Genomic DNA, 46,351 nt, shown 5'->3' with positions numbered 1-46,351 from the left:
CTCAGCTCAGGTGGGCAGGCCTACATAAACAATATCAATTACAATGAAAAAGGGCAGCGCACCGACATTTATTATGCCAATGGAAGTAAAACTCGTTACGTGTACGATGCAAAGACTTTTCGTTTAACACGTTTGCTGACAACGCGAAATACGGGACAGGATATTTTACAGGACCTGAATTATACCTACGATGCCGTTGGCAATATTGTTGAGCAGGTTGACAATGCGCAGCAAACATTTTATTACAGCAATGCGGTAATTGAGCCAAAAGGAAAGTATGAGTACGATGCCCTGTACCGGCTGGTAAAGGCCACAGGACGTGAATTGAACAGCCTGGCCTTACCAACGCACAGCGACTTTGCCAATAACATTGGCCTGCCCAATACCGCGGCCAATGCCATGCAAAACTATACCCACGCGTATAGCTACGATGAATTGGGGAACATGCTGACAGTGAATAGCCAGGATTCCTGGACCCGCAACTATTTTTACAATACCAGTAACAATTACCTGCAGGGACATACTGCCGGATTAAGTGAATATACCTACGATGCCCATGGCAATATGTTGAGCATGCCCCACCTGCAGGCCATGCACTGGGATTACAACGATTGGTTAACAAACGTAGACTTGGATGCAAGTGGTAACAAAGCTTGGTACGTTTACAGTTCGGGCGGAGAACGCGTACGTAAAATTGTGGAAAAAGGAAGTATTCGGGAAGAACGTTATTATTTTGGTGATTACGAAATATATCATAAATTTGTTAACGATTCACTGGAAACGGAGCGAACAACAGTTAATATCTCTGACGATAAGAAAAAGATAGCGACAGCCGAAACGCTCACCATTGATCAAGGTTCTTTGACAGTAAACCCTGTAGCAATAATCCGCTGCCAGTACGACAACCATTTGGGTTCTGCCTCTTTGGAGCTGGATGAAAGTGCGGCTATCATCTCTTACGAGGAATATCATCCTTTTGGAACCTCTTCTTATCGTTCGGGAAGAACAGAGACAGAAACCAGCCAAAAGCGTTACAAGTATGTTGGCAAGGAACGTGATGAGGAGACTGGCTTGTACTATTATGGTTTCCGATACTATGCCGCATGGTTATGCCGGTTTGTGAGTGTGGATCCTTTGCAGTTTGATTATCCTTATTATACGCCTTTTCAGTATGCTGGTAACAAGCCAATCACTTATATTGATTTGGATGGTTTGGAAGAGGCTAAGCCAGATGAGAAAGATAATCCACCTCAACAAAGTGAAGAAAGTACAGGTTGGTATATCCCGAACATTAAAAAGTTTGATTATAATGGTACATGGGTAGATTATGCATCTGCTATAGATAATGGTGTAATTGATCTTTTAAACATTGTCCCTCAGTTATGGAATTCTGGAGTAGCAAATGTTGAAAATTTAGCGAAAGGAACTTGGACTGAAACTATGGGTAACGAACTCAGTGCAATGGGGAAAGGTATAAAAGATTGGGCAGTTGGTTCGTGGAATTACACATTAGATACACCTATTGATAAACAATTTATTGATGCTGGAAAACAACTTATTCAACCCCAAACTTTAGAACTTGCCACTTCGATTTTTGTGGGTTCTAAAATTCCTAGTTTTAAGTTACCAACAGTATCTAAAGGCGTAGGACTTTCTGATGATGTGCTTTTGAATCTTTCAGATGATGCATTTGTTCATATTACACCATCTAAGTATGCGGATAATATTTTAAAGAATGGTTTAGATCCTGCGTATTCAGGGGGTAAATCATATGTAACACGATGGGGTAGTGTTAAGAATGTTAATAATGCTAGTGATTTTAATACAATATTATATAGAAAGAATTTATGGAAAAGTTCAGCTGGTAAATTTGATGGAGGAGCAACAATTCTACAAATAAATGCTAGGCCAACTTTTTTCAGTCCTCGAACTAACTGGACAAACGGAGTCCCACAATATATTTTCACATCTCCAGTTTCTCCAAAATATATAACACCAATTACATCTTTAAAATGAAGAAAGAACTTTTAAATATAATAAATAGCTCAGTTGAACCAGTATATGAACTTGATTTATATATTGAAAAACTAAAAACTTCAAATAGACAAGATTCAGCTTGGTATGCATTAAAAGAAATTGCTTTAGAAGGAGAGCCTAAACAAAGATTTGTTGCATTAACTGTTATATCAGTTAATAAACCAGGTTTTATGGAAGCTTTATCTTTCGAGTTAATTAAGAATAAAAATTATGCAAAAATTGAAACTCTTTTAAAGCCAATTATTAATATATGCTCGATTGTAAAAAATGAAAAGCATATGGATTATTTAATTGAGGTTCTTAATTATTCTATTAAAAACAAGAGAGAATATTTGTTTGAACTTACGTTAAGAAATATTTTAACTACTGAATATTGGAATGAAATTCAGAGTGTAATTGTAGATGTTGTTACTAATTCAGATGATTTAACTATTATTGATTTATTAGCATTTTTCTTAAGTGAAAGAGGAGTTAAAGAGTTTGATAATTTGATTAGCATTTTGCCCCAAGGTGAAATCGAAAGAATTGAAAGATTAAAACCAGAGATTAATAAACGACTTAATGAGTGTTATGAAAGGTTAATTAAATAATATACTAGCTAGTTAGAACTTGCACCCCCCAATCCCGCCAGTTTGTAACTGGTGGTTACTGTAAATAAATACGACAAAGCCCTTTTCTTTAAAGATTAGGGTTTTGTTTTTTCTTGTCTGAATTATGATTTTTGGGATTACTGGATTGTAGGATTTTTTGGCAGTGGTAAAAAGTTAATCTTATAATCTTTAAATCCAACGAATCCTAATTCTGACAATTTGAACGATGCAGGCGGGCAGCCTCTATACTCATGGGACGACCGAAGCCATCAGTTGCGCAGCACTTACGATGCCTTGCGGCGGCTTTTGGCAATGTACATGACAGAGGGGAACAATGCCGAAATAAAAGTGCTGCAGCAAGTGTATGGAACATCCGAAGCTTTGAATAACATAGGTCAGTTGGAATACCAATACGACCAAAGTGCTTGTACGCATTTGGTGAGTTACGATTTTAAAGGCAATCCTGAAATGACAGGCCGTACTTTTTACGTGGATTATCAGGGCTGCCGAAATCTGGATGCCAATCCTGCCTTGCAAACAACAGTTTATGTTTCAACCATTTCTGTAGATGCACTAAACCGCCCTGTAAGTAAAAGCCTGCCCGATGGTTCGGTGGAATCCTACCAGTATAACAAAGCCGGAATGTTGGAAAGCCTCAGCTCAGGTGGGCAGGCCTACATAAACAATATCAATTACAATGAAAAAGGGCAGCGCACCGACATTTATTATGCCAATGGAAGTAAAACTCGTTACGTGTACGATGCAAAGACTTTTCGTTTAACACGTTTGCTGACAACGCGAAATACGGGACAGGATATTTTACAGGACCTGAATTATACCTACGATGCCGTTGGCAATATTGTTGAGCAGGTTGACAATGCGCAGCAAACATTTTATTACAGCAATGCGGTAATTGAGCCAAAAGGAAAGTATGAGTACGATGCCCCGTACCGGCTGGTAAAGGCCACAGGACGTGAATTGAACAGCCTGGCCTTACCAACGCACAGCGACTTTGCCAATAACATTGGCCTGCCCAATACCGCGGCCAATGCCATGCAAAACTATACCCACGCGTATAGCTACGATGAATTGGGGAACATGCTGACAGTGAATAGCCAGGATTCCTGGACCCGCAACTATTTTTACAATACCAGCAACAATTACCTGCAGGGACATACCGCCGGATTAAGTGAATATACCTACGATGCCCATGGCAATATGTTGAGCATGCCACACCTGCAGGCCATGCACTGGGATTACAACGATTGGTTAACAAACGTAGACTTGGATGCAAGTGGTAACAAAGCTTGGTACGTTTACAGTTCGGGCGGAGAACGCGTACGTAAAATTGTGGAAAAAGGAAGTATTTCTATGGTCTCCTAGGAGCCCACGGTTTATTGGTTAAACATCGAAAACGGGGTCCCAAAACAACAAACTCGAATCACTTCTACCGCAAGTTCCCCAACTTGATTCAGGATCTCAAATTATCCAACGCAGGGAAACTATGGGTTAGTGACATAACCTATATTCGAACAGAGATGGTATTTGTTTATTTATCGTTGATTACTGATGCTTACTCCAAGAAAATTGTTGGTTGGTGTTTATGGCCTGATCTGACCAGTGAAGGTGCTCTAAAAGCTCTAAAAATGGCTATTTCAATAGAAGGGATAAAGCAAGGGCTAATTCATCATTCCGATCGGGGAATTCAATACTGTTGCAATGATTACGCGAACTACTTAAAAGGATCTGAAATCGATATTTCAATGACAGAAAAAGGTGATCCCTACGAAAATGCGATTGCTGAAAGAATTAATGGAATTTTGAAACACGAATATGATCTGGCAGATACCTTTACTGATTATCACACTGCTTTAGAGGCAGTAAAAACAACTATTAACAAATACAACAATCAAAGACCGCACAGAAGTGTAGATATGATGTTTCCAAACCAAGCGCATCAAATGACAGGCAGCCTTAAGAAACATTGGAAAAAGAGACAATTTACCAAGAAACAAAATTCAGGAATACCTGAAAAAGGCGTAATGGAAAATCAGGAATAAAATTGAAGAAAGTATGAATTTTCAGAAATTAAGAGACTCCTGGGTTACAATTTTAGGCTTATCTCTGAAACTGTAATGCCGGATCAGAAATAAGAATCTTTTGCGTTTAAGATAGCAGTAAAAAGATTTTTATAAATTTGTTCAACCGTAGATAGATTAAAGAACAATACTACTATCTTAAATTAAGTAATAATCTGTCAAGCTATTTCAGGAGAAGACAATTAGGTAATAATCTGTCAAGCTATTTCAAGAGAAGACAAGGTTTGGTACAAGTTTGAAGTTTTCCGGCACAAGTCTAATCTTTTCCGCCACAAGTTTGAAGTGTTCCGCCGTAAGTCTGACGTGTTCCGGCATAAGTTTAAGGCTTTCCGGCATAAGTCTGACGTGTTCCGCATAAATTTGTTCAACCGTAGATAGATTAAAGAACAATACTACTATCTTAAATTAAGTAATAATCTGTCAAGCTATTTCAGGAGAAGACAATTAGGTAATAATCTGTCAAGCTATTTCAAGAGAAGACAAGGTTTGGTACAAGTTTGAAGTTTTCCGGCACAAGTCTAATCTTTTCCGCCACAAGTTTGAAGTGTTCCGCCGTAAGTCTGACGTGTTCCGGCATAAGTTTAAGGCTTTCCGGCATAAGTCTGAAGTGTTCCGCCACAAGTCTAAGGTTTTCCGGCGCAAGTTTGAAGTGTTCCGGCACAAGTTTGCCATTGCGCGTCGCCGGTAAACCCAAAACTGATGTCGAAAACAGATAAACCTGAAACAACAAGTGCGAAAGTGGGGAGGAGGGAATAAAAAGGAGTGCTTACAAGCAGTGCTCCAACTGCCTCAAATCTATGACTTGTGCTGATAACTAAAAATAGTAAAGCGAAATACATAATTATTAAGAGTAACTGTGTAATCCCCGTTCCTGAGCGAAACGAAATTCGGTGAAGTCAATCTTTTTGTGTGGGTTAAAAAAAGAATATCAAACGATGCATTTATTTAAGTGTGCCCAATCTTTTGATCGGGTGTTTTTTATGCTCTAATGGGTGCTATTTACTTTATCGAACAAAAATTCCAATTCGTATTTCCACGCAACAACTTTGTAAACTGTTACGAGTTTCTGATTAATGCTCCTTTACTCAAAAATCCCCTTCTTACAATGCAAAAGAGGTTCTAAGTTGAACCAAAAGCTGGAAACTTGATGAGTTTTTACCCATGGATATGCCCGTTTTTTTTACGTGTTGTAGTTTTCGATATTTATTTAGTGTCCGAATCGGTTGAGTGAAGCACTTTGCCTTTCAATGTAGTTCCACTCAATTTTTAAATATAAATATTGATAATTTTGTAATTCTATACTTCATCTTTTATGCCCAAAAGATTTTTTTTTTCGACTATTTTTTCAGTAAAGCAGAGACTAAAACCAATAAGTTGAGTTATTTTTTTTTTTGTGGTAAATAATAAACCGTAATTGTCTATAGTACAGTTTATAAGTTAAGTTGTTTTTTGTAAAGAATAACATGTGTTTGTCGATATATTGTATAGTTAAGTAATTCTATATAATGTGATTTGTTTACTATTAATCCCTTCTTCATATTTGTTTAGCTGAAAATAATATCACTCAATAAATAAAATTATAAAAGCACTGTAGATACTTTACTTAAAATGGATTTTATTCTCTTTGTGAATTAAAAGTACGTACAAGGTTGACTGTTTTTTAATAAATAATATCTCAGGTTTTGGTTTGTAATAGAATTAATCCAATGGTAAAGAAATATAAAAAAAGAGAATGGAAATTGTAGGTGTCAATATTACCCTTTTTGAAATTTTCATCATGTATGAAATGTATTTCTTTATAAATGTGCTTTTAAAATGTTGTTGTTACTTAGTGTAATTTATATGTAATCGTTTTTTTGTAGCTAATAAATCTATTTTCTATTCAAACTCTTAATCTATATTTTCAGCTATTTATAATAACAAAGCATCAATTGGTCAAATATTATTTGATTTAAAATGGTGTGAGTATTTCTCAGGATTAAAAAATAAATGTTGAAATGAAAAAATCATTAGAAGAAGCAAATTTAGAATGCGAAAGAGAATTTATCAAAAAAGAAACTAGACGCTCAAGATTAATTGAACGTCGAAACCGATGTTTAATTGCAAGGTATTATTACTGGTCGGAGATAAGAAGATTAAGATTTGACGATGTGTTGGATATACTTCAGGAAGAAGAGTTCTTTATAAAAGATCGAAACATTATGAATATTATAAACACCTCAAATTCCTATCTGGATGGACTTTTAAAAAACGCGACTTCCCCTAAGCAATTGAAAAAAGAATATCCTACATTTAATTGGAGTATAAATTGAATTCAAAAATGTTTAAATTTTATACTGTTTGGTTTTATATTTATTGAAATGCAATTATTGCTAAGTGAACAATGAAAAGGAGTGTCAATTTAATTGTTGCTCCTTTTTATGAATTACTGTATTTATAATTTTAGTAAATTAAGTAAAATATTATTTTATTCCTTCCCTTAACGATAAATAGTTTTAAACAAATACAACAAAAATTGTTGAAGTATTTGACATTATTAATATTTGAATTTAATGATGGTAAAATAAAACGATCTACTTTAGTTTTTTTTAGTTTGATCATGTTTTTACTGACTTTTCATTAACAATTTTTGTGTTGGTAATGGTCACTATAACTATCTTATAGACAAATGTATGACTAGTTTATTCTGATAGGAATCTATTGGCTAAAATAACTTTTTTACGAAAATGGGGAGTGCAAAGTAAAAAGTTAAGTTTTTATTGATTGGGGTTAAGTTTTCAGGTTCTTTTGAGTAGATGTTTAGCTTTCACTAAAACTTTGGAAAAGAGCTCCCATATTTTCTGCTTGATCCGTTTTGTGTCAAAGTAATGAGAAACTATCAGGAAAAAAAAGAGGCTGTCCAATTTACTTTTGGGACAGCCTCTTTTTTTAATAGTTTATTGGGGATGATGAATAACTTTTTATATTTCTGTTGCTGAGATGGGGTAAATTGGCTCTATTTCTTCTTTTCGGATAATTATGAAAACGCTGGTCTATCATCAGCCGCTTTAAAGTTATGGTGTGAGTTTGACGCAATATTATTCCTTCTTGTTTTGCTGTTTTGTTAATCCACTCAATTATTAGTTTGTGTAGTTTTGCATCTGTTGGATAAGTGATATTCTTTTCTTGTACGGTACTGTCAATTAACACTTCTTTTTCCTGAGCCTCTTTGCTAAATAATTGGATTGATACTTTTAATAATTTTTCTACCCCGTCTTTACCGATACGCTTTCTAAAATGTATAAATTCTGTTGGATTAAAGGGTTTTTGTGTTTGAAAAACATTCTCTCTGCTAAAATACTGCCAGTAGGGATTCTTAATCCATCTGTCAACTTGCCACATCACTTAAATTATAAATGTGTTTTAGCAATAGCAAACCTACCATTCTACGGATAGGAACTGACGGGCGTTCTATCTTTGAATAATAAACAGAGAACCCTTTCTCTATCTAGTCCCAATCTATTTTTCAGGATAAAATACATAACTCATGCTTTAAATTGATGAACCTTTCCATGGGTGTGTCAAAAATACTTAACTGAGATGTTTTATCTTGTTTTCCAACCTTATCAGCAAGCTTTATGTCTAAAATACATATTTACTTGCAAATTTAGAAACCTAAAAAGTTTATCTATTGGTTATCAGAATTATAATGCTTTTTTAAAGTCCGACTAGTTATGCTTATTAGTGTCTAAAATTATTTAAACGAAACTCTCACGAATATAATGTGTTAAAATAAGATTTTGGCTGAAAGAAATATTCTAGGGTAATAAATAATATGTTGAAATTTTTTGCCAAATTTGAAACTTATTTATTTTTCTTTCGTCAAAGCAAAAGATTCTTTAACGCAAAGGAATATATGTTTCTACCTAAGGTCAATTAAGATGTCGATTTATAGGAAAACCGATTATTATGAAAAGAAATGGAGCAAGTCTACTACTAATATTATTTTTACAATTAACATATTTATCTGTAGAAGCAAGTGATTTCTACTGGATTGGCGGTTCTGGTAATTTCAATGATATAGAGCATTGGAGTGATCAGCCAGGCGGAAAGGTAAACCCTGGTGCCCTCTTGCCGGATAAAGATGATAATGTGTATTTTGATGAATTTTCTTTTCCAGATCCGGGAGCAGAAGTGGTAATTACTAGTGTGGCGCGTTGTTTGAATATGTATTGGGGCAATGTACAAAACATGCCTGCTCTGAAAACGGATAATAATATTGCGCATTATTTGGTAATTTACGGAGGAGTGAAATTTAATACCCAGATGATCATTGACCTTGATCGTCCTCTTTATTTTAGAGCGAATACTCTTGGCAATGTTATTGATTTTGGAGGAAATTCATTTAATGGAGATTTCTATTTTGACAACAATGGAGGTTGGAGAATTACCAGTGAAATGAATCTGCTTGATAATACGGTTTATTTTAATCAGGGAACCTTAAGTATTGAAGCAGAATTAACCTGTGGAAGTCTTGTTGCTGAAAACCCGGTATCCAGAGAGCTCTATTTAAATTCTTCAATAATTAATCTTCAAAAAAGCGGAACATCCGTTTTGTCTGTCCAAACAGATAATTTAAATCTGTATCCGGGAAATTCAAAAATAATTGTTAGTTCAGCAAATTCAACAATTGAAACAACCGGAACTAAACGAGTTGATTTTTATGATGTTCTTTTTCAAGGGAACAATGGAGCAATAGAAAGTAATGTTACTCTTACCTCTTTTAACGATATAACATTTGAGCTGGATGGAAGTTTAAAAGGGGAAAACGATATTCAGAATTTGATTTTTACTGCTGGTCACAGTTATTCCATTTACGATGGCACTCAAAATATAAAAACTAAGTTTGAGGCTCTGGGAGAATGTTATGCCTATATTTATATTACAGGAGATGTTCTTGGTGGAAATATTTCGGCCGAATTGGTTAATCTAAATTATTTAAAGGTTAAAAATATCAACGCAAGTGGAAATGCGGTTCCATTTTTGGCTAATAACTCCTATAACTTAGACGGGAATAATGCGAGTTGGAATTTTGTTGCACCATCTTCCGCAGATTATACCTGGACAGGAGGAGCAGGTGATGGTATGTGGGGAACACCAGGCAACTGGGATTCGGGTTGTGTGCCATCCAGAAATAATAGTGTAATAATACCAGCCACCTTTGTAGTAGCTATTGATATTCCAGCAGAATGTAAAAGCCTTACTATTGATGATAATGCGACTTTAGAAGGATCAAATAATTTAGCAATTTTTGGATCTCTGGCAGCAGGAAACTGTACCTGGGTTTTTGATGGAGAAACACAGTTTGATGGAGGTAACATAACAAACACAATAACAATAAATTCGGTTCTTACAGGATCTGTATCTTTTATTGGCGATGGAGAATGGACTCTTAATACAAACATTACTGTTGCAAATAATCTGGAGTTGTTTAAAGGTAAATTGCATGTTAATGGAAATCGATTAACCGTAGGACAATTCGTTTCTACAAGTACTTATAACCGGGAATTGGATTTACTTAATTCAAATGTGGATATTACCGATGGGGTTTCACGTTCATGGAATATTTCGGGTAGCAATTTTACACTTATCAGTAACAACTCTGAAATTCGATTCCTATCGGACGGAGCAGAACTCTACAATAATTCTTCCGATTTTATTATTTATGGAAGAGTAGTTTTTAATTTTCCTGATGGTCAGACATTTTTAACGAATGAAGGATTTGAGCCGACTTTTGAGTCTCTTGAGTTTAAAGGGAATGCTAAATTATTTGGTAATCATCAGTTTGATCAACTAATTTTCACCAAGGGTAAATCTTATCTTTTTAATGTTGGCAGTAAACAGAAAATTACAAAAGCGGATGGTTTGATTGCTCACGGTACGTGTTCTGAATATATTTCTTTTAAAGGAGAAAATGGTGTTGCTTATTTTGATTGTGACGTGTCGTCATCTGATCTTTATCGGTTAAGAATCGAGGATGTAAATGTTATTGGAGGAATTGGTTCGTTAACTGCAAATGAATCGATAGGTATTTCTGGATATGATGGATGGGTTTTTCCTGACGATTTAACCGGAGGTACTGTTTATTGGACAGGAAATATTGATAATGATTGGTTTAAGGCTGGAAACTGGTTGGGAGGATGTTTACCAAACCGAAAAGATGTGGTTATTTTCGAAGATGCGAAAGTCTTAAACAGTTATGAAGTAAATATATCTAAAAAAGGGAGTTCAGCAGAGTGTTTGGATATGATCTGGACGAATGCCAATTTAATGAGTTTCACAGGAGATCAGCCAATATGTATTTTTGGAAGTCTGGATTTTTCGGGCATGGTAAATGTCAATTATTCATATTCAGGTGATTTTTATTTTAAATCAGAGAATCCTTCCAATATTAATGCGGGGACAGTAGATTTACTTAGCGATCTCGTTTTTGAAGGAACTAAACAAGATGATGATTCCTGGCTTGCAGGAAGCTGGACTTTGAATAGCGGATTGAAGACATCAGGTACAATTCTTTTAGAGAATGGAGATCTGAACTCTAATAACCAGGATATTGAGGCTGTTGGTTTTATTTCTAATTTTGGTGTAGCTAATACAAGATCATTAACATTAGGATCTTCGACATTTAAATTGGAACAATTTGAAATTTCTCCTGACGGATTTACTTTTGATGCTGGTACTTCGGAGATAATATTTACTACAGGAGGCGATTTGATTGTTTCAAAAGGAGCTGTTCCGGTAACATTCTATAATGTTACTTTCGATGATGCTGATGGAAATGCCTACATAGATACTTACTCAGACGACATTTATTTTAACAATATAGTATTAAATGGAAATACTTATTTTAGAAAAAAGAATGTTTCTGAAATAAGTTTTGTTGCCGAAAGTATTCAATTGGCTGTTGGGAAAACCTATGTGTTTGAAAGTAGTCAGACCTTTGTGCTTGGTAATGTAATTGCTAACGGAGCCTGCGAAGGAACTATTGATATAACAGGCTCGCGTGCCGATCCTGCAATTTTTAAAGCGAAGACTGGTGCAACTAATATAACAGTAAATTCGGTTAATATTTTAAATGTAAATGCTGAGCCTGCAGATACATTTGTTGCAAATGCTTCAATAAACCTGGGGGGCGCTGACGGTTGGAAATTTGAAAATGAACCATCAGGAACCAATTTGTATTGGGTTGGCGGAACAGGAAATTGGGATGATCCAAATCATTGGTCAACGGTTTCCGGTATTAAATCGGGAGGTTGTGTGCCAACAGCAAAAGATAATGTATTTTTTGATGACGGTTCATTTACAGATACAGAACAAACAGTATATACTGGAGCCAGTGATATTCGTTGCCGAACAATGGATTGGACTGGATCTGAAGCCGCGAGACCGAATTTTGAAATGGGTGCAACTGATATTTCAGGTGTTTATATTTATGGTTCTCTTATTTTCAATTCGGCTGTAGATATTAATCTATCTGCAGTGGTTAATTTTTACTTTAGAGCAACCGAACTTCAGGAGATAAATACATTTGGATATGTGTTTCCAAATATTGTTGAGTTTGATGGGAATGGCGGAGAGTGGAAATTACTCGATGATATGATCATGGAAGGTGATTGTTTCATCCGCTACGGTAAATTAGTAACCGATGGTTTCGATTTGGAATGTAAAAGTATCACCTCTATTGATCCGACTGATAGTGTTAATTCAAGAGGATTAGACATAAGAAATTCACAGGTTAAAATTACTGGAAGAGAAGATGTAATCGGTAGTTCTGTTTATTTTAACCTTGCTGATGCCTATGCTGATCTTGGATTTGAGTTATTGTCGGATAATAGTACAATAACCTTTACAAATAATGCAAAAGTATCAATTATAGGTGCTGCGTCTCATAATATTAACTTTAATAAAATAGTTTTTGAGGATGAGGGCGAATTTTCAGCATACGATGTCCCTGGTTTTGTGCCTTATGTTAAATATATTCAATTTAAAAATAATGGTAAAGTTACTGGTAATGATAAATTTGGAACAGTCGAATTGGGTAGGGGGTTTGAATTCAAGTTTCAGAATGGCAAAACGTATGAAATGGATTACCTTCTTGCTGAAGGAAGTTGTTTCGCTCCAATATCGTTGCATTCTACGAAAGATACTAAACAAACTACCATACTTGCGGCAAATAATGTGACAGGTAATTTCCTTGAACTGAAAGATATTAATGGCGATGGCTCAAAAGGAGCAAATTATACTGCAGCAAATTCATTTGATTTAGGGAATGTTACAGGTTGGATAACTGATGGAGCAATTGCTCCAATCGCTTTATACTGGGTTGGAAAGGGAACCGACGATAGCTGGAACAATCACGAGAACTGGAGTCGTACCCAGGATGGCAGCGAAGAAGGTTGTGTGCCTACCTTAAACGATGATGTTTTCTTTACTGCGAATTCATTTTTAGGAAGCAAATTTGTAGAGCTAAGCGTTGCCGGAAAATGCCACAGCATGACCTGGAATGATGATGTAGATCCTGGTGCAAGCTTTACTGTTGACGCGACTCTTCAAATTGGCGGATTCATGGATTTAACAGAGACGATGTCATTGAGTATGCGAGGTGTTTTTGACTTTGTTGGAGATGGATTGGCAGGTGATAAATTTGTTGATTTTGCCAATAAATCGATGAATGGTGATGTGATCTTTAATGGAGATGCACAGTCATGGGTTTGGAATTCGAGTTTGATCACTTCCGGTGATTTGTATTTGGAGAGTGGTTCTGTTACAACAAAAGGTAATGATTTTACTGTCGGACGATTCAGCTCATTGTCTTTGGGTGATCCTGATGCGGTTCGTAAGTTTGATATGAGCGGTTCTATCGTAACTGTTATTTCCGATCAGCCAACAGGCTGGAACATGAAGATGAATACTACAGGAGGATTGAATTTTATTGCAGCAAATACAAAAATTACATTTGCCAATGGAGGCGGAATTTATTGTGAAACCAATACTGATGTGACGTTTGGTTTTGTTGATTTTATGAATAATGGGATTATAAGAATAAAAGGAGCAGGACAAGGATATTTTGGTTCTGTGACTTTCTTTGAGCAAGGACAAATTTATGGTGATAATACTTTTACCAATTTGGAATTCACGCTTGGATATGAAAACAATACCATTGAATCAGGAAAAACGATTACCGTTATTTATGATTTAAAAATGGAAGGTGTACGATGTTCTTATGCTTTCCTAAAAGCAAGTACTCCTGGGGTTAAGGCGTTTATATATAAACCATCAGGATTGTTTGGTAAAATTTACAATGCTGCCTTAACAGATATTGCGGGAACATCAGGTTCTGGGGGAGATCATCCTGTGAATTACCATTTTGATAATGATAACACTACAGGTTTCGTTTTGGTACCGAGTGCCCCCGGAGGAAGTGAGGATCCACCGTCTTTTGAAGGTAGCTTCGACCAGCCTCGTGAAGAGTGGTGCAGTGATGTTGCCGTTTTGGATCATGTAAAGGGTTTTCCTATTAACAGCAAAACAACATTCCAATGGTATTATAGTGCAGATGGAACGGTTGGAACTTATACAGCCCTGTCAGGTGAAACCAATGCTGTAATTGAAGTTACTGTTTCAGGATTCTACAAAGTTGAAGTGATTTATGGTTATAATACTGTAGCGAAAGATGGTTCTTTGTGTAAAATTGAATCTGTTATTGAGGTTCAGTTAGGAACCAAATCGAATGTTTCCCTGGAAATTACAGCCAATAATGTAAAATGTTTTGGGCAGGGAAATGGACGAGTTGTTGCCAAAGTCGCAAATATTCAGTATCCGGAATATAAATTTTTCTGGAAAGATGAGGCAGGAATTGATTTTTCAGCATCAACATCAACCAACAAAACAACTTGGGAAAGTACAGCATTAAACTTAACACCTGGTAAGTACAGTATTACTGTAGCCGATGGAAAGAATTGTGAATTTGATACTATCGTAAATATATTTGATGCTTATGAATTGCTAATCGATAGTATTGCAACAAAGGATTTGACTTGTTTTACGATTCCAGAAGGAGAGATTTTAGTTGCAGCCTCCGGAGGTACCGGGAACCTATCTTACTTTTTAGATAATGTAGTTCAGGCAAATGAAAATATTACAGGATTGTATTCCGGTGACTACAAAGTTCATGTTTCGGATGAGAACCTATGTCTAACTCCTGAGCAGGATATTACTTTGAATTCAAATCCTGAGATTGTAATGGATCTGAACGGAACTGACTTGCTTTGTTATAATGATAATAATGGATTGTTTAATCCAATTGTTACCGGAGGTGTAGCTGATTATACTTACGTTTGGACGGGGCCGGCCGGATACGCGGCAACAACAGCTAATATTTCAGGCTTGGCAGGGGGAACTTATCAATTAACAGTTACTGATGCAGTTAATTGTCCTTCGGTTTTGAGTCAGGAATTGATTGAACCAAAGGAATTAATTACGAACGAATTAACAATTGAAGCTGCAAATTGTAATGGAGAAAGTTCCGGTGAGATTTTTGTTGAAGCAGCTCAGGGGACTCCAAACTATCAATATTATTTAGATGGAGTTGAAAGTCCAACAGGTATTTTTTCTAACCTGGCTCCAAAAGATTATGCACTTCGAATTGTTGATGCAAACTCATGTGTGTTTGAACAAAATGTTACGGTTACTGAGCCGGGGGAAATAGGATTCTTAATTGAAGATATTGTATTGCCAACATGTAAGAATATCAATGATGGTATTGTTAGAATCACACCTTATGGTGGTAATAGTGGCTACAGGTACAGCTGGTCAGGACCAAGCGATTATCGGTCATATTCTCAAAATATTGAAAATGTTGTTGCCGGTGATTATAGTTTGCTGATTACTGATAAGAATAACTGCTCTTCTGAGAACGGTGTAGACTTAAATTTAGGTTTGAGCATCCAGTTGGGCTTAGTTGTAGAACAACACATTAAAGTTGCAGGAACCAAAAATGGTATTCTTTCTATTGAAACTTTGGAAGGTACAATTCCTTATAGTTTTACCGTTACAGGGCCAGGAGGATATTCATCTGTTAGTCCTGATAATTACGATGACAACAGTTTCTTGATTGAGAATCTGGCAGGAGGTGTTTATACCGTTGTCGCAACAGACGCTTCCGGATGTTCAACAGTGAAAAAATCGATAATAATTGAAGAACCAGAAATGGCCTTCGCTTATATTGAGGAAAGACAAGCTGTGGGTTGTGCAGGAAGTCCTGTGGGAGAATTAAGGGCACATGCCAAAGGAGGTAATGGAACATTTACTTATACTTGGTCTGGGCCTGCCGGATACAGTGGAACAGGAGAAACAATTTCGGGATTAGCCGCAGGCATTTATACTGTTACAGCAACTTCGGCTGGTCAATCGGCAACTAATACTTATGAATTATTAGCTCCGGATCCTTTGTTGGCCAGTGTGGCAAATGTTGAAAATGTAAGTTGTAACAATGCCGCTGATGGTGAGATTGAATTGGATGTGAATTTTGGATCGGCAGATTACACAATAGCATGGACTAATGGAGCTGGATTTTTATCGTCGGCAAAACATATTTTAGATCTGGAGCCTGGCACATATGATTATGCCATAACTTCAGAATATGGATGTCCTCCTGTTTTAGGAAGTCAGGCTATCACAGAACCAACTTCACTTGCATTGACTGTAACTCCGATTGATATTTCTGTCGTAGGTTTGCGTGATGGAGAGATTTCGGCAACAGTTACCGGAGGAACTCCTCCTTATATTTTCTTGATATCAGGACCAAATGGATATTCTTATGCTGAATCAAACGTATCTGAAAAAATTTCAGTTGATGGCTTGGAGATGGGCGTTTATGACGTTGTTGTATTAGATGCGAATGAGTGCAGAATTGAAGATTCTAAAAAGGTTCATGAACCGGAGAAATTGCTCTTGTTTGTAACTTCAAATACAGATATTACCTGTCCGGGAGGAAATGATGGTGCTGTAACCGTGGATGTTTTAGGAGAAAGTGATCCTAAAAATTTAACTTATTCATGGACAGGAGATAACTATTTTAGAAGTACAGATAAAGATGTTTCCGGTTTAAAAGCTGGTAATTATACTGTTACAGTATACGATTCGGCTGGTGATCCCGGCTATGAAAGTCAGAGTTTGCAGGTTGTGGTTAATGAACCAGACAAGCTTGTTGCTGAATTCTGGAAGAAAGATATTTCCTGTTTTGGAAGGACTGACGGTTACATTAATCTGCATCCGAAAGGAGGAACTCCGGGTTATACCTACTTATGGGGAGGAACGGGTGTTATCGGGACAAATGAAGATCAGCAAGGACTTTCAGAAGGAACATATACAGTTCAGATTACAGATGGGAATGGTTGTAAATCTGAAATAACTCCTATTGAGATTGTAGAACCAAAGCAGGTTTTTGTTACAGTTTCAGATTTCTACGAACCAACATGCTATGGTTTGGAAGATGGCTGGATTAAATTGGATATTTCAGAAGGAACCGGACCATATTTGGTTAATTGGGATAATTATGGTAGTATCACTAAAGATATATTTGACATAGAAGCAGGTGATTATTCGTTTGTGGTAGTTGATAATAATGGATGTGAAACTTCGGGATCTAAGTTGTTGAACCAGCCGGATACATTGATCGCTGAAATTAATGATTATCAGGATATATTGTGTTATGGAACAAATTCAGGAAGTGCAACCGTTGATATATTAGGAGGAACACCAAACTATACAATCGAATGGTCGGATGGTCAGGAAACAGATATCGCTTCAGATTTAATTATTGGGACTTACGATGTTAAGGTTGTTGATAAGCATGGATGTTCAGATGTCGCCAGTGTGGAGCTCGTTCAGCCAGAGGCTTTGAATTTGGAAGCCGAAGCCAGTCGCCCAACTACAGTTGATGCCAATGATGGTTCCATTCGAATTGATGTTACCGGAGGAGTTTTAGATTATACCATTAATTGGTCTGATCAGGATTTGAATCCATATTATGGAACAAGTATTGAGGATTTGGGAAGAGGTACTTATATAGTAAGTGTAATTGATAAAAATAATTGTCAGTTAGATTCAACAATTGTACTTGAATATTTATATGAAAACAGAATAACAATACCAAAAGCATTTACGCCAAATAATGACAGCTATAATGATTATTGGGATATTGATAGAATCGAGTTTGTACAAAACCTTAAGATTGTAATTTACGATCGATGGGGTAAAGCAGTTTATAAGTTTAGTGGAACTGGTAATCAGTATCGCGGTACCCCATGGACTGGTGCCGATGGAAATACTAATTTACCAATAGGTTCTTACTATTATGCTGTGGAACTTGATGATGAAAAGCCAATACTGGGAACTGTAACAATTCTCCGTTAAACGATAATATTAAACCTGACTCTTAGATTCTAATGAGAATAACAATAATTCTAGGAGTGTTGCTTTTTGCATTCACTCAAGGAAAAGCTCAACAATTGCCACTTTATAGCCAGTACGTGGAGAATGGATTTTTACTCAATCCTGCCATGGCAGGAAGCCGGATGTATTCGCCTCTGCGCTTAAGTTTACGTCAGCAATGGTCGGGAGTAGAAGGGGCTCCTGAAACGCAGGCCTTGAGTTTTAATAAAAACATGAGTAATAAATGTACTACTTGTAACGTAAAAGGAAATCCATTATCACGACGGAATAAACAAATGGGAGTTGGCTTGGGAGGATATTTTTTTAACGATAAAGCAGGTGAGGTTGCCAGAACAGGAATTGAGTTTTCATATGCCTATCACCTGCAATTATCAAAAAGTAAACTGGGGCAAACAGGAACAAAGCTTTCATTCGGATTGGGGGGTGTTTTTTATCAGTTTAAGTTTGATAAAAGATACATCCCGGTTAATGATCCAAAAGCAGGGCCGGATGAAGTATCATATGTGCCGGATGCAAACTTTGGTGTTTATTTGTATAATGATGATTATTTTGTAGGGGCATCAGCAGCGCATTTATTTGAATCTTCTGTTAAAATGGGAGATAACAATATCAATGATAATATCATGATGCGTCATTTTTATGCAACAGCAGGTTACACATTTCATTTAAAAGACCTTGTTGATTTGGAACCTTCGGTAATTGTTCGTAAAACAATGGATTCTGATATTTATTACGATCTGTCAGCAAAGTTGTTCATCAATCATTTTTGGATGGCTGCATCTTACAGAACAAACGATCAGATTGTGGGAATGGTAGGGGTAAATTACAATCAATATTACATTGGGTATTCATACGATTATTACACAAACAATTTAATTGCTGACAGCAGTGACGGAACTCATGAGATCACATTAGGAATCAATTTCGACATTCCAAATAAAATGAAGAGGGAAAGTAGATTGAGAGAAAGAAGAGCTGCCGATCGAAATTTCAGTAAAACAAAAACTTCCCGATACAAGAGAAACAGTAAAAGTTACATTTTCTTTTAAAAAAATTTAGAAGAACTTGAATCTGGTATTTTTACATAAAATACCGGATTTTTTATATCTTCAAGTTCGATTTAAACAAGTAAACCATGCAATTCTATCGTCTTCTGTTTTTTATTGTCATCTCATTTCTCATTATTTCTTGCGACCAAGATGAGAATTTTACGACCGATCCAAATTTTAGATTGACATTTTCAGCGGATACAATTGCATTTGATACATTATTCACTGGCTTTGGTTCAACAACCAAGCAGTTAAAGGTGAAGAATACTTCATCCAACGCAATTAATATCTCGCACTTATACCTTCAAAATTTAGAATCACCATATCGACTAAATGTGAATGGAATTCAGTCGAACAATTTGATGGATATTAAACTTGATGCCGAAGACAGCCTGTTTATTTTTGTTGAGGTAGGTCTTGAAGCAAAAGATGAGGATGCTCCCCGGTTATTAGAAGACCAATTGAAGTTTGAACTGAACGGGCAGGTGCAGGAAGTGATTTTAGAGACTTTTGCGCAGGATGTTTATATAGTTGATGGTGATATTACTAAAAATGCGATTTGGACGGCAGATCGTCCTTATTTTGTTACGAAACCTGTTTGGATTGATGAAGGTATTGACCTGATTGTTTATGAGGGAACAAAGGTTTATTTCAAGAAGAATACGGCACTTCATGTTAAGGGTAATTTTGAGGTAAAAGGAAGTTTTCAAAAACCTGTTTATTTTGGAAGTTCACGATTAGAGGAATTGTACAAAAATGTTCCCGGCCAATGGAATGGAATCTACTTTTACGATGAAAGTACGACTCACTTTCTCAGTCATTTTATTCTCGAAAACGGCATTAATGGATTAAGTTTTCCTAAAACCATATTGGATAACAATCCAATTTTGATTGAGTATGGAATTATTCGGAATTTTACGGGGAATGGATTACTGGCATCAAATTCTATTATTGTTGCTCATGATATGCTGGTCAGTAATTGTGGTGAGGAGTGTGTTCGATTAAAAGAGTATGGTTCTTGTTTGATATCTCATTCAACTTTTTATAATTCGTGGTTTTTTTCTGCTCGTTCAAAGGCAGTTCTCTCATATAATGGTCTTGGCGAAGAGGGCTTGACAATCAGAAATAGTATCCTGTATGGAAATAGATTTGATGAGTTGGAATTTGATCAAACAGAAAATGTTTTGGTTCAGAATTCTCTTTTAAAATTGAGCAATTCAGCCCATATTGATTATGCCTCAATATTCACTGAATGTTTATTTAATGAAGATCCTGGTTTTCTTGATTTGGAAGAGCTTAACTTTAGCTTGAGTGAGAAATCGTCAGCCATAAATATGGGAAGTATTGAATTCATATCGACCTATCTTTTTGATTTGGCAGGCAATCGCAGAGATTATGATGCTGCTCCGGATATGGGATGTTATGAATTTTCAGAAATTAAATAATATGAAGTTTTCACTAATCTTAATGATTTGTCTGTTCTTGTGCGCGAGAATTAGTTTGGCACAATCTGTCATCGATGGATCGGAGGAAGGAATACGAGGTGATTTTAGGTTGATGTTTTACAATGTGGAGAATCTTTTTGATTGTTTTGATGACAGCCTTACGCTGGATAATGAATTTCTTCCAAGGGGAGAGCGAAATTGGACATGGGAAAAATATCAGAAAAAATCACAAAAAGTGGCTAAGGTAATTTTAGCGGCAGGTGGCTGGGAGTTTCCCGATTTAATTGGACTCTGTGAGGTTGAGAACCGATTTGTTTTAGATGGTTTATTTAAAATTGGATATCTGAACAAAGCAGGATATCAAATTATTCATCGCGAATCGCCGGACAGGAGAGGGATAGATGTGGCATTAATTTATCAGCCTGAAACGTTTCATCCCATCGATACGACATTTCTTAAATTGATTTATGAGGGAGATTCAATCTCAACTACCCGGGAAATTCTCTATGTAAAAGGGAAAACAAATACAGATGATACTTTGCATGTCTTTGTAAATCACTGGCCTTCTCGTTGGGGAGGCCAGTTGGAGTCTGAGAATAGAAGAATATCAGCATCACATTTGTTGAAAGGAAAAGTATCTGAAATTGTTAATCATAACGGCAATCCCTTGATTATAATAATGGGCGATTTTAATGATTATCCGGATAACAGATCTTTACAAACTGAGCTGAATGCTCTATCCCCGGAGAAAGAAATTTGCAATAATAAATTGTACAATTTGGCTTATTCTTTTTTAAACAAAACAGGAATAGGGAGTCATAAATATCAAGGGAAATGGGGAATGCTCGATCAATTTATTGTATCAGGAGCTTTGCTTAATAAGTCTGGTTTTTTGTATTGCGATCCAGATAATATGAGTCTTTTTAAACCCGAATTCTTATTGGAAACAGACAATACTTATTTTGGAGAAAAACCTTTTCGAAGTTTTATTGGATATAAATTTAATGATGGTTTTAGTGACCATCTTCCTATTATTCTTGATTTGTGGAGGAAATAAAAATGGCTGTCAATTGATGTTGGCAGCCATTTTAATAATTTATTTATTCTGCAGAAATAATATCTGCAAGATTTTTTTCATATAATTTACTGCCTGTTTTCGGATCGAAATTTGAACTTGGACCGGAAATACAACCACCTTCACAAGCCATTACCTCTATAAAATTACCGCTTGTTTTGCCTGTTTTAGCAAATGCTTTCAGCATATTAATCTTCTTTTTGTCAAGACCATTTACAATTACAGGTTTAATGTTTACGTAAGGCTTAAGTTCAAGTACCGATTGCGCCACACCACCACTTGCGGCGTAAGCTCTTCCGTGATTTAAAATACTTTTGTCAAGATTTATTGAATTTTCCATTTCCATCTCAACTTTCCAACCTTTAAAAAGAGCCGATAATTCTTCAAATGTCATTACGTAATCTACGTTCGGATCATTCATTCCTTCCCGGCGTTTGGCAATACATGGTCCAATAAATACAATTTTTGCCTTTGGATATTTTACTCGGGCAATCTCTGCTGCATAATACATCGGACTCTTGGTATGCGAAATGTATTTTTTCATTTCGGGTATATGCTTGTCTACAGCAGAAACATAAGCAGGACAGCAGGAAGTTGTCATAAAAGGGGCTTTTGCAGCCAGACGTTCCAGTAATTCGTCGGCCTCATTTTCAGTAGTTACATTTGCACCTTTAGCGACTTCTATTACATCTGTAAAACCCAATCTCTTGATAGCTCCTAATACATTTTCTATTTTAGAGTGGAATTGTCCAAGAACAGCAGGAGCAACTATGGCAACGGTTTCTTGCTCTTCCTCTTTTATGGATTTCATCACATCTATTATCTGAGAATTCTCCATGATTGAACCAAAAGGACAAGCCGTAATACATTTGCCGCAATCAATGCATTTATCTTCATCAATCCGTTCAATACCATACTCATCTTTTGTAATAGCGCCAACAGGACAAGCATTTTCGCAAGGTACAGGCATGTATATAATGGAATGATAAGGACAAACACTCATGCAAATACCACAATTAATACAGGTTTTTGGGTTAATCTGAGCCTGACCGTTTGCATTCCAGCTGATGGATTCCTTAGGACAGTTCATCATACACGGATGTGCAACACAACCTTTGCAAAGATTGGTTACGATGTAACTATTCTTTACACAAGAGGTACATGCCTCATCAACGACCGTTAATATTTTGTTGATTGGGTTTTTTCTTTCAAGTGCTTCTTCAGCATACGAAGCCAGAGTTTTAAGTTCGTCTGTGTATTCATCCAAATCGAAACCTAAAAGTGGAATCAATTTTTCTTTAATGATTACACGTTCCTTAAAAATACAGCAACGATCAGATTTAGGGCTTCTGCGTGGGGCCATTTCAAGAGGAATTCTATCAAGTCCTTCCATTAATTTCCCTTCATTAAAAAGATCTGCCATTCTTGCCAGAAGATCTCTTCTGATTATCATTGTATTGTCAACGTATGCCATTCCTGAATACTTTATTAGTGGGGTGTTTTCTTCTTTTTTTCAGGCCGCAAAAATAGATATTATTATTGTATTATATGATGCTGTTTAGCATGCAAAGGTTGTAAGTTTTAAAAAACCTTTGGACTAATCCAAAGGTTCTTTTTTGTTGCTTTTTTTTATGGGTTCAAGTCCCAGTTCTTTTCCTTTTTTCAGCATAAACTGATAGGCTGCATCATGTTCATTGGGAATTACTCCATCAAGAATAGCCTCTTTTATAGCCATTTTAATATCGCCAATTATTCTGCATGGCGATAAATTAAAAATATCAATAATTTCCTGTCCGTCAATTGGTGGCTGAAAGTTACGAACAGAATCCTTTTCCTCCACCTCTTTTAGTTTCCTTCGTACCAATTGAAAATTATCGAGAAACTTTTTCACTTTTTCTTCATTTTTAGAAGTGATATCGGCTTCGCATAATTTCATTAGTTCATCTACATCATCGCCGGCATCAAACAGCAATCTTCGGATTGCAGAATCGGTAACCACCTCTTGTGCCAATACGATGGGACGCATATGAAGAAGTACCATTTTCTGAACAAATTTCATTTTCTCGTTCAACGGTAATTTCATTTTCTTAAAAATACCAGGCACCATTTTCTCGCCAATAAAATTATGAGCATGAAACGTCCATCCAATTCCATCCACAAATCTCTTGGTATTCGGTTTGGCAATATCGTGCAGCAAAGCCGACCATCGCAACCAAAGATTATTTGATTTTGGAGCTAATTGATCAAGAACCTCAAGTGTATGGTAGAAATTGTCTTTATGACTGATTCCTTTTCTGGTTTCCCGTCCTTTTAGTCTAACAAATTCGGGAAATATTAATTTTAACAAGCCCGTTTCATCCAGCAGCTTAAATCCGATAGAAGGTTTATCTGAAAGAATTATCTTATTTAATTCCTCGATAATTCTTTCTTTTGTGATGATATTAATTCGATCCTTATTGGTACGAATAGCTTCAAGAGTTTCCTTCGATATTGTGAAATTAAGTTGGGTCGCAAAACGTATTGCCCTCATCATTCGCAAAGGATCATCAGAGAATGTTATTATTGGTTCCATTGGTGTTTTAATGATTTTATTATTTAAATCATTAATTCCATTAAATGGATCGAGCAACTCTCCAAAATTATCCTGATGCAGGCTAAGAGCTAAAGCATTAATGGTGAAGTCCCGTCTTTTTTGATCATCTTCGAGTGTGCCGTCTTCAACAATAGGGTTTCTGGAATCGCGATTGTAAGATTCTTTTCTGGCACCAACAAATTCAATTTCCAGATCTTTGTACTTTAGCATTGCCGTTCCATAGTTCTTAAAAACAGAAACTTTTGATACGCCGGCTTCTTTTGCTGCTTTTTGGGCTAGTTCAATACCGCTTCCAATAACTACAATATCAATATCTTTTGATTCCCGGTGTAAAAATAAATCTCTTACAAAACCTCCAATTACATAACTCTCGAGATTTTCACGGGTTACAATTTTGGAAATAATTGAAAATATAGGGTGTTTTAAATGTTCTTTCACTTTACTTTTTTTCAAACAGTTTACTCTAAATCATGTGCTTCAGGAGCTTAAAATCATAAATCCCTGATTCATTGCGCTGACAAAATTACAATTATTTAGATGGAATCTATAAAAACAAGCATTTTTTGAATCTGGCACATAAATTGTAAGATGTAAATATGTATATTTATGCATGTAAAATGATTGTGTTATTTTAATATTATAAGTTATGGTAGAACATTTGACAGTAGAAACATTTAAAACGAAAGTATTCAATTTCGAACAAAATAAAGATTGGAAATTTGAAGGCAACCGGCCTTGTTTGGTTGATTTTTATGCAGATTGGTGTGGTCCATGTAAAGCTGTTGCTCCTATTTTAGAGGAATTACAGGAAGAGTATGGTGATAATCTGGATATTTACAAGATTGACACTGAAAAAGAACGTGAGTTGGCATCAATGTTTGGAATTCAGAGCATTCCGTCTTTGTTGTTCATTCCTACAGATGGGCAGCCACAAATGTCACAGGGTGCTATGTCAAAAGAATCCTTTAAGCAGGCATTTTCCGAAGTTCTTGGTGTAGGTAAATAATATTTGAGACTAAAAGTTTTGTTAAAGCTCCTGAATAATAATGATGGTTCTGAAAAAAGTATCATTTTTGTAAGAGAGTAATAATAAAAAAAGAAGTTGAACTAGGGGGTGTTCTTTTGTTGGGTTACCTTTGTAAAGAAACAAAGATGAAACGCGCCATGAGAAGACTTTTCTCACACATGAGGATGACTAAGTTGGCGAGTTCCATGTGGCAATAAAAAACAAATTTAGACACATGAAAAAAATATTTTTTGCATTTTTTGTAACAATGATAAACTTAAGTGCATTTTCCCAGGCAGCAAATGAAGTCATCCACTTGGATGATAATAGTTTTAAGGAGAAGGTATTTGATTTTACAAATAGTAAAGAATGGAATTTTAAGGGGGATAAACCTGTAATCGTTGATTTTTATGCAACATGGTGTGGTCCGTGTAAACGTGTTGCGCCTGTGCTTGAGGAGCTTCAAAAGGAATATGGCCAGGACATTCAGATTTACAAAGTTGACACCGATAAATCGCCAATGGTTTCCGGGGCATTTGGAATTAAAAGCATACCAAGTTTTTTGTTTATTCCTGTTAAAGGAAAGCCAACAATGGCACAGGGAGCTTTACCAAAAGAAACATTCGTAAAAGCTATAAAGGATGTTTTGGGTGTTAATGCACCTGAATCAATTAAATAGGGTTGAAAAAAAGAAAGTTTAGGTTTTAGAAAGAGCCGGCATTTAGCCGGCTCTTTTGTTTTTGAACTATTTCCGATTACCTTTGTCGCAAAATCACAGTGGGGTGCCTTAAATAACAGGCTGAGATCATACCCTTTAAACCTGATCCGGATAATGCCGGCGTAGGGAAAATTGCGAATTAACTTTTCGCCAACCTGATCTTATTACAACCTCATTGCAATATATTATTAACGTTTTAACTTATAAACAATGTTTACAAGAAAGATGAACTGTGTTTTGCGCAGAGCTGCAGTGTTAATTTTATTGCAATTTGTATGTTTTATCGGATTCTCTCAACTTACCGTAACTGGTAAAGTTACCGATAAAGCAGGCAAAGCACTTCCGGGTGCCACAATCGCAGTAAAGGGAACTTATTTAGGAACCGTTGCCAGTTCGAATGGTACATACAGGTTTCAGAATTTAAAAGAAGGAAACTATAGTTTTGTGGTTTCATTTTTGGGTTATGAAAGTGCTCAAAAAGAAGTGAAGCTGGCTAAGTCAGAAGAAATTGACTTTAATTTGGAAGCATCTGCCATTATGGCCGATGAGGTTCTTGTTGCTGCTACCCGTGCAGATCGTAAAACACCAGTAGCTCTCACCAATGTGAAAAAGGACGAAATTGTTGCTCGAAATTTAGGGCAGGATATTCCCATGATTTTATCGTCTACACCTTCGTTTGTAACGACATCGGATGCCGGATCGGGAGTTGGTTATACTGGATTTAGAGTAAGAGGAACTGATGCGAATCGAATTAATGTAACCATTGATGGTATTCCTTTGAACGATTCTGAATCTCATGGTGTTTATTGGGTAAATATGCCTGATTTTGCATCTTCGGTAGAAGATATTCAAATTCAGCGTGGAGTGGGTACATCTACGAATGGAGCAGCTGCTTTTGGTGCAACAGTAAATCTTCAAACTTCGAAAGTTGCTTCGGAAGCATATGCTGAAATTGCAAGTTCTGCCGGATCATTTAATACGTTTAAAAATACGGTTAAAGTTGGAACAGGACTAGGAAAGAATGGATTTTCTTTCGATGCACGTTTATCTAAAATTACTTCTGATGGTTACATCGATAGAGCGAAAACTGATTTGCAATCTGTTTTTCTTTCAGGAGGATACTATGGCGAAAAAACAAGTATTAAAGCCAATTTTTTTGCAGGAAAAGAGCAAACTTATCAAGCATGGAATGGTGTTCCTAGTGTGAGATTAAACAATGATGAGGCTGGAATGCAGGAATATGCAGATAACTGGTTACTAAGTCAGGAGGCTGTTGATTTTATGAAAGCTTCAGATAGCAGAACTTACAATTTGTATACCTACAAGAATGAAACCGATAATTATTGGCAGAAACATTCGCAATTATTCTTAACTCATTTGTTATCAGAAAACACAAAACTGAATATTGGCTTGCATTATACGCATGGTGAAGGATACTATGAGCAGTTTAAACCAAACGATAAATTGAGTAAATATGGATTAGATCCAATTGTAATTGGAAGTGAAAGTATCACCAAAACAGATGTGATCAGAAGAAAATGGTTGAATAATGATTTTTATGGAACTGTTTTTTCTTTGAGTCATTCTTTCTCTACTGTTGATTTGGTTTGGGGTGGTGCTTTGAATAAATATGAGGGTGATCATTATGGTAAAATTCGTTGGATGAAAAATGCTGGTGATACTTTCCTTGATCATGAGTATTATTCAAGTACAGGAACCAAAACAGATTACAATACATATTTAAAAGCCAACATTGCAATCTCCGAACAGTTTAGCATTTATGCAGATATGCAGGTACGTGGTATTAATTATGAAATTGAAGGAATTGATGATGATTTTCGCGATCTGACTCAGAAGCATGATTTTGTGTTTTTTAATCCAAAATTGGGTTTAAATCTACAATTGAATAATTCTAACAGATTTTTTGCTTCTCTTGCAGTTGCAAACAGAGAGCCTAACAGAAGTAATTATACCGATGCTGAGCTAGGAAAGACACCAACAAGTGAACGTTTATTCGATTACGAATTTGGTTATAAATTTACTCGTTCAAATGTATTCTTTGAGGCAAACCTTTACTACATGGACTATAAGGACCAGTTGGTACTTACCGGACAAATTAATGATGTTGGAAGTGCCATTATGGTAAATGTTGCGGATAGTTACAGAATGGGAGCTGAGTTTAGTGGAGGAGTGAAGATTTCTAAAGAATTTGACTGGAGTGGAAATATCACTTTAAGCAGAAATAAGATTAAGAATTTTACAGAATATGTTGATGATTGGGATAACGGAGGTCAAATTGCAACAAGTTTAGGTACTACAAAGCTTGCTTTTTCTCCTGAAGTAACTGCTAATTCGATGTTTACATACCAAAAATCAGGATTTACCGCTCAGTTATCTTCTCAGTTTGTTGATGAGCAGTTTATCGATAATACATCAAGTAGTGATCGTAAATTGAATGCTTACTTTGTTTCAAACCTGAATTTATCATACGATATAAAAAGTAATATATTCAAAAGTATGAGAATACATCTTCAGGTAAATAATTTGTTCGATGAGGAATATGAGTCGAATGCTTGGGTTTATAGTTACAATACAGGAGGTACACGTTATAAAATGGATGGGTATTTTCCACAAGCAGGAATTAACTTTCTTGCTGGCGTAACAGTAAGATTTTAAATAAATTTGCAGGGACACAGTAGGTTGTGTCCCTGCAAAATATATTCTAACAGCATGAATTGGATTGTTGATAATATCATTGAAATAATTGGAACCGTTGCCGGTTTAATCTTTCTTTTTTTAGAAATCAAACAGAATAAATGGTTGTGGCCGGTTGGGCTTTTAACCTCGGTGATGTACATTTATGTGTTTTTTATTGCCAAGTTGTATGCCGACATGTCTCTTCAATTCTACTATGTTTTTATTAGTATTTACGGTTGGATTGTTTGGTCGAAAGGAACTAGTCAGAAAGAACTTCCAGTAAGCAAATTATCGAAGGAATTGTTTTTAATTCTTTTCGGAGCCAGCATGTTAATTTATGCGGTAATCTCATATATATTGGTAACTTTTACTGATGCTTCTATTCCATATTGGGATGCTTTCACAACAGCCTTGAGTATTGTTGCTACCTGGATGCTGGCGCGGAAAATTCTAGAGCAATGGCTGGTTTGGGTAATTGTAAATGCGGTTTCTTTGGGGCTGTATATCTATAAAGGATTGTATCCAACCTCTGTTCTTTTCTTTTTTTATACTGTTTTGGCAGTGGTAGGATATATTCAATGGAAAAAAGATATGCTTAATACTGAAGCAATTTCCCGCGAATAATTACTTTTGTGTTTGATAAAATTCAAATTCTGAAAGATTTAGATTAAGTAAGCATGCAAAAGAAAGCGGTAATTCTGGCTAATGGTTCATTCCCTACACACAAAATTCCTTTAAACGAATTAAAATCCTCAAAATATATTGTTTGCTGCGATGGAGCAATTAATAAATTGGATGAAGCGGGAATTGAGCCTTTCGCAATTGTAGGCGATCTGGATTCTTTAAATCCGGAAATGAAATGGAAATACCGCGATATCATTCACCATTTTGCCAATCAGGACAGTAATGATTTAACCAAAGCCATTAATTGGTGTCTGGAAAATAAATTTTCTCAGGTTACTATTGTTGGAGCAACCGGACAGCGTGACGATCATATGATTGGAAATGTGTTTCTACTGCCACAATATGCAAAAAAAATTCGTGTAAAAATGCTTACCGATTATGGTTGTTTTACACCTATTCTCCGCTCAAAAAACTTCGACAGTTACACCCGTCAGCAAGTTTCAATATTTTCTCCAAACGCGGAGACTCTAATTTCTACTGCCAACTTACGATATGCATTAACAGAGCAAAAACTGGAACTGATGAATCAGGGAACCCTAAATGAATCGATGGGGGACAGTTTCCGAATTGAATTTGAAGGCGGCCCGTTAATAGTTTATCAGGAATATTAATATATCTGACTGATTGGCAGTTGTTTTTGTGATTTTATTTTGAAGTCCTTTTGTTCTGGATACAGGAATAAAAAGCTGTTTTATAATATTCTTATAAACTAATATTCCTGTATATCTTTGTGGCGCAAAAAACTAATAAGATCTATGAAAAAAATTAACTATCTACTACTTTTAATGCTTTTCTTTGTTGGCATTCCTACCGGTAAAGCACAAGAGAAAAAACAAGACATTTCAGTTAAATTTGGAGGCTATGTGCACTCTTTATTTACCTACGATACCCGTCAGACGGTTAGTGCCCGTGAGGGATTTATCTTGCTATATCCAAAAGATGAACTTTTAGATGGAAGTGGAAAAGACATGAACAAAGGCGGCGTTTATAATATGGCTGTTATTCAGTCGCGTGTAAATGCAAAAATTGCAGGGCCTGAAATTTTAGGAGCGAAGACCAATGGTTTATTGGAAGCAGAGTTTATCGGCAATGCAGAATCGGATGTGAATGGATTGCGTTTGCGTCACGCTTTTGTAAATTTGGATTGGGGTAAGACTTCTTTGTTAATAGGACAAACATGGTCACCATTATTTGATGCTGAAATCTTTCCAACTACAGTTGGTGCCAATGCCGGATTGCCATTCAAAGCTTTTGCACGTAATCCTCAGTTGCGTTTCACTTACAAAACGGAGCATTGGAAATTACTGGCAGCTATTGCATCGGAGCGTGATTATACAAGTACCGGACCCGATGGAGCGAGTAACAAATATTTAAGAAATTCAGGATTGCCTATTCTTCAGGGACTGGTTCATTACTATGCAGGAAAGCATGTGTTTGGATTAAGTGGAGAGTTTAAAAACATCAAACCATCTTTAACAAGTACAACAGGATCGTTAGAAGATGGTAATTTAACTAAATGGAAGAATGATGAAACTCTTTCGTCGTGGGCGGTGGTTGCATCTTATAAATTGAATTTAAAACCAATTACTTTTAAGACTCAAGCTACTTATGGAACCAACTTAACTGATGTGTTAATGTTAGGTGGATATGCAGCGAAAAGTTTAAATCCTATGACTAATGAGGCCAGTTATACTGGAATAAAGGTTTTAGGTACATGGACTGATATTTCTTACCTTAAAAATAATTTTGAGTTGGCTTTACATGCCGGTTATTCCAAAAATATGGGTGCTGATGATAAAGTTATTTCAGGCATGATTTATAGCCGGGGAAAAGATATTGGAGAATTGTATCGTATTGCGCCACGGGTTGCGAAACGTTTCGAGAATTTAAAGATGGAATTGGAAGTAGAATATACAGCCGCCTCTTACGGCGACGTTACTGAGAAAGCAGAAGTTGAGAATACCCATTGGGTAGGAAATACAAGAATTTCGGTAGGCTTGTACTATTTCTTTTAAATAAGGAATTGAATTAAATACAGAAGGTGGGCAGAAATGTCCGCCTTTATTTTTAAAACGGAATGGTAAAGTAGAAAGTGGTTCCCTCATTAAGTTTCGAGGTAAACCATATTTCGCCTCCTAAAAGTTCAACCAGACTTTTACTGATTGCCAATCCCAATCCGGTACCTCCGTATGTTCTTGTATCTGCATTTAAATCAGCCTGACGGAAACGGTCGAAAATAATTTTTTGTTTGTCTTCAGATATTCCGATTCCTGTGTCTTTCACAAAAAACCGGAGGAAGTCTCCTTTAATATCATATCCAATTTCAATTGTTCCGATGTTGGTAAATTTTATAGAATTTTCGATTAAGTTATTGAAAATCTGAACCAGGCGCATTGTATCAGTATTGAATTCAGAAATGCTTTTATCGTCAGGAACTGTAGTTATAATGGAAAGATTTTTATTATCATGCAAGTCAAGTATGGCTTCGTAAATTTCATTCAGATTTACGAATAGATTATCCAGAACACATTTGTTTTTCACAATTTTTAATTGATTGGTCTCAATTTTCGAGATATCCAATATATCACTGATTAAGCGAAGCAAGTGTTTTGTGTTTCTTTGAATAATTGAGATAAAGCGGGTACGTTTTTCTTTTTCTACATAATCCCCGGCCAATAGATCGGTAAAACCCAAAATGGCATTCATTGGAGTTCGGATTTCGTGCGACATATTGGCTAAAAATGCCGATTTCAATCTACTTGATTCCTCAGCTGCTTCTTTAGCAATTTTTAGTTCTTCGTGATTGGCTTTTATTTCCAGCAAATGAGCTTTTTCTTTTTGAGCACGAACCTTTCGTAAATGCATATTAATGGTCATCACAATGATAATAATTGTAAGAAGAATCAATACTGTTAGGGTTAGAATAACAATTTCTTTGTTTTCGCGGACAAAGCTGTATGGTTCATTTATAATTCGGGAATCTTTAGGGAGTTTTGATCTGTCAATATTGAATCGAGTAAGTTGTTTGTAGTCAAAACAATTCTCGTATTTTGCCTTTTGCGAAGGAATATCATCTATACTAGTACCTGATAGGACTCTTTTTGCCATTTCAGCAACTTGTTTTCCTTGATTTCTACCGGTAATTAATGTGCCTCCTACAGCCCCGTGACCCATGTAAAAATCCCAAACACAGTAAATTGGCACCTTGCAATAAGGTATTACTTCTCTAAAACTATCTTCGTAAGTATAATACTTCCCTTCAGAGTCTCTATTGTAAAGCAGATATAAAACAATCGAATTTTTATCCAGCGAGGAGAGTTCTTTTTGAAGATTCGGCATATTATCCGGTTGAATGATTCTGTAAGGAATCAATTCTTCCATGTTTTTGATATCATCTTCAACAAATTGTGCCATGACTTTTCCTGTGGTGGTTTTGTCGCTGACGATAACAAGTTCTGAAAATTTAGGATGATTTTCCTTAATGAGATGAATGGTAGAACAAAAATTCATATTTTCGAAAACTCCGCTGTATCCTTTCGGAACGTCAATAGTTGAGTTCAAACCACAAAACAATACTGGTACAGATCCAAAAATCTGATTCTTATATTCTAATAAGAAATCATAAGCATTGTTGTCTGTAGATATAATTAAGTCGAATTTTTTATTCTTATATTTTTCCTGATAAAATTTGGCAAGCAAATTCAAATAGTTTTGCGAGAAATATCTTTTTGTATCCATATCCTCTATGTAAATAGAATAGGATAATTTGGTTGAAAATTCCCGCTTGATACTTGATACGATGGAGTCGGTCCAACTTAAACCATTGTGGTAGGAATTTAAGACTAAAATATCTTTCTGATTAGCGGAAAAACCTTTAAAACAGAAGATGAAAAGAAGGAGTACAATTGAAAAATATTGCTTTGTAATTCTCATAAACATCAAATTAAATCAGTAAACAGATGCAATCTGAAGTTAGGAATTATAAAGCTGATTTAAAAGAGTTAAAAGTTTAATATTTACAGCAGATGATGAGCAGGAATAATTATTAATTAAAATGCTTACAGAGTATTCTTTCCCTGATTTTGTTGTTAGATAGCCACAATAAGTTCTTACGCCGGTCATCGAGCCGGTTTTAGCTTTCCAGTTCCCTTGCAGATCACTATTCCGACCAAATGATTTTAAAGTCCCTGATATCCCGGAAACAGGCAATGAAGAGCTAAACTCATTTGAATACCTGCTCCGATACATGATTCTTAAAACCTGATCGAAAAAGTCTGCAGAAACAGCGTTGAAGTGGGAGAGTCCGCACCCATCATACAGTGACAGGTATTTTGTGGGAAGACCTTTTTGATTCCAGAAATTTTTAACAGCTTCAATCCCGTTTTCCCAGCTTGCCTTTCCTGATTCTTTTGCTCCAATCTCGAAAAGCAGATGATCGGCAAAAAGGTTGATGCTTTTTTGATTGGTAAGGGTTATAATATCTTTCAGCTTCGGAGAATTCAAATTAAGAAGCAAATTTCTTTCTTTAGCCGGAAAAACCTTGTTTTCGATTGAGATTCCTACTTTCAGAAATGATTGATTCAGAGATTCGATTAAACAGTTTTTTGGCTGCAAAAGGGCACCTTTCACTTTAAACTGGGCTCTGTTTTGTGGAATGCTGCCTTCAATTCTTCGCTGATTACTGGTATTTCCTCCAAAAATATAGGCCAAATCGCGATTAACAGCTGAGCTGATTACCTGATTGTCGAAAAACAATCCTGTGTTTTGCGGTTCTGTTTTTGTCAATTGTGTTGCAGTGCCGGCTTTTCCCGATGAAAAAAACAGGCTGTACATATTATCATGAAAGCTAAGTCCGTTGGGAATTGCACCGTAGTAATTTCCAATATCTTCCCAGATCCATGTTGCTGGTATTTTGGCTTCAATATAAGAGTCGTCAGCCAGTATTTTTCCTTTAATTTTCCGGATGCCAAGAGCCTTTATTTTCTCTGCAATCTGTTGCTCAATCGGTTTTTCGTTCTCAAAATATTTCGATCCCAGTGTTGGATCTCCAAAACCTTTTACAATCAGGTTTCCGGCAAGAGTTCCGTTTTTAAGAAGTTCTCCGTTGGTTTCAATTTGCGTTGTAAACTGATAATTGCTTCCTAAAATCTCCAGGGCAGCTGCTGTTGTAATTAATTTTTGTGTTGATGCGGGAGTCAAAGCCAAATGAGCTTGGTTCGATGCTAAATTTTTACCTGTTTTCACATCCGAGACTACAATTCCTATTCCGGCCGAATAAAAACAGCTGTCCGATACAAACTCATTCACGTAAGTCTGTAATTTATTAGGCCCGGGTTTCTGAGCTTCACAAGAAATTCCCAATAAGGAAACAATGAAAACAAGCAGTAATTTATTCATCCATTTCATTTAAAATTTTCTCAACTTCTTTTTCGGTGTTGTGAAGCTTCTCTTTGCAAATTACAAGAAGCTCCGAAACCCGTTTTACCTTTTCCGATAAATCATCCACATCCAGCTCGTCATTTTCGATGGAAGCAATGGTTTCTTCAATTTCGGTAATTGCATCGCGGTAGCTTGTCTTTTTTTTAGCCATTTGTATTTAATTAAGTCGTTTTAGTTTTCTTTTTCCGATTGATTTTTTGAACCTGACTTTCAACGCTTCCGTTGGCAAACCGGGTTTCAATAATGTCGTGGGGCGATAGCTGATCAATATCCTTTATTATTTTTCCTTCTTTCAAACTCAAGGTATATCCTTTTTTCAGAATATGATCAGGATTAAGATATTTTACCGATTGCCCGAATAATGACAGATGGTGTTTCTGCTGCTCAATCTGTCTTTTAATCTTGGTTTTAAGTTTTATCTGCAACTGACTGATAAGCGTTTTTTGATTTTCAATTCTTCGTTCTGTAGAATACTGAAATTGTGAATTCAGTCTTTGCTGATAATGAAATTGATCACCCAGCAAATGAGTACCGGCAGTTTTTAGTCTCTGTTTGGCTGCACTCAGCTGATTCGATTTCCGTTCCAGTATCTGACTCACCATGGGCGAGAATTTGTTGGTTAAGTGCACCAGTTTTTCCGATGAGGATAAAAGAACTTCATTCACCTCTTCTAAAAATTGCTCGCGTAAACCATTCTGATATTCTCTGCATTCGTCAAAACAATCAATTAAGAATTCGGCTGCTGCAGTTGGTGTTTTTACTTTGGTATGAGCCACCAAATCAACAATCGTTTCATCTCTTTCGTGTCCGATACCAGAAATTACCGGCATTGGAAATTGAGCAATGTTAAAAGCCAGCCAATAGCTGTCAAAACAATTCAAATCTGCCTGCGAGCCGCCACCACGAATAATCACGGCAGTATCAAATACATCTTCGTACTCATTTATTTTATCGAGAGCAGCAATTATCGATTCTTCGGCATTATTTCCCTGCATAACAGCCGGAAACAATTTGTAGTGGAATTTGTAGCCGAAAGAGTTGTTGTCGAGCTGATTTGTGAAGTCGTCGTAGCCTGCAGCCGTAGGCGAGGAGATGATGGCAATGCATTTTGGAATCTCAGGAAAAACCAGTTCCTTATTCATTTCCAACACACCTTCTTCATCCAGCCGCGCAATAATTTCTTTTCTCCGCCGGGCCATGTCACCCAAAGTGTAGGTAGGGTCAATGTCTTTGATATTTAAGGAGAAACCATAAATTTCCTGAAACTCAACACTTACATTTACCAATACTTTTATTCCTGATGAAAAAGGCTGACCTGTTGTTGTTTCGAAGTAAGGTTTCAGCATTCGAAAGGTGTAGGACCAAATGGTAGCTTTTGCTTTCGCAATAATCTGATCGCTGTTTTCATCTTTTTCAACCAGTTCCAGATAACAATGTCCGTTTTGATTGTAACGCAGTTCACTAATTTCAGCCACAATCCAAACGCCCGAAGTAAATGTTTCAGAAAGGATATTTTTTATTTGCTGATTCAGCTGAAAAAGACTGATTCCTTTTTGGCTCATCTACTTATAATTAATGAAGTTGTGTTTCGGAGAATGGTAAATATGCAGGTGTTTATCTCATTTGCGAGCGAAGATAGGAATCCGGATCGTCAACAAATTTTTCAGGATCGATTAAATGGTCTTTTTGTTTCTCCATTTCCTCTAATTTTTTCTGTTGAATACTATCCAATTCATCCTGATTGGCGGCGATGCCGTTTTTGTATTCTATATTGAAAAGAAGCTCCCCTTTTTCAGAATAAAAATACCATTCTCCGTCGCGCTTGTTGTTTTTGTACGTGCCGCTAAATTCAATCACTCCATTTGGGAAGTACGATTGAGTGATGCCATCTAAATTTCCGGAGCTGTAATTTGCCTCCAAATATGTTTTTCCATTTTCAAAATAACGTTTCCAGATCCCATGTCGTTTGCCATTTAGGAAGCTAAGGGTTTCGGCAGGGTTTCCGTTTTTAAAGTAGTACACACTTTCACCATTTTTTATTCCCCCGGTAAATGTTTCGCTGGCGCGGATGTTTTTATTCTTATCGAAGTACACCCAAATGCTATCTTTTTTCGATTGTATGAAATTTCCTTTTGCAATTAATCCTGCGGATTCATTGTAAAGAATAGCTTTCGCTTTTTGTCCTTCACTGGTAAAAAATAATTCAGCTTTTAAATTGCCGTTTTCGTGATAACGTTTCATTTCTCCAATAGGGTAATTATCTTTAAAAGTACCGGAGTATTTAAGTCTGCCATTGGTGTGTGATTTTTCCCATACACCTTGTTTGTTCCCCAGCTCATCGGTTTTGTTAATTTGCTGTGCAAAGTTTAGCAGTGGCAAAAGGATAAAGGCGAATAATAGTATTTTTTTTGTCATCTTATTTTTATTGGGTCTATACAAAACTAATAAAAGATTGATTGATGCTAAAAAAAACAGATGGCTTTTCCCGTTAAAATCAAGACCTTTTACTGAGCGACTCTAAAAACATGTTGTACATCATTTTTAATATTTTTACGATCGTGCTGATTTTTTGTATTTTATGAGTCGGAAATGATCGAATCTTGTGTAATTATGTTATGAATTACAGAAAGATTATTTCTTTAATTTTCGATGCTGTTTTATAAAAGATTCTGTAAGTGGTGAGATAGAATAACAGCAAAGAAAGAGAGTGTAAAATGTATGCATAACTAACAAAAATGGTGGTATGGAAACAATAGATTTTCCTTTTAGTTTTGATGAAATGCCGGTGGCGGCAAAATTCTTGCTGGATAGTTACACCCGGGATATGGCAGATTTCAACAGAATGTATCCTATATTCGATGAGACTTTTAAAGCCCGTGTAAGTGAACAAATTCAGCGGGCAAAAGAATATGTGAATTGTGGTCCCGAGGGAGTACAGATTCAAAACCTTCGTTCTGGAATTTATAAACGGATAGAATCTCTGAACAACATGATACTTGAGGTTCAGGATAACTTCCCGGTATCCCGGATAAACGAATTTGATCAAATTGTAGAAATCATTGAAAAGAAGGATTTGAAAGCCATTCTCACAGTGATTCCAAAATTCATAGTGCAGTTGGAAGCGAATATTCCCCGCGAAAATGCCGAGGTAACCCAAACGATTATAGAGAAAATTTTGACACTTTTTCAGGTGCTCAAATTAAATAGAATAGAACTCAATCGTTTGCTTAACTCCAGAGGTTTGCTTAAAGAAGAAGTATTTCGCTGTTTGAATCATTTGTGGGCAACCATGCAGGATATTATGGAGATAGGACAGGATTTGTATAGAAAATCAGATCCTATGAAATGCGTGGAGTACGAATCGAACTACTTAAAAATGAAAGTGAAGAGTTTTTGGTTGCATACCAGTCAGGATTTGGTAACAAAGTAACACTTCACGATTCGTTAAACTCTAAATAAAATACAAAGCCCGTTTTATCATTCAAAACGGGCTTTTTGCTTAAATACAAATTTGATTTAGCCTGTTTAAACAATACTGTGTTGTTCTCTATTTAGTTAAGCTATAACTCTTGGAGAATTAGTTGTAAGTTTACTTTGTTTACGGATTATTGTTTTGTAGCTTCAAGGAAGCCGGTTATAAATGCTGTAAGATTTCCCTGCTAAATCAGGCATCGGTTAATCCGGCGCTAAGCGCGTTAATTGAGCAATTGGATAATCACATTGCCAAGAGCAAGGCCAGTGCCCGTTTGTCTGACTCTTTAAATGGGAAAGAGGAGATCAGCAAAGAAGATTGAGACTAAATACAATTTGTCTTTATCATGAATCTAAAACAATGAAATTAGAGCTTAAAAATTCCTGTGAATATTTTATAACTGCTAAAAGAGAATTTAAAGCAGTTGCAATCGACCGTACTACAATTGTTGCTTGTTTTGATTTTGCATGGTGCATGGTTTTTGGGGAAGGTCATCATCGAAAGCATCGCTCGGGAGGAAAACAGGAAAGGAATAAGGGTGAATTGTTTGCGAATACTTTTCAGGGGAAATTGGCCGAATTTGTTACCTACAGGGAGCTGTTGAAAAGAGGTTTTACAAGCATTAATAAACCTGACACCGGTATTTACGGCAAAGGCATTTGGGACGATGCAGATTTAGAATGCCGGGGCAAAAGAATCAATATTAAATCGGCGGCATTTTTTTCCAATTTGTTACTGCTCGAAGCAAAAGACTGGAATAAGAAAGGGGAGTACATTCCTAATTTGGCGAACGGCACCAACCAACACTACGATTTCTTTTTACTGGTGAGGAGTAAGCCGGATATTAAAAAACTGTTGAAACGTCATCTGTTTTTTTACACGAACGAATTTGATTCTGAGCAGTTGAAAGAGATAATATTGGGTGAGAAATGGACTTTCGATTTTGCGGGTGTTTGCACTCAGCAAACCATCAGGTACATTATTGGTGAAGGTTATTTGTTGCCTCAAAATTCTTTGTTGAACGGCAAAATAAAAATGGATGCAGCCAATTACTACATCCAGTGCGGTGATTTAAAGGAATTCGATTTTCTGATTTGTGAATTGAAAAAGCTCTAGTTAGGGCTCATTTTGCAGTCTATTCCATTGATTGCTTTCAATATGTTTTCGGCAATTTTCTCGATAACCGGAACACTCACCGAGTTGCCGGCTTGTTTGTAGAGGTGTGAGTTGGCAATCTCAGGCAAAATATAAGTATCGGGAAAGCCCTGAAACTTAAAACACTCTTTGGGCGTTAATTTTCTGATTCCGAACTCTGTTTTTATTAAGGGTACATTGTGTCCGCCAGTGCCCATATTGGCCGTTAAAGTGGGGCAGACATCCGATTTGTTCTCTCTTACATATTGTCTTCGGAACTGATATACGGTATCTTCTCTTGTGATATCGTTCTGTAGCATTTCAAACATGTACTTGTCTTCGCGGTAATAAAATTTCTCATCTACTTTACCTTTCAGGAATACACTTTTTACCTTTCGGGTTAATGTTTCTTTGGCCGGAAAATCGAAGTATTTATAATTGTCGGGGTACACATTTTTATCGAAGCCGATGATGAAAATCCGTTCCCTGTTGTGTGGAATATTGCCGTAATCTTTTGTGTTCAGTACTTTGGAGTGAAAAGAATAGTTTCTCTTTTCGATTTCGTTCCGAATTACTTTAAAGGTATTCCCCTTATCGTGCCCAACCAGATTTTTCACATTTTCGAAGAACAAAACTTTGGGTCTCATTTCGTCTACAAAATCGAGCATTCTAAAAAAATGATTTCCCCGGTTATCGCCGAATCCCTTTCTGTAGCCTGCCACCGAAAAAGGCTGACAGGGAAAACCACCGGCAAGCACATCTACTTTATTCAGGCTGCTGATATCAATTTCCATGATATCGCCTTCAATCAGTTTGTGAGTGAAATTTTCACGATAGGTAACACAGGCGTTTTTGTCATATTCATTGGCCCAGGAAACAGCAAAACCTGAGTTTTTAAATCCCAGACAAATTCCGCCAACACCCGCATATAAACTCCCAACCGTAAATTTGTTCTTCATAATTCTGATAATTGTAGTTTGCGAAAATAGGGGTTTTTATTGAAAAATGAGAACAGAAACAGGATAAAGGAGAGTGGAAAATAAGAATGAGTAACCGGCCTGCAGGTGAAAGTAAGAATCAGTTACAATCTGTACAAATAAAAAATGGCGGTCAAATTAATTTGACCGCCATTTGCTTTTATCTGAAGTTGAATTATTTCACTTCTTCGAAGTCTACATCAGTAACTTCGTCATTTTTGGCTGCACCTTCAGCTTGTGGTTCGCCTTGTGGCTGACCAGCCTGAGCATCTTGTGCCTGAGCGTTGTACATCTCCTGAGAAGCGGCCTGGAAAACAGTGTTCAATTCTTCAACAGCAGCATTACATGCATCAACATCCTGAGCTGCGTGAGCAGTTTTCAATTTAGCCAAAGCATCTTCAATAGGTTGCTTTTTGTCAGCAGGAAGTTTATCGCCGATTTCTTTCAATTGCTTTTCAGTCTGGAAAATCATACTGTCAGCTTTATTCAGAGCATCAACTTTTTCTTTTGCAGCAGTATCAGCAGCTTCGTTTTCTTTAGCTTCCTGTCTCATTCTTTCGATTTCAGCATCAGATAATCCCGATGAAGCTTCGATACGAATACTTTGCTCTTTTCCAGTTCCTTTGTCTTTTGCAGAAACATGAAGAATACCATTCGCGTCAATATCAAAAGTAACTTCGATTTGAGGAATTCCTCGAGGTGCTGGTGGAATGCTGTCTAAATGGAAACGGCCAATTGTTTTGTTGCCGTTAGCCATCGGACGCTCACCCTGAAGAATATGAATTTCTACAGAAGGCTGGTTGTCAGCAGCAGTTGTAAAAGTTTCAGTTTTCTTTGTAGGAATTGTTGTATTCGACTCAATTAATCTTGTCATTACACTTCCCATTGTTTCGATTCCCAATGAAAGAGGAGTAACATCTAAAAGAAGTACATCTGTTACATCACCGGAAAGAACACCACCTTGAATTGCAGCACCAACTGCAACCACCTCATCAGGATTAACACCTTTTGAAGGAACTTTTCCAAAGTAATCCTCAACCAGTTTCTGAATAGCAGGAATACGGGTAGATCCACCCACTAAAATTACTTCGTTAATGTCGGATGTTGAAATACCAGCATCTTTAAGTGCCAATTTACATGGTGCAAGAACAGCTTGAATCAATTTATCTGACAATTGCTCGAATTGTGAACGTGATAATGATTTAACAAGGTGTTTTGGAATACCGTCAACCGGCATAATATATGGCAAATTGATTTCAGTACTTGTAGAACTTGAAAGCTCAACCTTAGCTTTTTCAGCAGCTTCTTTCAAACGCTGAAGAGCCATTGGATCTTTACGTAGGTCAATTCTTTCATCAGCAAGGAAACTTTCAGCCAACCAGTCAATAATCACCTGATCGAAATCATCACCACCAAGGTGAGTATCACCGTTAGTTGATTTTACTTCGAATACACCGTCACCTAATTCAAGAATAGAGATATCGAAAGTACCACCACCAAGGTCAAATACAGCGATTTTCATATCCTGAGCTTTCTTATCAAGACCATATGCCAATGCAGCGGCAGTAGGCTCGTTGATAATACGTTTTACTGTAAGACCGGCAATTTCACCAGCTTCTTTAGTAGCCTGACGTTGTGAATCGTTGAAATAAGCAGGAACAGTAATTACTGCCTCGGTTACTTCTTGTCCTAAATAGTCTTCAGCAGTTTTCTTCATTTTTTGAAGAACCATTGCTGAAATTTCCTGTGCAGAATATTTACGGTCATCAATTTCAACACGTGGAGTGTTGTTATCACCTTTGATTACTTTATAAGGAACGCGACTAATTTCTTTAGTCACTTTATCGTAACTTTCTCCCATGAATCTCTTGATAGAAGAAATTGTTTTTGTTGGATTTGTAATAGCCTGACGTTTTGCAGGATCTCCAACTTTTCTTTCACCGTTTTCTATAAAAGCAACAATAGATGGTGTTGTTCTTTTACCTTCGCTATTAGGAATAACAACAGGCTCGTTACCCTCCATTACAGAAACACAAGAGTTGGTTGTTCCTAAGTCAATTCCAATTATTTTACCCATTTTTAGTATTTATTTAATGTTTTAATTCTATTACTTGTTTGGGATGTTTGTTTCATCCGATATCAATTTATCAAAGCCTGTGCCATTAGTTATTTTGCCAAAAGAAATGTTATTCTGGCATCGGCAGCCGAAATTTTACTCATTCGTCTGACATGTTTTCTGCCAAAAAGACAGAACAGTCTGATTATGCATTAAGAATTATTAATGACGAATTGAGGGCTGTCCGGAAATAATTTTTACGCTTTTGCCTTTCTTCTTTTATCTTGTAGCTTTTGCCTTATTTTATAACTTTGCAATTCAATATTCATTATTGTTGGTTAGATTTGATTAACCAAACTAATATCAAAAAATTTAAAAATGTCAATCCATAAAGAATCCGCAAAGAGAGTAACTACACATGTACTTTCTGAAATGAAGTTAAAGGGCGAGAAGATCTCCATGCTTACTTCGTATGATTATTCCATGGCACTAATTGTTGACAGAGCAGGTGTAGATGTAATTCTGGTTGGCGATTCGGCTTCAAATGTAATGGCCGGACACGAAACTACTTTGCCAATTACCTTGGATCAGATGATTTATCATGGTGCATCGGTTGTAAAAGCTGTGCAAAGAGCATTGGTTGTTGTCGATCTGCCGTTTGGAACTTATCAGGGAAATTCGAAGGAAGCTTTGAACTCATCCATCCGAATTATGAAAGAGGCCAGTGCCGATGCAGTGAAGCTGGAAGGTGGCCGCGAAGTTTTGGAATCGGTGAACCGGATTCTTTCTGCAGGAATTCCGGTAATGGGGCATTTGGGCTTAACCCCGCAGTCTATTCATAAATTTGGAACCTATGCGGTTCGCGCCAAAGAGGACGAAGAAGCCGAAAAATTGGTTGAAGATGCTAAACTGTTGGAGGAAGCAGGATGTTTTGCCATTGTTTTAGAAAAAATTCCCGCCACCTTAGCAGCTAAGGTCGCTCAGAGTGTTGCAATTCCAATAATTGGAATTGGTGCCGGTGGCGGTGTTGATGGTCAGGTTTTGGTGATTCATGATATGTTGGGAATTACTCAGGAGTTTTCTCCGCGTTTCTTACGAAGATATCACAACTTATTTGCTGAAATACAAGGAGCTGTAGAGACTTATATTGGTGATGTAAAATCAAGGGATTTCCCGAATGAGAGAGAGCAGTACTAAAAGCAGAAGGAACGGGAATAAAGTCTAAGGCATCAAGTATCAGATCCGATGATAAGTATCAAGTCTTTTTTCTTATCTTTGCGCGCTTTCATTTGAAAATTAAATAAATAAGGAGTACCAATGGCGAAAGAACAATTGGATATATTATTCGAAGACAATCATATAATTGCTGTAAATAAAAAGTGTGGTGATATTGTGCAGGGTGATAAATCGGGCGACGAACCTTTAAGCGAAAAGGTAAAAGCCTATATAAAGGAGAAATACAACAAGCCCGGAGATGTTTTTTTAGGTGTACCACATCGTATCGACAGACCCGTTAGTGGTGTTATTGTGTTTGCCAAAACCAGCAAGGCTTTAACCCGTTTAAGTCTGATGTTTCAGCAAAAGGATAAGGAAATCAGTAAAATATATTGGGCAATTGTTCAAAACTGTCCAAGACTCGAGGAAGAAACATTAACTCATTACTTGTTGAAAAACGAGGAGAAGAACAAAACCAATGTTTTCGATAAATTGAAACACGGAGCTAAGGAAGCAACTTTAGAATATAAGTTACTGACTCGTTCTCAGAAATATTTTATGCTCGAAGTTAAATTGCACACCGGTCGTCATCATCAGATTCGTGCGCAGCTGGCTAAAATTGGTATTCCAATCCGCGGTGATTTAAAGTACGGAGCTCCACGGTCTAAAACCGGTGGTGGAATTGGTTTGCACGCCAGGGAAATATCATTTATTCATCCTGTAAAACAAGAGCCGATTCGAATTGTTGCTCCTGTTCCCAAGAATGATAATCTTTGGAAAGATCTGGCGAATCAGCTATAAGCAAAAGACCAGTTGAAAAAAAAATAAATGGCTAAATCGTCAGCAAGTGCAGATGATTTAGCCATTTTTTATTATTCATCCAGCATTTCTTTTTCAAAATACAAGGGAAGCATTTCTTTTACGGTTTCAACAATTCTGATCTTTTTCTCACCATACAAAATCAATTTGATAGGCTGATTGAATCTTTCTTCTGTTTCCAATAATACCTGTCGGCAAGAGCCACATGGAGGAATCGGATTTCCTGAAAATGAGCCATTGGTGCGTGCAGTAACTGCAATTGCTTTAACGGCTGAATCGGGAAATTTTGAATTGGCATAGAACATGGCAACACGCTCGGCACACAGGCCGGAAGGATAAGCTGAATTCTCCTGATTATTTCCTTGAATGATTTCATCATTTTCGAGAAGAATGGCTGCTCCAACACTAAATTTTGAATAGGGTGAATAGGAGCGGAGAGCTGCTTCTTTGGCATTTTTAACCAATTCTTGTTCTTCCAGAGGTAATTCATCTACCGAATCGTATTCGAATACAGTTGTAATTATTTGGGTTTTCTTCATTTGTTATTCTGTTTGCTCAGATTGTTTTTACGAATTGTTGGTATTTCCGCTTAAAGAAATGGAAGCTTGTATCCATTATCAAACGGCAATTAAATCAATACTTTCTGAAATTTAAACATTTTTTCAATAATTATAATAAACAAGCAAGAATAGGCGTTTCCATACATCAGAAACAGATTGTTAATTAAATTAATTGTTTAAAGTAACGGAGGATAACAGGATTGTTATATTTTTATGGTTGTTTTGGAAATCGCGACTAATATATACATAAATAGATTGATTTCCCATTTTTCACACACGATTCAAAAAACCTAAAGCGAATGAAGAGAGTTTTCCTATATATCGTACTGAGTTTTGTTCTTGGTACATCTGTATTTGCAAAAGACTTAACCCGAAAACAATACATCGAAAAATATAAGGATTTAGCTGTTCGCGAAATGCTGCGAACAGGAATTCCGGCTAGTATTACTTTGGCTCAGGGTTTACTTGAATCCGGAAACGGCAACTCAATACTGGCAAAAAAAGGCAATAATCATTTCGGAATTAAGTGTCACGACTGGACCGGTCCGAGTATGAAAATGGACGATGACCGCAGAAATGAGTGTTTTAGAAAGTATGATCATGCCTATGATTCTTATAAAGATCATTCTCAGTTTTTAACCACCCGCTCGCGTTATGCATTTCTGTTTAAATATGGTTCCAATGATTACAAACGTTGGGCTCATGGCTTAAAAAAAGCAGGATACGCTACCGATCCTCAATATGCTCATCGATTGATAAAAATTATTGATGAGGAGAATTTGCATCAGCTTGATCAAAAAGGGAAAGGGGAAGATCTGATTATTGAAAAACCTACAGGAACCGATCTGGCAGATATTGATTCCTATTTGGAAATTGATCCGTTTGGAGCACGCTTGGAAATTGCGAATGGAGTACATTATATAATCACCAAAAAAGGCGATACATTCTATAGTATTGAGAAAAATTTAGGGGTAAGCCGAAAGAAACTTCTGAAGTATAATGATCTTCCCAGAAATCATATTCTACAGCTCAATCAACGTTTGTATTTGCACAACAAGCGCGGAAGAGCAGCCAGAGGTTATAATTTCCACAGGGTGAAAGAAGGGGAAAGCTTGTATAGTATTGCGCAGGAATACGGAGTTCGGTTGAAGAGAATCCGAAGATTTAATGGAGTAGATAAGAATTACAAGCC

At 36.5% G+C, this 46,351-nt stretch carries 31 protein-coding genes and 1 riboswitch (1 of these 32 cut by a window edge); of the genes, 20 read left to right on the top strand and 11 right to left on the bottom strand.

From position 1 onward, the window contains the following. The 5 genes from GQR60_RS07380 to GQR60_RS07360 all read left to right on the top strand — a co-directional run. On the top strand, positions 1 to 2,016 hold a 2,016-nt coding region (locus GQR60_RS07380), incomplete at its 5' end, for an RHS repeat domain-containing protein (RefSeq protein WP_148096534.1). Next, complete coding sequence (locus tag GQR60_RS07375; protein WP_124992311.1) at positions 2,013 to 2,627, top strand: hypothetical protein; 615 nt, start codon at positions 2,013 to 2,015, stop codon at positions 2,625 to 2,627. The genes GQR60_RS07380 and GQR60_RS07375, both read left to right, overlap by 4 nt. Positions 2,628 to 2,846: 219 nt before the next feature. Continuing rightward, entirely contained in the window at positions 2,847 to 4,010 is a 1,164-nt protein-coding gene (locus tag GQR60_RS07370) for an RHS repeat domain-containing protein (RefSeq protein ID WP_124992310.1), read from the top strand. Between the two features lie 14 nt (positions 4,011 to 4,024). Then, entirely contained in the window at positions 4,025 to 4,687 is a 663-nt protein-coding gene (locus tag GQR60_RS07365) for an IS3 family transposase (protein WP_124992309.1), read from the top strand. Between the two features lie 2,036 nt (positions 4,688 to 6,723). Continuing rightward, positions 6,724 to 7,038 (top strand): hypothetical protein, encoded by a 315-nt coding sequence (locus tag GQR60_RS07360; RefSeq protein WP_124992308.1) that lies wholly within the window; start codon positions 6,724 to 6,726, stop codon positions 7,036 to 7,038. Between the two features lie 616 nt (positions 7,039 to 7,654). Here GQR60_RS07360 and GQR60_RS07355 read toward each other — a convergent pair. Beyond that, a complete protein-coding gene (locus tag GQR60_RS07355; RefSeq protein ID WP_124992307.1) occupies positions 7,655 to 8,107 on the bottom strand; it encodes a transposase in 453 nt (150 codons plus the stop codon). Between the two features lie 567 nt (positions 8,108 to 8,674). Here GQR60_RS07355 and GQR60_RS07345 point away from each other — a divergent pair. The 4 genes from GQR60_RS07345 to GQR60_RS07330 all read left to right on the top strand — a co-directional run bounded on the left by GQR60_RS07345 (position 8,675) and on the right by GQR60_RS07330 (position 21,771). Then, positions 8,675 to 18,181: a T9SS type B sorting domain-containing protein gene (locus GQR60_RS07345; RefSeq protein ID WP_124992306.1), complete on the top strand. Its 9,507-nt coding sequence runs from the start codon at positions 8,675 to 8,677 to the stop codon at positions 18,179 to 18,181. Between the two features lie 32 nt (positions 18,182 to 18,213). After that, positions 18,214 to 19,269: a PorP/SprF family type IX secretion system membrane protein gene (locus GQR60_RS07340; RefSeq protein WP_124992305.1), complete on the top strand. Its 1,056-nt coding sequence runs from the start codon at positions 18,214 to 18,216 to the stop codon at positions 19,267 to 19,269. Between the two features lie 86 nt (positions 19,270 to 19,355). Continuing rightward, positions 19,356 to 20,714: a hypothetical protein gene (locus tag GQR60_RS07335; RefSeq protein ID WP_124992304.1), complete on the top strand. Its 1,359-nt coding sequence runs from the start codon at positions 19,356 to 19,358 to the stop codon at positions 20,712 to 20,714. Between the two features lies 1 nt (position 20,715). Then, complete coding sequence (locus tag GQR60_RS07330) at positions 20,716 to 21,771, top strand: endonuclease/exonuclease/phosphatase family protein (RefSeq protein WP_124992303.1); 1,056 nt, start codon at positions 20,716 to 20,718, stop codon at positions 21,769 to 21,771. A 43-nt stretch (positions 21,772 to 21,814) separates the two neighbouring features. On the opposite strand, the gene GQR60_RS07325 is transcribed toward GQR60_RS07330, so the two are convergent. Both GQR60_RS07325 and GQR60_RS07320 read right to left on the bottom strand, forming a co-directional pair. After that, positions 21,815 to 23,263: a monomeric [FeFe] hydrogenase gene (locus tag GQR60_RS07325; RefSeq protein WP_124992302.1), complete on the bottom strand. Its 1,449-nt coding sequence runs from the start codon at positions 23,261 to 23,263 to the stop codon at positions 21,815 to 21,817. 123 nt (positions 23,264 to 23,386) lie between these two features. Further along, positions 23,387 to 24,835, bottom strand: coding sequence for a CCA tRNA nucleotidyltransferase (locus GQR60_RS07320; RefSeq protein ID WP_191991598.1), 1,449 nt, complete (start codon positions 24,833 to 24,835; stop codon positions 23,387 to 23,389). Between the two features lie 193 nt (positions 24,836 to 25,028). Here GQR60_RS07320 and trxA (GQR60_RS07315) point away from each other — a divergent pair, with 193 nt between their 5' ends. The 6 genes from trxA (GQR60_RS07315) to GQR60_RS07290 all read left to right on the top strand — a co-directional run bounded on the left by trxA (GQR60_RS07315) (position 25,029) and on the right by GQR60_RS07290 (position 31,502). After that, on the top strand, positions 25,029 to 25,388 hold the full coding sequence (gene trxA, locus GQR60_RS07315; RefSeq protein ID WP_124992300.1) for a thioredoxin: 360 nt from the start codon (positions 25,029 to 25,031) through the stop codon (positions 25,386 to 25,388). 235 nt (positions 25,389 to 25,623) lie between these two features. Further along, positions 25,624 to 26,067 carry a thioredoxin gene (trxA, locus tag GQR60_RS07310; protein ID WP_124992299.1) on the top strand — a complete coding sequence of 148 codons (444 nt, stop codon included), beginning with the start codon at positions 25,624 to 25,626 and terminating at the stop codon, positions 26,065 to 26,067. Between the two features lie 89 nt (positions 26,068 to 26,156). Continuing rightward, positions 26,157 to 26,253: riboswitch (TPP riboswitch) on the top strand. 63 nt (positions 26,254 to 26,316) lie between these two features. Continuing rightward, on the top strand, positions 26,317 to 28,782 hold the full coding sequence (locus tag GQR60_RS07305) for a TonB-dependent receptor (protein WP_225441362.1): 2,466 nt from the start codon (positions 26,317 to 26,319) through the stop codon (positions 28,780 to 28,782). Between the two features lie 54 nt (positions 28,783 to 28,836). Then, positions 28,837 to 29,427 (top strand): nicotinamide riboside transporter PnuC, encoded by a 591-nt coding sequence (pnuC, locus tag GQR60_RS07300; RefSeq protein WP_124992298.1) that lies wholly within the window; start codon positions 28,837 to 28,839, stop codon positions 29,425 to 29,427. Positions 29,428 to 29,480: 53 nt separating this feature from the next. After that, positions 29,481 to 30,098 carry a thiamine diphosphokinase gene (locus GQR60_RS07295; protein ID WP_124992297.1) on the top strand — a complete coding sequence of 206 codons (618 nt, stop codon included), beginning with the start codon at positions 29,481 to 29,483 and terminating at the stop codon, positions 30,096 to 30,098. A gap of 144 nt (positions 30,099 to 30,242) precedes the next feature. Then, positions 30,243 to 31,502: a hypothetical protein gene (locus GQR60_RS07290; protein ID WP_124992296.1), complete on the top strand. Its 1,260-nt coding sequence runs from the start codon at positions 30,243 to 30,245 to the stop codon at positions 31,500 to 31,502. Between the two features lie 52 nt (positions 31,503 to 31,554). Here the strand turns inward: GQR60_RS07290 and GQR60_RS07285 are convergent, their stop codons facing one another. From GQR60_RS07285 to GQR60_RS07265, 5 genes are read right to left on the bottom strand one after another with little or no spacing between them, the layout of a single operon-like run. Continuing rightward, a complete protein-coding gene (locus tag GQR60_RS07285; RefSeq protein WP_160463435.1) occupies positions 31,555 to 33,420 on the bottom strand; it encodes a sensor histidine kinase in 1,866 nt (621 codons plus the stop codon). Positions 33,421 to 33,459: 39 nt separating this feature from the next. Then, positions 33,460 to 34,884, bottom strand: a complete 1,425-nt coding sequence (dacB, locus tag GQR60_RS07280) for a D-alanyl-D-alanine carboxypeptidase/D-alanyl-D-alanine endopeptidase (protein WP_160463434.1) — start codon at positions 34,882 to 34,884, stop codon at positions 33,460 to 33,462. Next, on the bottom strand, positions 34,877 to 35,077 hold the full coding sequence (xseB, locus tag GQR60_RS07275; RefSeq protein WP_124992293.1) for an exodeoxyribonuclease VII small subunit: 201 nt from the start codon (positions 35,075 to 35,077) through the stop codon (positions 34,877 to 34,879). The genes dacB and xseB overlap by 8 nt, the downstream gene beginning before the upstream one ends. Positions 35,078 to 35,087: 10 nt before the next feature. After that, a complete protein-coding gene (gene xseA, locus GQR60_RS07270; RefSeq protein WP_124992292.1) occupies positions 35,088 to 36,488 on the bottom strand; it encodes an exodeoxyribonuclease VII large subunit in 1,401 nt (466 codons plus the stop codon). Positions 36,489 to 36,540: 52 nt separating this feature from the next. After that, positions 36,541 to 37,341: a toxin-antitoxin system YwqK family antitoxin gene (locus GQR60_RS07265; RefSeq protein WP_124992291.1), complete on the bottom strand. Its 801-nt coding sequence runs from the start codon at positions 37,339 to 37,341 to the stop codon at positions 36,541 to 36,543. A 328-nt stretch (positions 37,342 to 37,669) separates the two neighbouring features. Between GQR60_RS07265 and GQR60_RS07260 the strand changes: the two genes are divergently transcribed. Then, on the top strand, positions 37,670 to 38,356 hold the full coding sequence (locus GQR60_RS07260) for a hypothetical protein (protein WP_124992290.1): 687 nt from the start codon (positions 37,670 to 37,672) through the stop codon (positions 38,354 to 38,356). A gap of 402 nt (positions 38,357 to 38,758) precedes the next feature. Beyond that, positions 38,759 to 39,514, top strand: coding sequence for a hypothetical protein (locus GQR60_RS07255; RefSeq protein WP_124992289.1), 756 nt, complete (start codon positions 38,759 to 38,761; stop codon positions 39,512 to 39,514). Here the strand turns inward: GQR60_RS07255 and dcm are convergent. Next, the gene (gene dcm, locus GQR60_RS07250) at positions 39,511 to 40,491 is read right to left on the bottom strand and encodes a DNA (cytosine-5-)-methyltransferase (RefSeq protein WP_124992288.1); all 981 of its coding nucleotides are present in this window, start codon (positions 40,489 to 40,491) and stop codon (positions 39,511 to 39,513) included. The two genes, GQR60_RS07255 and dcm, sit on opposite strands and share 4 nt — an antisense overlap. Positions 40,492 to 40,684: 193 nt before the next feature. Next, a complete protein-coding gene (gene dnaK, locus GQR60_RS07245) occupies positions 40,685 to 42,586 on the bottom strand; it encodes a molecular chaperone DnaK (protein ID WP_124992287.1) in 1,902 nt (633 codons plus the stop codon). A 357-nt stretch (positions 42,587 to 42,943) separates the two neighbouring features. Here dnaK and panB point away from each other — a divergent pair, with 357 nt between their 5' ends. Together panB and GQR60_RS07235 are read left to right on the top strand one after the other, a co-directional pair. Beyond that, the gene (gene panB, locus GQR60_RS07240) at positions 42,944 to 43,762 is read left to right on the top strand and encodes a 3-methyl-2-oxobutanoate hydroxymethyltransferase (protein ID WP_124992286.1); all 819 of its coding nucleotides are present in this window, start codon (positions 42,944 to 42,946) and stop codon (positions 43,760 to 43,762) included. Positions 43,763 to 43,882: 120 nt separating this feature from the next. Further along, entirely contained in the window at positions 43,883 to 44,581 is a 699-nt protein-coding gene (locus GQR60_RS07235; RefSeq protein ID WP_191991597.1) for an RluA family pseudouridine synthase, read from the top strand. A 71-nt stretch (positions 44,582 to 44,652) separates the two neighbouring features. On the opposite strand, the gene cdd is transcribed toward GQR60_RS07235, so the two are convergent. Then, positions 44,653 to 45,138, bottom strand: a complete 486-nt coding sequence (gene cdd, locus GQR60_RS07230) for a cytidine deaminase (protein ID WP_124992285.1) — start codon at positions 45,136 to 45,138, stop codon at positions 44,653 to 44,655. 320 nt (positions 45,139 to 45,458) lie between these two features. Between cdd and GQR60_RS07225 the strand changes: the two genes are divergently transcribed. Beyond that, positions 45,459 to 46,351 carry the 5' portion of a glucosaminidase domain-containing protein gene (locus GQR60_RS07225; protein WP_124992284.1) on the top strand. Its footprint extends 43 nt past the window's final position, so the window shows 893 of its 936 coding nt (coding positions 1-893); its start codon is at positions 45,459 to 45,461; its stop codon lies beyond the right edge, outside the window.

Source organism: Labilibaculum euxinicum (genome assembly GCF_009795715.1).
Lineage (GTDB): Bacteria > Bacteroidota > Bacteroidia > Bacteroidales > Marinifilaceae > Labilibaculum > Labilibaculum euxinus.
Note: the sequence above shows the minus strand (reverse complement) of the source record. Positions and strands in the feature narration are given on the sequence as shown.

What these genes read in the sequence shown, in the direction of transcription:
- GQR60_RS07375 (WP_124992311.1), top strand. Translation starts at nt 2,013, where the DNA reads ATGAAGAAAGAACTTTTAAATATAATAAATAGCTCAGTTGAACCAGTA.
- GQR60_RS07360 (WP_124992308.1), top strand. Translation starts at nt 6,724, where the DNA reads ATGAAAAAATCATTAGAAGAAGCAAATTTAGAATGCGAAAGAGAATTT.
- GQR60_RS07355 (WP_124992307.1), bottom strand. Translation starts at nt 8,107, where the DNA reads ATGTGGCAAGTTGACAGATGGATTAAGAATCCCTACTGGCAGTATTTT.
- GQR60_RS07345 (WP_124992306.1), top strand. Translation starts at nt 8,675, where the DNA reads ATGAAAAGAAATGGAGCAAGTCTACTACTAATATTATTTTTACAATTA.
- GQR60_RS07340 (WP_124992305.1), top strand. Translation starts at nt 18,214, where the DNA reads ATGAGAATAACAATAATTCTAGGAGTGTTGCTTTTTGCATTCACTCAA.
- GQR60_RS07335 (WP_124992304.1), top strand. Translation starts at nt 19,356, where the DNA reads ATGCAATTCTATCGTCTTCTGTTTTTTATTGTCATCTCATTTCTCATT.
- GQR60_RS07330 (WP_124992303.1), top strand. Translation starts at nt 20,716, where the DNA reads ATGAAGTTTTCACTAATCTTAATGATTTGTCTGTTCTTGTGCGCGAGA.
- GQR60_RS07325 (WP_124992302.1), bottom strand. Translation starts at nt 23,263, where the DNA reads ATGGCATACGTTGACAATACAATGATAATCAGAAGAGATCTTCTGGCA.
- trxA (WP_124992300.1), top strand. Translation starts at nt 25,029, where the DNA reads ATGGTAGAACATTTGACAGTAGAAACATTTAAAACGAAAGTATTCAAT.
- trxA (WP_124992299.1), top strand. Translation starts at nt 25,624, where the DNA reads ATGAAAAAAATATTTTTTGCATTTTTTGTAACAATGATAAACTTAAGT.
- GQR60_RS07305 (WP_225441362.1), top strand. Translation starts at nt 26,317, where the DNA reads ATGTTTACAAGAAAGATGAACTGTGTTTTGCGCAGAGCTGCAGTGTTA.
- pnuC (WP_124992298.1), top strand. Translation starts at nt 28,837, where the DNA reads ATGAATTGGATTGTTGATAATATCATTGAAATAATTGGAACCGTTGCC.
- GQR60_RS07295 (WP_124992297.1), top strand. Translation starts at nt 29,481, where the DNA reads ATGCAAAAGAAAGCGGTAATTCTGGCTAATGGTTCATTCCCTACACAC.
- GQR60_RS07290 (WP_124992296.1), top strand. Translation starts at nt 30,243, where the DNA reads ATGAAAAAAATTAACTATCTACTACTTTTAATGCTTTTCTTTGTTGGC.
- GQR60_RS07285 (WP_160463435.1), bottom strand. Translation starts at nt 33,420, where the DNA reads ATGAGAATTACAAAGCAATATTTTTCAATTGTACTCCTTCTTTTCATC.
- dacB (WP_160463434.1), bottom strand. Translation starts at nt 34,884, where the DNA reads ATGAATAAATTACTGCTTGTTTTCATTGTTTCCTTATTGGGAATTTCT.
- xseB (WP_124992293.1), bottom strand. Translation starts at nt 35,077, where the DNA reads ATGGCTAAAAAAAAGACAAGCTACCGCGATGCAATTACCGAAATTGAA.
- xseA (WP_124992292.1), bottom strand. Translation starts at nt 36,488, where the DNA reads ATGAGCCAAAAAGGAATCAGTCTTTTTCAGCTGAATCAGCAAATAAAA.
- GQR60_RS07265 (WP_124992291.1), bottom strand. Translation starts at nt 37,341, where the DNA reads ATGACAAAAAAAATACTATTATTCGCCTTTATCCTTTTGCCACTGCTA.
- GQR60_RS07260 (WP_124992290.1), top strand. Translation starts at nt 37,670, where the DNA reads ATGGAAACAATAGATTTTCCTTTTAGTTTTGATGAAATGCCGGTGGCG.
- GQR60_RS07255 (WP_124992289.1), top strand. Translation starts at nt 38,759, where the DNA reads ATGAAATTAGAGCTTAAAAATTCCTGTGAATATTTTATAACTGCTAAA.
- dcm (WP_124992288.1), bottom strand. Translation starts at nt 40,491, where the DNA reads ATGAAGAACAAATTTACGGTTGGGAGTTTATATGCGGGTGTTGGCGGA.
- dnaK (WP_124992287.1), bottom strand. Translation starts at nt 42,586, where the DNA reads ATGGGTAAAATAATTGGAATTGACTTAGGAACAACCAACTCTTGTGTT.
- panB (WP_124992286.1), top strand. Translation starts at nt 42,944, where the DNA reads ATGTCAATCCATAAAGAATCCGCAAAGAGAGTAACTACACATGTACTT.
- GQR60_RS07235 (WP_191991597.1), top strand. Translation starts at nt 43,883, where the DNA reads ATGGCGAAAGAACAATTGGATATATTATTCGAAGACAATCATATAATT.
- cdd (WP_124992285.1), bottom strand. Translation starts at nt 45,138, where the DNA reads ATGAAGAAAACCCAAATAATTACAACTGTATTCGAATACGATTCGGTA.